Annotated in this window: 59 protein-coding genes (2 of these 59 running past the window's edge); 31 read left to right on the top strand and 28 right to left on the bottom strand. The window is 71.7% G+C overall.

The features are described 5' to 3' along the window. The 5 genes from RIN75_RS11775 to RIN75_RS11755 form a co-directional block, all read left to right on the top strand. Nucleotides 1–604: the 3' portion of a hypothetical protein gene (locus RIN75_RS11775; protein WP_309111881.1), read on the top strand. The gene continues 275 nt to the left of window position 1, outside the view; only the last 604 of its 879 coding nucleotides appear in the window; its start codon lies beyond the left edge, outside the window; its stop codon occupies nucleotides 602–604. A gap of 134 nt (nucleotides 605–738) precedes the next feature. After that, entirely contained in the window at nucleotides 739–999 is a 261-nt protein-coding gene (locus RIN75_RS11770; RefSeq protein WP_309111880.1) for a hypothetical protein, read from the top strand. A 19-nt stretch (nucleotides 1000–1018) separates the two neighbouring features. Next, nucleotides 1019–1270, top strand: coding sequence for a hypothetical protein (locus RIN75_RS11765; RefSeq protein ID WP_309111879.1), 252 nt, complete (start codon nucleotides 1019–1021; stop codon nucleotides 1268–1270). 1 nt (nucleotide 1271) lies between these two features. Then, nucleotides 1272–4037, top strand: a complete 2766-nt coding sequence (locus tag RIN75_RS11760; RefSeq protein ID WP_309111878.1) for an FtsK/SpoIIIE domain-containing protein — start codon at nucleotides 1272–1274, stop codon at nucleotides 4035–4037. After that, complete coding sequence (locus RIN75_RS11755; RefSeq protein ID WP_309111877.1) at nucleotides 4034–4462, top strand: hypothetical protein; 429 nt, start codon at nucleotides 4034–4036, stop codon at nucleotides 4460–4462. The genes RIN75_RS11760 and RIN75_RS11755 overlap by 4 nt, the downstream gene beginning before the upstream one ends. Here the strand turns inward: RIN75_RS11755 and RIN75_RS11750 are convergent. The 3 genes from RIN75_RS11750 to RIN75_RS11740 are packed head-to-tail and all read right to left on the bottom strand — an operon-like array spanning nucleotide 4459 to nucleotide 6163. Then, a complete protein-coding gene (locus RIN75_RS11750) occupies nucleotides 4459–5190 on the bottom strand; it encodes a hypothetical protein (protein ID WP_309111875.1) in 732 nt (243 codons plus the stop codon). The two genes, RIN75_RS11755 and RIN75_RS11750, sit on opposite strands and share 4 nt — an antisense overlap. Continuing rightward, the gene (locus RIN75_RS11745; protein WP_309111874.1) at nucleotides 5183–5698 is read right to left on the bottom strand and encodes a hypothetical protein; all 516 of its coding nucleotides are present in this window, start codon (nucleotides 5696–5698) and stop codon (nucleotides 5183–5185) included. The genes RIN75_RS11750 and RIN75_RS11745 overlap by 8 nt, the downstream gene beginning before the upstream one ends. Before the next feature lie 60 nt (nucleotides 5699–5758). Beyond that, nucleotides 5759–6163, bottom strand: a complete 405-nt coding sequence (locus RIN75_RS11740; protein ID WP_309111873.1) for a GNAT family N-acetyltransferase — start codon at nucleotides 6161–6163, stop codon at nucleotides 5759–5761. A gap of 34 nt (nucleotides 6164–6197) precedes the next feature. Here RIN75_RS11740 and RIN75_RS11735 point away from each other — a divergent pair, with 34 nt between their 5' ends. Together RIN75_RS11735 and RIN75_RS11730 are read left to right on the top strand one after the other, a co-directional pair. Further along, a complete protein-coding gene (locus RIN75_RS11735) occupies nucleotides 6198–6896 on the top strand; it encodes a GNAT family N-acetyltransferase (protein ID WP_309111872.1) in 699 nt (232 codons plus the stop codon). 40 nt (nucleotides 6897–6936) lie between these two features. Beyond that, nucleotides 6937–7950, top strand: a complete 1014-nt coding sequence (locus RIN75_RS11730) for an NADP-dependent oxidoreductase (protein WP_309111871.1) — start codon at nucleotides 6937–6939, stop codon at nucleotides 7948–7950. 28 nt (nucleotides 7951–7978) lie between these two features. Here RIN75_RS11730 and RIN75_RS11725 read toward each other — a convergent pair whose 3' ends face one another. Both RIN75_RS11725 and RIN75_RS11720 read right to left on the bottom strand, forming a co-directional pair. After that, entirely contained in the window at nucleotides 7979–9175 is a 1197-nt protein-coding gene (locus tag RIN75_RS11725) for an amidohydrolase (RefSeq protein ID WP_309111870.1), read from the bottom strand. Continuing rightward, on the bottom strand, nucleotides 9172–10788 hold the full coding sequence (locus RIN75_RS11720; RefSeq protein ID WP_309111869.1) for an FAD-binding oxidoreductase: 1617 nt from the start codon (nucleotides 10786–10788) through the stop codon (nucleotides 9172–9174). The genes RIN75_RS11725 and RIN75_RS11720 overlap by 4 nt, the downstream gene beginning before the upstream one ends. A gap of 16 nt (nucleotides 10789–10804) precedes the next feature. Between RIN75_RS11720 and RIN75_RS11715 the strand changes: the two genes are divergently transcribed. Next, nucleotides 10805–11371, top strand: a complete 567-nt coding sequence (locus tag RIN75_RS11715; protein ID WP_309111868.1) for a helix-turn-helix domain-containing protein — start codon at nucleotides 10805–10807, stop codon at nucleotides 11369–11371. After that, the gene (locus tag RIN75_RS11710) at nucleotides 11368–12801 is read left to right on the top strand and encodes a glycerol-3-phosphate dehydrogenase/oxidase (protein WP_309111867.1); all 1434 of its coding nucleotides are present in this window, start codon (nucleotides 11368–11370) and stop codon (nucleotides 12799–12801) included. Before RIN75_RS11715 ends, RIN75_RS11710 begins: the two co-directional genes overlap by 4 nt. A 58-nt stretch (nucleotides 12802–12859) precedes the next feature. Here RIN75_RS11710 and RIN75_RS11705 read toward each other — a convergent pair whose 3' ends face one another. From RIN75_RS11705 to RIN75_RS11695, 3 genes are read right to left on the bottom strand one after another with little or no spacing between them, the layout of a single operon-like run. After that, complete coding sequence (locus tag RIN75_RS11705; protein WP_309111866.1) at nucleotides 12860–14491, bottom strand: WXG100 family type VII secretion target; 1632 nt, start codon at nucleotides 14489–14491, stop codon at nucleotides 12860–12862. Next, entirely contained in the window at nucleotides 14488–14796 is a 309-nt protein-coding gene (locus tag RIN75_RS11700; protein WP_309111865.1) for a type VII secretion target, read from the bottom strand. Before RIN75_RS11700 ends, RIN75_RS11705 begins: the two co-directional genes overlap by 4 nt. A gap of 18 nt (nucleotides 14797–14814) precedes the next feature. After that, complete coding sequence (locus RIN75_RS11695; protein WP_309111864.1) at nucleotides 14815–15267, bottom strand: YbaB/EbfC family nucleoid-associated protein; 453 nt, start codon at nucleotides 15265–15267, stop codon at nucleotides 14815–14817. Nucleotides 15268–15466: 199 nt separating this feature from the next. Between RIN75_RS11695 and RIN75_RS11690 the strand changes: the two genes are divergently transcribed. From RIN75_RS11690 to RIN75_RS11670, 5 genes are all read left to right on the top strand, one after another. After that, on the top strand, nucleotides 15467–15724 hold the full coding sequence (locus RIN75_RS11690; protein ID WP_309111863.1) for a helix-turn-helix transcriptional regulator: 258 nt from the start codon (nucleotides 15467–15469) through the stop codon (nucleotides 15722–15724). A gap of 19 nt (nucleotides 15725–15743) precedes the next feature. After that, nucleotides 15744–16655 (top strand): ATP-binding cassette domain-containing protein, encoded by a 912-nt coding sequence (locus RIN75_RS11685; RefSeq protein WP_309111862.1) that lies wholly within the window; start codon nucleotides 15744–15746, stop codon nucleotides 16653–16655. Beyond that, a complete protein-coding gene (locus RIN75_RS11680; RefSeq protein WP_309111861.1) occupies nucleotides 16652–17839 on the top strand; it encodes an ABC transporter permease in 1188 nt (395 codons plus the stop codon). Before RIN75_RS11685 ends, RIN75_RS11680 begins: the two co-directional genes overlap by 4 nt. 67 nt (nucleotides 17840–17906) lie before the next feature. Then, the gene (locus RIN75_RS11675; RefSeq protein WP_309111860.1) at nucleotides 17907–18659 is read left to right on the top strand and encodes a hypothetical protein; all 753 of its coding nucleotides are present in this window, start codon (nucleotides 17907–17909) and stop codon (nucleotides 18657–18659) included. Further along, the gene (locus tag RIN75_RS11670; RefSeq protein WP_309111859.1) at nucleotides 18581–19531 is read left to right on the top strand and encodes a hypothetical protein; all 951 of its coding nucleotides are present in this window, start codon (nucleotides 18581–18583) and stop codon (nucleotides 19529–19531) included. The genes RIN75_RS11675 and RIN75_RS11670 overlap by 79 nt, the downstream gene beginning before the upstream one ends. A gap of 103 nt (nucleotides 19532–19634) precedes the next feature. Here RIN75_RS11670 and RIN75_RS11665 read toward each other — a convergent pair whose 3' ends face one another. The 3 genes from RIN75_RS11665 to RIN75_RS11655 all read right to left on the bottom strand — a co-directional run bounded on the left by RIN75_RS11665 (nucleotide 19635) and on the right by RIN75_RS11655 (nucleotide 22749). Beyond that, a complete protein-coding gene (locus RIN75_RS11665) occupies nucleotides 19635–20948 on the bottom strand; it encodes a citrate synthase (RefSeq protein ID WP_309111858.1) in 1314 nt (437 codons plus the stop codon). A gap of 269 nt (nucleotides 20949–21217) precedes the next feature. After that, entirely contained in the window at nucleotides 21218–22153 is a 936-nt protein-coding gene (locus RIN75_RS11660) for a carbohydrate kinase (RefSeq protein ID WP_309111857.1), read from the bottom strand. Then, the gene (locus tag RIN75_RS11655; RefSeq protein ID WP_309111856.1) at nucleotides 22150–22749 is read right to left on the bottom strand and encodes a TetR/AcrR family transcriptional regulator; all 600 of its coding nucleotides are present in this window, start codon (nucleotides 22747–22749) and stop codon (nucleotides 22150–22152) included. The genes RIN75_RS11660 and RIN75_RS11655 overlap by 4 nt, the downstream gene beginning before the upstream one ends. Before the next feature lie 137 nt (nucleotides 22750–22886). Between RIN75_RS11655 and RIN75_RS11650 the strand changes: the two genes are divergently transcribed. Genes RIN75_RS11650 through RIN75_RS11640 form a run of 3 tightly spaced genes read left to right on the top strand, consistent with a single transcriptional unit; the run spans nucleotide 22887 to nucleotide 26470 of the window. Beyond that, on the top strand, nucleotides 22887–24029 hold the full coding sequence (locus RIN75_RS11650) for an acyl-CoA dehydrogenase family protein (RefSeq protein WP_309111855.1): 1143 nt from the start codon (nucleotides 22887–22889) through the stop codon (nucleotides 24027–24029). 46 nt (nucleotides 24030–24075) lie between these two features. Continuing rightward, a complete protein-coding gene (locus RIN75_RS11645) occupies nucleotides 24076–24345 on the top strand; it encodes a hypothetical protein (protein ID WP_309111854.1) in 270 nt (89 codons plus the stop codon). A 1-nt stretch (nucleotide 24346) separates the two neighbouring features. Next, nucleotides 24347–26470: a tetratricopeptide repeat protein gene (locus RIN75_RS11640; protein WP_309111853.1), complete on the top strand. Its 2124-nt coding sequence runs from the start codon at nucleotides 24347–24349 to the stop codon at nucleotides 26468–26470. Between the two features lie 142 nt (nucleotides 26471–26612). Here the strand turns inward: RIN75_RS11640 and RIN75_RS11635 are convergent, their stop codons facing one another. Further along, entirely contained in the window at nucleotides 26613–27806 is a 1194-nt protein-coding gene (locus tag RIN75_RS11635; RefSeq protein ID WP_309111852.1) for an amidohydrolase, read from the bottom strand. Between the two features lie 19 nt (nucleotides 27807–27825). Then, nucleotides 27826–28698: an aldose 1-epimerase family protein gene (locus RIN75_RS11630; RefSeq protein WP_309111851.1), complete on the bottom strand. Its 873-nt coding sequence runs from the start codon at nucleotides 28696–28698 to the stop codon at nucleotides 27826–27828. A gap of 56 nt (nucleotides 28699–28754) precedes the next feature. On the opposite strand from RIN75_RS11630, the gene RIN75_RS11625 reads away from it, so the two are divergent. Further along, nucleotides 28755–29312 carry a TetR/AcrR family transcriptional regulator gene (locus RIN75_RS11625; protein ID WP_309111850.1) on the top strand — a complete coding sequence of 186 codons (558 nt, stop codon included), beginning with the start codon at nucleotides 28755–28757 and terminating at the stop codon, nucleotides 29310–29312. After that, on the top strand, nucleotides 29309–30127 hold the full coding sequence (locus RIN75_RS11620) for an MBL fold metallo-hydrolase (protein WP_309111849.1): 819 nt from the start codon (nucleotides 29309–29311) through the stop codon (nucleotides 30125–30127). The genes RIN75_RS11625 and RIN75_RS11620 overlap by 4 nt, the downstream gene beginning before the upstream one ends. 47 nt (nucleotides 30128–30174) lie before the next feature. Here the strand turns inward: RIN75_RS11620 and RIN75_RS11615 are convergent, their stop codons facing one another. From RIN75_RS11615 to RIN75_RS11605, 3 genes are all read right to left on the bottom strand, one after another. Further along, nucleotides 30175–31557, bottom strand: coding sequence for an APC family permease (locus RIN75_RS11615; RefSeq protein WP_309111848.1), 1383 nt, complete (start codon nucleotides 31555–31557; stop codon nucleotides 30175–30177). Between the two features lie 73 nt (nucleotides 31558–31630). Further along, the gene (locus RIN75_RS11610; protein WP_309111847.1) at nucleotides 31631–31849 is read right to left on the bottom strand and encodes a hypothetical protein; all 219 of its coding nucleotides are present in this window, start codon (nucleotides 31847–31849) and stop codon (nucleotides 31631–31633) included. A gap of 36 nt (nucleotides 31850–31885) precedes the next feature. Next, a complete protein-coding gene (locus RIN75_RS11605) occupies nucleotides 31886–33151 on the bottom strand; it encodes an MFS transporter (RefSeq protein ID WP_375295939.1) in 1266 nt (421 codons plus the stop codon). Between the two features lie 157 nt (nucleotides 33152–33308). Between RIN75_RS11605 and RIN75_RS11600 the strand changes: the two genes are divergently transcribed. The 3 genes from RIN75_RS11600 to RIN75_RS11590 are packed head-to-tail and all read left to right on the top strand — an operon-like array spanning nucleotide 33309 to nucleotide 36629. After that, nucleotides 33309–33968: a response regulator transcription factor gene (locus RIN75_RS11600; RefSeq protein WP_309111846.1), complete on the top strand. Its 660-nt coding sequence runs from the start codon at nucleotides 33309–33311 to the stop codon at nucleotides 33966–33968. Further along, entirely contained in the window at nucleotides 33961–35307 is a 1347-nt protein-coding gene (locus tag RIN75_RS11595) for an ATP-binding protein (RefSeq protein ID WP_309111845.1), read from the top strand. The genes RIN75_RS11600 and RIN75_RS11595 overlap by 8 nt, the downstream gene beginning before the upstream one ends. Nucleotides 35308–35363: 56 nt before the next feature. Continuing rightward, nucleotides 35364–36629, top strand: coding sequence for a DUF2079 domain-containing protein (locus RIN75_RS11590; protein WP_309111844.1), 1266 nt, complete (start codon nucleotides 35364–35366; stop codon nucleotides 36627–36629). On the opposite strand, the gene pdxH is transcribed toward RIN75_RS11590, so the two are convergent. The 7 genes from pdxH to RIN75_RS11555 all read right to left on the bottom strand — a co-directional run bounded on the left by pdxH (nucleotide 36626) and on the right by RIN75_RS11555 (nucleotide 41822). Continuing rightward, complete coding sequence (pdxH, locus tag RIN75_RS11585; protein ID WP_309111843.1) at nucleotides 36626–37282, bottom strand: pyridoxamine 5'-phosphate oxidase; 657 nt, start codon at nucleotides 37280–37282, stop codon at nucleotides 36626–36628. The genes RIN75_RS11590 and pdxH overlap by 4 nt on opposite strands. Before the next feature lie 142 nt (nucleotides 37283–37424). Beyond that, complete coding sequence (locus tag RIN75_RS11580) at nucleotides 37425–38174, bottom strand: urease accessory protein UreD (protein ID WP_309111842.1); 750 nt, start codon at nucleotides 38172–38174, stop codon at nucleotides 37425–37427. Beyond that, nucleotides 38171–38848, bottom strand: coding sequence for an urease accessory protein UreG (ureG, locus tag RIN75_RS11575; protein WP_309111951.1), 678 nt, complete (start codon nucleotides 38846–38848; stop codon nucleotides 38171–38173). Before ureG ends, RIN75_RS11580 begins: the two co-directional genes overlap by 4 nt. 4 nt (nucleotides 38849–38852) lie before the next feature. Further along, complete coding sequence (locus RIN75_RS11570) at nucleotides 38853–39503, bottom strand: urease accessory UreF family protein (RefSeq protein WP_309111841.1); 651 nt, start codon at nucleotides 39501–39503, stop codon at nucleotides 38853–38855. Then, nucleotides 39503–41200 (bottom strand): urease subunit alpha, encoded by a 1698-nt coding sequence (locus RIN75_RS11565; RefSeq protein ID WP_309111840.1) that lies wholly within the window; start codon nucleotides 41198–41200, stop codon nucleotides 39503–39505. Before RIN75_RS11565 ends, RIN75_RS11570 begins: the two co-directional genes overlap by 1 nt. After that, complete coding sequence (locus tag RIN75_RS11560) at nucleotides 41197–41508, bottom strand: urease subunit beta (RefSeq protein WP_309111839.1); 312 nt, start codon at nucleotides 41506–41508, stop codon at nucleotides 41197–41199. Before RIN75_RS11560 ends, RIN75_RS11565 begins: the two co-directional genes overlap by 4 nt. A gap of 11 nt (nucleotides 41509–41519) precedes the next feature. Next, nucleotides 41520–41822 carry an urease subunit gamma gene (locus RIN75_RS11555; protein WP_309111838.1) on the bottom strand — a complete coding sequence of 101 codons (303 nt, stop codon included), beginning with the start codon at nucleotides 41820–41822 and terminating at the stop codon, nucleotides 41520–41522. A gap of 184 nt (nucleotides 41823–42006) precedes the next feature. Between RIN75_RS11555 and RIN75_RS11550 the strand changes: the two genes are divergently transcribed. Together RIN75_RS11550 and serC are read left to right on the top strand one after the other, a co-directional pair. After that, nucleotides 42007–43122 carry a citrate synthase 2 gene (locus RIN75_RS11550; RefSeq protein ID WP_309111837.1) on the top strand — a complete coding sequence of 372 codons (1116 nt, stop codon included), beginning with the start codon at nucleotides 42007–42009 and terminating at the stop codon, nucleotides 43120–43122. A 467-nt stretch (nucleotides 43123–43589) separates the two neighbouring features. After that, complete coding sequence (gene serC / locus RIN75_RS11545) at nucleotides 43590–44723, top strand: phosphoserine transaminase (protein ID WP_309111836.1); 1134 nt, start codon at nucleotides 43590–43592, stop codon at nucleotides 44721–44723. Between the two features lie 279 nt (nucleotides 44724–45002). On the opposite strand, the gene RIN75_RS11540 is transcribed toward serC, so the two are convergent. The 4 genes from RIN75_RS11540 to RIN75_RS11525 form a co-directional block, all read right to left on the bottom strand. Then, complete coding sequence (locus RIN75_RS11540) at nucleotides 45003–46115, bottom strand: ABC transporter permease (protein ID WP_309111950.1); 1113 nt, start codon at nucleotides 46113–46115, stop codon at nucleotides 45003–45005. Nucleotides 46116–46207: 92 nt separating this feature from the next. Continuing rightward, the gene (locus RIN75_RS11535; RefSeq protein ID WP_309111835.1) at nucleotides 46208–46858 is read right to left on the bottom strand and encodes an ABC transporter ATP-binding protein; all 651 of its coding nucleotides are present in this window, start codon (nucleotides 46856–46858) and stop codon (nucleotides 46208–46210) included. 388 nt (nucleotides 46859–47246) lie between these two features. Beyond that, the gene (locus RIN75_RS11530; protein ID WP_309111834.1) at nucleotides 47247–48296 is read right to left on the bottom strand and encodes a peptidoglycan-binding domain-containing protein; all 1050 of its coding nucleotides are present in this window, start codon (nucleotides 48294–48296) and stop codon (nucleotides 47247–47249) included. Continuing rightward, nucleotides 48289–48807, bottom strand: a complete 519-nt coding sequence (locus RIN75_RS11525; protein WP_309111833.1) for a hypothetical protein — start codon at nucleotides 48805–48807, stop codon at nucleotides 48289–48291. Before RIN75_RS11525 ends, RIN75_RS11530 begins: the two co-directional genes overlap by 8 nt. A gap of 88 nt (nucleotides 48808–48895) precedes the next feature. On the opposite strand from RIN75_RS11525, the gene RIN75_RS11520 reads away from it, so the two are divergent. The 6 genes from RIN75_RS11520 (at nucleotide 48896) to RIN75_RS11495 (ending at nucleotide 53209) form a co-directional block, all read left to right on the top strand. Beyond that, nucleotides 48896–49555: a response regulator transcription factor gene (locus tag RIN75_RS11520; RefSeq protein ID WP_309111832.1), complete on the top strand. Its 660-nt coding sequence runs from the start codon at nucleotides 48896–48898 to the stop codon at nucleotides 49553–49555. Then, on the top strand, nucleotides 49552–50685 hold the full coding sequence (locus tag RIN75_RS11515; protein ID WP_309111831.1) for a HAMP domain-containing sensor histidine kinase: 1134 nt from the start codon (nucleotides 49552–49554) through the stop codon (nucleotides 50683–50685). The genes RIN75_RS11520 and RIN75_RS11515 overlap by 4 nt, the downstream gene beginning before the upstream one ends. A gap of 93 nt (nucleotides 50686–50778) precedes the next feature. Further along, nucleotides 50779–51660, top strand: coding sequence for a septation protein SepH (sepH, locus tag RIN75_RS11510; protein WP_309111830.1), 882 nt, complete (start codon nucleotides 50779–50781; stop codon nucleotides 51658–51660). A 333-nt stretch (nucleotides 51661–51993) separates the two neighbouring features. After that, on the top strand, nucleotides 51994–52401 hold the full coding sequence (locus RIN75_RS11505) for a hypothetical protein (protein WP_309111829.1): 408 nt from the start codon (nucleotides 51994–51996) through the stop codon (nucleotides 52399–52401). Nucleotides 52402–52419: 18 nt separating this feature from the next. Further along, on the top strand, nucleotides 52420–52794 hold the full coding sequence (locus RIN75_RS11500) for a hypothetical protein (protein ID WP_309111828.1): 375 nt from the start codon (nucleotides 52420–52422) through the stop codon (nucleotides 52792–52794). Beyond that, complete coding sequence (locus tag RIN75_RS11495) at nucleotides 52787–53209, top strand: hypothetical protein (protein ID WP_309111827.1); 423 nt, start codon at nucleotides 52787–52789, stop codon at nucleotides 53207–53209. Before RIN75_RS11500 ends, RIN75_RS11495 begins: the two co-directional genes overlap by 8 nt. Nucleotides 53210–53218: 9 nt before the next feature. Here the strand turns inward: RIN75_RS11495 and RIN75_RS11490 are convergent, their stop codons facing one another. Beyond that, nucleotides 53219–53458 (bottom strand): hypothetical protein, encoded by a 240-nt coding sequence (locus RIN75_RS11490; protein WP_309111826.1) that lies wholly within the window; start codon nucleotides 53456–53458, stop codon nucleotides 53219–53221. Nucleotides 53459–53523: 65 nt separating this feature from the next. On the opposite strand from RIN75_RS11490, the gene RIN75_RS11485 reads away from it, so the two are divergent. Then, a protein-coding gene (locus RIN75_RS11485; protein WP_309111825.1) for an ABC transporter ATP-binding protein crosses the window boundary here: on the top strand, nucleotides 53524–55234 show its 5' portion. Its footprint extends 107 nt past the window's final position; 1711 of the gene's 1818 nt are visible here — the first part of the coding sequence; its start codon is at nucleotides 53524–53526; the stop codon falls past the right edge of the window.

Below are 55234 nucleotides of genomic sequence, written 5' to 3'. Positions count from 1 at the left end.
CGAGCCGCCCACCGCGTGGACCGTGCTGGAGGACCAACCCGTGCTGGACGGGCTCGTGCCGGGCGCGGAACGGCTCCTGATCGAGGCGTGGGCGGGCGGGGACCCGCAGCGCCGCCCAGAACCCGAGCAGCACGAACCCGAGCAGCACGAACCCGGGCAACCAGAACCCGAGCAACCCGCGAGAACCGGTGGAACCGCGAAAAACGGGGTCGATGCGCCGGTTGCCGGTGTTGCACCGCCGGTTGGCGGGGGTACCCGGCTGCTGTTGCGGGTCGACGTCGCCGCCGATCGCTCGGCCGGGGCCGAATGGCAAGCGCGGGCGGTAGCGAGTCGGGTCGCGCGAAGTGGCAAGATCACCCGAGTGGCTCCACATGGGCACCTACTCAGCGTGCATGTCGATCTCGGGTCGAGTCTCGATTCGCCCACGGTCGCGCTACTGGACGCGGTCTCGTCGCTGGGCCGAACGGGGTGGACGCCCGTGGAGTGGTCGGGCGAGTCGGCGATAACGCGCTGGTCAGCGACGCCCGTCCCGAAGAGTGGGATCACGGCGATGGAACTGTCCGCGACACCGGCCTCGGCATTCGTGTGGACGGCGCCCGACTGAGATCAACAACGCTCATCCGATCGAGTGGGTTTCCAATGCCACCCGGTCAGCCGATCTTGCTTGTGAATCGTGAAACTTTCGGTACTACTTTCAACTATAGGAACTCCAGCGTTGTGGGAGGGGTCGGGACCGACATGGCCAGCATCGAAGAGGTCCGCGCCGCGATCGCCCAGGCCGTCGACAAGGCGGGGCAGAGCGCCCAGGCCCTGCAACAGGCGGCCGACCTGGCCGAGGACGCCCAGGCGCTGCTGAGCACCGCCACCCAGGGCAGCGCCCAAGCCGACGTCGAGCAGGCGAACGCGCAGTTCGCCGAGGTCGTCAACGGTGTCACGGACCTGCAGAAGTTCCTCGCCGCCGGCATCTCCCAGGCCGACAACATCAACCAGCGGCTGTGACCACCGCGAAGGCCGTGACGTGACGTCGGTCGCCGAGGTGCGGCTCGCGCTCGAGCAGAGCTGCGAGCTGCTCCGTGACGCCCATCGCAGTGTCCGCGAGGCGCAAAGCGCGTTGGACGAGGCGATGGACATCCTCACCGAGGCCGGCGCCAACCACCCGGAGCCGCTGGTGCCCCCCGGGTTCGCCAAGGCGCGGGAGAAGTTCGCCGACGAGCTGGACCTCATCGTCCGCAGCCTGGACCTGGTCCAGCGCCTGGCCGTGGAGCTGTGACGTGAGCAGGCGCGACGAGCGTCGCAGGAAGGTCGAGGGCTCCTTCGAGGAGTTCCGGGACGCGGTCGCCGCCGCGCTGGGCAACGCCTCGCGCGAGCTGCGCCAACTGGTGGACGAGCGCGCCCGGGACATGTTCGAGGTGATGCTGCGCGGCGAGGGCGTCGACCGCGCGCTGGCCGATCCGGTGCTGGCGAAGGCGTTGAAGAACAAGGCGTTCGAGCAGCAGCTCGCGCAGGCGCTGGTGGACCGGGTGGCCGCGTTCCGGGAGTGGTCCGAGGGCGGGCCCGACCAGTTGACCGCCCTGGTCAACGCGGTGGCGCCGGGACCGGCGTCGTGGCCGCCGGAGGCCTGGCTGGGCACGCCCGGCACGGCCGACGGCAGCGAGGGCGTGCCGGAGCTGTGGCGCATCGGCACCGGCGTGGTGCGCGGCGCGCCCGAACCCCGCACGTTCCCGGTGGCGGTGCCGCTGCTGGACCACTCGCACCTGCACGTCTCCTCCACCCCGGACAGCCGGCACGCGGCGGACGCGCTGGTGGAGAACCTGTTGCTGCGCCTGGTCAGCCACTTCCAGCCGGGCCTGGTGCACGTCCACGTGTGGGACGTCAACCAGCTCACCGGCTCGCTGCCCGGCCTGTACCCGCTGACCCGCGCCGGCCTGCTCACCGTGCACGACCCGGCGCGCCCGCAGGAGCTGCTGGACGAGCTGTCCGACCACATCCGCCGCGTGCACACCGGCGTGCTGGTCGAGGGCCACCAGTCGGTGCGGTCGGTCGGCGGGCGGCGCACCGAGCCGTGGCGGGTGGCCGTGCTGTTCGGCAACCGCCAAGTGCTCAAGGAAGAGCACCAGCAGCAGCTGCAACGGGTGGCGCGCAACGGGTTGGCGTGCGGGGTGCAGCTGATCATCGTGGACATCCCGGTCACCGTGAACTCGCCGATCGAGACCGTGACCATCCACCCGGACCAGACCGCCACCTGCACCATGACCGGCAAGCACGTCGTGGTGACGCTGGACCCGCCGTTCCCGCGCACCGCCGTGCCCCGCGCGTGCGCCGCCATCGCGGACAAGCGCGAAGAGCGCCGGATGCGGCTGAGCACGTTCCAGGACCTGTTGCCCGAGCAGTTCTGGCAGGAGAGTTCGGCGGCCGGGGTGGTCGCGCCGGTCGGCTACCACGAGGGCGAGCCGGTGCACGTGGCGCTGGGCGACACGTCCCCGCACGCCCTGATCGGCGGCCCGAGCGGATCGGGCAAGACCAACTTCCTCTACGCGATGCTCGGCAGCCTCGCCGCCCGCTACCACCCGGACGAGTTGGAGCTGTACCTGCTGGACTTCAAGGAGGGCGTGTCGTTCGCGCAGTTCGCGCCGGGCCGCAAGGACCCGACGTGGCTGCCGCACGCCCGCCTGGTCGGGGTGAACGTCAACACCGACCGCGAGTTCGGCGTGGCGCTGCTGAAGTTCCTGGCCGACGAGATGCGCAGGCGTGCGGACGCGGCCAAGCGGCACGAGGTCACCAAGCTGGAGCAGCTGCGCGAGGAGGACCCGGGCGGCCGGTGGCCGCGGATCGTCGCGGTGGTCGACGAGTTCCAGTACCTGTTCGGCGAACGCGACAACGTCACCGCGCAGGCCACGCAGCTGCTGGAGGACGTGGCGCGGCGCGGCCGGTCGCAGGGCATCCACCTGGTGCTGTCCAGCCAGGACGTGTCCGGCATCGAGGGGTTCTGGGGCAAGTCGGCGATCTTCGAGCAATTCACCGTGCGGATCGCCCTGCCCAAGGCGCGCCGGGTGCTGGCCGAGCCCGCCAACGACGCCGCCGTCGAGCTGCCGCGCTGGCACGCCGTGGTCAACCACGAGTCCGGGGTGCGGCCGGGCAACGAGATCGCGCGCATCCCGGACACCACCAGCAAGGGCACGTTCGACGTGCTGCAGGCCGAACTGCACCGCCGCCGACCGCCGGAGCTGGACGAGCCGATCCTGTTCGACGGCAGCAAGGTGCCCGCGTTGCAGTCGCTGCCGGACTTCCAGTCGCTGCGCACCGGCGACGCGAACCCGACCGTGCTGCTCGGCCAGGTGATCGACGTGGCGGGCAGCGCGGCCAAGGTGCGGTTCCCGCGCACGCCGGGGCGCAACATCGCGGTCATCGGCTCGCTGCCCGAGGACGCGGCGGGCGTGCTGAGCGGCGCCGCGCTGTCCCTGGCGCGGCAACGGGAACCCGGCGAGGCCCAGTTCACCCTGGCGTGCCTGGCCGAGGACGCGTGGCCGTACGCGGAGAAGCTGTGCAAGCAGCTGCAGAACGCGGGCCACTCGGCCGACCTGCTCGGCCTGGAGGGCATCCGGGCGCTGCTGGACTCGACGGCGGCCCGGCTCACCGCGTCGGTGACCGGTGAGACCGGCGCGCCGCTGGCCCCCCACTACCTGGTGGTGTACGCGGTGGACGCCGCGCACACCTTGCTGGAGACCAAGGATCCCGCCACCCGGACGTCCGGAGTGGACAGTCTGCGCACCGTGCTCAAGCACGGCCCGGAGAACCGCACCCACCTGCTCGGGTGGTGGCGGGGCGTGCAGCGGCTGAAGAACAGCCTGCCGCCGGGCCAGTACGACGACATCGGGGCGTGGCTCGCGTTCGACGTGCAGGGCAAGGAGTTGATCTCGTTCGGTCCGGAACAGGTGATGTCGTGGTCCCCGCGCCCGCACCGCTGCCTGTTCTTCGACCGCTTCGAGCACTCCCGACCGCAGGTGGTCATCCCGTTCGACACCGGGGAGGAATCATGATCAGCCACGCCTCTGTCGTGCCCGCGCAACGCAGTGGGGACGTCGTGCCGGAGGTGGAGGCGGTCTCCGCGGTCGAGCGGTACAAGGAGATCGTCGCCGTGGCGGGCGAGGCCGTGCGGCGGATGCGCGAGGTCGACCACCAGCGCGTCAAGGAGGCGTTGGACCGGCTGGTGGCGTCCCAGGACCGCATGGCGGAGGCGGTGGAGCAGGAGATGCTGACCCGCGTCGGCGTGACCCTGCTGTGGGAGTCGGCGCTGGACCTGCTGTGGGACGAGCGCTGGCTGACCATGAAGCCCCTGCCCGCGCCGGACGAGTCGGTGCCACCGCGTCCGCAGGAGCACTACAACGGGATGATGGAGCTCGCGCACCAGCGTCTGGAGGACTCGCTCCAGAAGCGCACCCTGCTGCGCCGCAAGGGTTCCTAGACCAAGATCGCCACGACTTCCAGCGCGAAGAACGCGAAGACGGCCGCGGTGAGACCGAGCACGGCGTAGAGGATCGTGTTCTTGGCGCTGGTGATGCTGCCCTGGTCCCCGCCGGACACCACGTAACGCAGCCCACCCACCACCAGCATCAGCACGGACACCGCGGCCACCACGAACGGCAGGACGGTCAGGAAGGGCAACAGCGCGCCGGCACCGTCGCCGAACCGCTCCGCAACGCCCTCGAACACCCGCGTGACGAAGAACCAAGCGGCGGCGAGCAACGCGAGCAGCAAGCCGGCCGGCAACAGGGCCAGCACGATGGTGACCAGCCGACGCGCCACAACCCGGGCGCTCCGGATCCGGCCCGCGACCCACCCGGCCGGCTTCCGGGTCATCGTCACGAGCACGTCGACCACCGAGGCGGCCACCGTGGGCAGGACGATGAACATGGCCGCGACGAGCTTGGTGACCTGCCCGGGGTACTTCTCGATCTCCTTCTCCCAAGTCTCCTTGCGCGCCTCGACCACCTCGGCGTCCGCCGCACGCCACCGGGCGGCGAACCCGACCAGCCCCTCCTGCAACCACGTGGAGAGCTGCATGAACTCCTCCACGAACAGGCCCGCCACGAACCCGGACACGAAGTTGTCGCCGCCCGTCACCCAGACCAGCCCGCCGATGACGGAGCCGATCAGCAGCCCCCTGAGCAGCCGCCGCAGCCGGTCACGCATGTCCGTGGCCCCGCTCGGCACCAAAGCAGTAGAGGTGGGCGTACGGGAGGCTGCGGCACGGCGTCCGGTCGGGCACGGTGTAGCAGTACGACAACAGCCGCACCGGTTCCCGGGCTTCGGCGGCCACCTTCGCGGCCAGTTCCGCCATGCGCTCCTGCCGCAGGAACACGTACACCAGGTCCGCTTCGGGCAACGGGTGGCGGCGGTAGTCGCCGAACCGGACCGACACGAGGTCCCGCCGGGACCACAGCACGACCTTGGACACCGCCCACAGCACGGGGTTGACCTCGTAACCGATGCCCCGGACGCCCCGGACCGCCGCTGCGCGCAGGAACCGGCCGTCACCGCACCCCAGGTCGACGACGGTCTGGCCGCGCTCGATCCCCGAGAAGTCGAGCAGCTCTTCCCGGTGGCGGCTCAGGGTGGGCAGGTAGGGCGCGCCAAGGTACACGGGCACCGCGAAGCACGACGCCACCAGCGCCACCACCGCCCAAATCCACAAACCCATGCCCACCACCAAAGGGGTTTGACGGACGACGGTCGCAGGCGCGGGCCGAGCGGTCAACCGCTAGAACGTCCAGCTCAGCGACACCGTGGCCTCGGTGTCGGCCCGCGTACGGGCGTAGGTGGCGAGGGCGGCGACGTTGTCGGGCTCGGTCGCGGTGAACGCGCCGTAGCAGCCGCGTTCCCGCGCCAGGGCCAGCAGCGCCTCGACGAGGGCGGTGCCGATGCCCTGGCGTTGGTGGGACTCGTCGACACCGAGCTCGTACAAGAACATCTCGGTGCCCTTGTCCGGGTGGGTGGTCTCCACGCCGGACACGAAGCCCGCCGGTTCGTCGTCCACGTACGCGATGAGCAAGTGGTGGCGGTCGTCTGCGAGGAACGCTCGGGTCGCGTCCGCGATCGGCCGGTCGTCGAACAGGTGGGCGGCGGCCGTCACGTCGTCGTACGCGGTCACCCGCCGGATCTGCATGCGGGCGAGGGTAGTGCTCGGCGATGATGCGGTCATGCGTGTTCTGCACACCCCGGACGAGGTCGCGGCGGCGAACCCGGACCCGCTCGTCCGGTGGGCCGCCCAGAGCCTGCTGCCCGGAGGCGGCGGCGCGGCGTGGGCGCACGGCGGCGCGGTGGCCGTCCTCGCCCCCGCCCTGAACCGGCACGACCGGCTCGTGCTCGCCGGCCCCACCGACGACATCGCGACCCTCCTCGACGCCCACCACCGACCCGGACTGTCCCCCTTGGTCACCACCGAGACCGCCACCGAACTGCCCCAGTACCGCATCCGGGGCACCTTCGGCTGGATGGAACGCACCGGCACCCTCACCCCGCCGGACGGCGTGCGCTGGCTGCGCGAGGAGGAATGGGACGAGGTGGAGGCCCTGCTGCGCAAGGCCAGCCCGAACTCGTACGTCTGGCCGTACGAACGCGGGCCGCACCGGTGGGCGGGCATCCACCACGAGGACACCCTGGTCGCGGTGGCCGCCGAGGCGTGGTCGGCACCGGACATCGGCTTCCTCGCCGGCGTCGCCACCCACCCCGACCACCGGGGACGCGGCCTGTCGACCCGGATCTGCGCGTACGTGACCGGCGTCCTGCTCGCCGAACACGGTGAGTGCGCCCTGATGGTGGACGGCGCCAACACCGCCGCGATCAAGGTCTACCACCGCCTGGGCTTCACGTACCGCAGCGTGACCGCGTTGGAGTGACCCGGGAACACCGACCACCGGCCGCGCGGTTGCACCGGTCATGAGCGTGCCGAAGACCGCGCGGGAGATCCGCCTGGCGTCCCGCCCGACTGGCTTCCCGACCTTGGACAACTTCACCTTGGCCGAGGTCGAGGTCCCCACCCCCGGCGACGGCCAACTCCTGGTCCGCAACGCCGTGATGAGCGTCGACCCGTACATGCGCGGCCGGATGAACGCCGGCAAGTCGTACGTCGCCCCCTTCGAGGTGGGCCGGCCCCTCGACGGCGGCGCGGTCGGCGAGGTCGTCGTCTCGAACGCCGAGGGCTTCGAGGTCGGGGACACCGTCCTGCACGGCCTCGGCTGGCGCGAGTACGCCCTGCTGGACGCCGCCCACGTCAAGAAGGTCGACCCGGCGAAGGCCCCGCTGGGCGCGTACCTCGGCGTCCTGGGCATGCCCGGCATGACCGCGTACGCGGGCCTGGTCGACGTGGCCGATTTCAAGGAAGGCGACGCCGTCTTCGTGTCCGGTGCGGCCGGAGCGGTCGGCCAGGTGGCTGGGCAGATCGCCCGCCTCAAGGGCGCGAGCCGGGTCATCGGCAGCGCCGGCACCGACGCCAAGGTCGACTACCTGGTCGAGGAACTGGGCTTCGACGCGGCCTTCAACTACCGCAACGCTCCCGTGCGCGAACAACTCGCGAAAGCCGCGCCGGACGGCATCGACGTGTACTTCGACAACGTGGGCGGCGAGCACCTGGAAGCCGCGCTGGACGCGTTCAACCTCAACGGCCGGGCGGCGCTGTGCGGCGCGATCTCGGTCTACAACGACGCCGAGCCCCAGCCGGGGCCGCGCAACCTGTTCCTGGCGGTGGGGAAGCGGCTGACGTTGCGCGGGTACATGGTGGCGGACCACGAGCACCTGCGCGAGCAGTTCGTGAAGGAGGTCGGGGGTTGGGTGGCCTCGGGTGAGTTGAAGTACGACGAGACCGTGACCGAGGGTGGGGTCGCCAAGGCTCCGGAGGCGTTCCTGGGCATGTTGCGCGGGCAGAACCTCGGCAAGGCCCTGGTGACCTTCTAGAACCGATCGCGCCGCGCGGCGAACGGGCTCAGACCAGTTCGCCGCCGGCCGCGACCACCCGGCCCTCGTGCACCACCAACGTGCGCGGGGCGCGGTCCATGACGGCTGCGGTCACCGTGTCGCCCGGCACAACCACCACGTCGGCCGGTGCGCCCTCCGTCAGTCCCAACGTGCGTCCGACCACCGAAGCACCGCCGCGCGTGGCGACGTCCACGCACATCTCGATCAGCGCGTCGGGCCGGAAACCGTTGCGGTAAGCCAGTTGCCAGGTCCGGTCGAGCATGTCGCCGTTGCCGTACGGGGACCAGTAGTCGCGGATGCCGTCCTGGCCCAGGCCCACCCGGACGCCCGACCAGCGGAGTTGGCGCAGCGGCAGGGGATCGCGGACGCCAGGAGCCACAGTGGTCACGGCCACGTCGTGTTCGGCCATCAGGTCGACGAGTTCGCGCCGGCGTTCAGCGTCCACAGTGGACAGCGCGAAGGCGTGGCTGATGGTCACCTTGCCGCGCATGTCCAACGCCGCAACGCGTTCGCAGATCAGTTCCACCTGGAACGCGCCCAACGAACCACCGTCGTGCAGGTGCACGTCGACACCGCGTTGGTGCTTCTCCGCCAACGCGAACACGACGTCCAAGTGCTTCACCGGATCACGGTCGTACCCGGCCGGGTCCAAGCCGCCGACCAGGTCGGCACCGGCTCGCAGGGCCGCGTCCAACAGCTCGGCGGTGCCCTTTTCGCGGAGGATGCCGCATTGGGGGAACGCCACCACCTCGACGTGCGCCCGGTGGGCGTGGGCCTCGCGAGCCGCCAGGACGCCTTCCAGCTTCTCCAAACCCGAGTCGACGTCCACCTGGGCGTGGCTCCGCACGATCGTCGCGCCGCAGGCGATGGTGCGGCCCAGGGTGTGGGTGGCGCGTTCCGAGACGGTGCGTTCGGCGGTGCGCCAGTTGCGGCGGTCGTTCTCGATCAGCTCGGCCAGGCCGGTGCCGGCGCTGTGCGGGCGGAACGGGAGGCCCAGGCGGGTGGAGTCCAGGTGGGCGTGGGCGTCGGTGAACGCGGGCAGCAGCACACCGCCCCCGCCGTCCACCTCGGGCACGCCCGGCGGGGCGGTCAGGCCCGTCCCGAACGCCGCCAGCTTCCCACCCGAGCACAGGACGTCGACCGCGGGCACGTCAAGGCTGTTGGGCCACGGCCGCACGGAGCGGATCAGCAGATCACCGGTCACCCGCCCGAAACTATCCCGCCCGGGATGAGCTTGCCAGGGTTGAGCACGCCCGTGGGGTCGAGTGTCCGCTTGACGGACGCCAGCACCGCCACACCCAGCGCCCCGATCTCCGCCTCCAGGTACGGGGCGTGGTCGGTGCCCACCGCGTGGTGGTGGCTGATCGTGCCGACACCGCTGATCGCCTCGCCCGCCGCGGCCTTGGCCACCTGCCACTGTCCCACCGGGTCCGTGGTGTCCCGCGCGGCCAGAACGGTGAAGTACAGGGACGCGCCGGTCTCGTAGGCGTGCGAGATGTGGCACATCACGATGCACTCGCCCAGCGCGTCCCGCAACGCCTCGCGGACCGACGTGCGCAGCTCGCAGATCCGGGACCAGTGCGTCGCCGTCTCCAGCGTCTCGACGCACACGCCGACCTCCATCAACGCGTCGCGCTGGCGCGGGCCGTTGAACCGGCCGTGCCGCCACGCCTCACCCAGCAACTTGCCCAGTGACACGGCCCGCAGACCGCGCAACGTCTCCCGCCGACGCCGCTTGACCTCCGCTTCGGACGCGCCGTGCCAGCCCAGGATGAGCAGGCAGGGCTCCTCGACCCCGCGTCCCCGCAGGTAGCCCTTCAGGGCCGAGGTCTTCCACCCGCCCGCCATGGACAGCGAGACATCCGTCTCGTCCACATCGGACAAACGGGTCACGTCGGCGAGCACCCGGCGCTGCGCGAGCCGTCGCACGACCGACGCCCCGCGCTCCCAGCCGTCCACCACGAACCCCTCGTAGCGCTCGACCACCGGCCGCGGGCGCACCCGCACGGACACCTCGGTGAGCACGCCGAACGCGCCCTCGCTGCCGATCACCAGCTGCTTGAGGTCCGGCCCGGCGGCGGACGCGGGCGCCGCGCCCAGCCGCCACTCCCCGACCGGCGTGGCCAGCCGGACGCCCTCGACCATGTCCTCGAACCGGCCGTAGCCCGACGACGCCTGCCCGGCGGACCGGGTCGCGGCGAACCCGCCGATGGTGGCCCGTTCGTAGGACTGCGGCACGTGCCCGATGGTGAAGCCGTGCGGCGCGAGCAGGCGTTCCGCCTCGGGCGCGGGCAGACCGGCCTGGAGCACGGCGATGTGCGACACCGGGTCCAGGGACACCAGCTTGTCCAACCGCACCAGGTCCAGCGCGATCACGGACGCCTTGTCCCCGCGCAACGCCGCCACGCCACCGACCACGGACGTGCCCCCGCCGAACGGCACCACGGCCACGTCGTGCTCCCCGCACACCCGCAGCACCTCGGTCACCTGCTCCGGCGTCGCGGGCAGCACCACGGCGTCGGGCACGGCCAAGTCGCCGTCACCGCGGTGGCGCAACAGGTCCAGATAGGACAGACCACCGGCCCGACCCAGCCGGGAATCCCGGTCGACCCGCACGAAACCAGGCCCGACCACGGCGTCCAACGCCACCCGGGCGTCCGCCGCCAGGGTCGACTCGGGCACCTCGGGCGTGCGCGCGGGGGTGCGCACCTCGCCGAGTCCCGTGCGCTGCCGGAGCAGCTTGAGTGCGTGCGGCGGCAGCTCGGCCGCCGAGGGGGTCCACCTGCCCCGGAGGGTGTGGTCGATGCGCTCGGTCACCGCTACAGTGTGACACATGACGTCCCAACGTCACAGTGATGACGCACTCCTCGACGCGGCCCGCGACTGCGTGGTCGAGGTCGGTGTCCGCCGCACCACCCTCACGGACATCGCCAAGCGCGCCGGCGTGAGCCGGATGACCCTCTACCGCCGGTTCCCGGACGTCCGCACGCTGGTGCGCGCCCTGATGACCAGGGAGTTCACCGCACTGCTCGCGCGCATCGAGGACCCGGGCGGCACCGCGCGGGAGCGCCTGGTCGGCCGGGCCATCGCGGGCATCCGCCTGCTGGCCGCCGACCCGCTGATGCGCCGCGTCCTGGACCTCGACGCCGAGTTGATGCTGCCGTACCTGGTGCAGCGCCTGGGCAGCACGCAGCGGTTGATCGAGGCGTTCCTGCTGGGCGAGGTCGAGGCCGGCCACGCGGACGGCTCCATCCGCCCCGGCGACCCGCACGCCCAGGCCCGCCTGGTGCTCCTCACCACGCAGTCGATGGTGCTGTCCATCCGCCCCGCGACCACCGACCTCGACTTCGACGCCCTCCTGGCCGAGCTGGCCGCCTTCCTGAACGCGGCTCTCTCATGAACACCTCCCTCAACGCCGCCCGCCGCCGTCGCGACCTGACGGAGGTGGCCGAGAAGACCGTGGACCTGCTCGTCGTCGGCGGCGGGGTGACCGGTGCCGGCGTCGCGCTGGACGCCGCGTCACGCGGCCTGGACGTGTGCCTGGTCGAGGCGCACGACCTGGCGTTCGGCACGTCGAGGTGGTCCAGCAAGCTGGTGCACGGCGGCCTGCGCTACCTGGCCCAGGGCGAGGTCGGCCTGGCCTACGAGAGCGCGGTGGAACGCGGCATCCTCATGACCCGCACCGCACCCCACCTGGTCCGCCCGCTCCCCCAACTGGTCCCGCTGCACGGCAAGTCCACCGATCCGTTGGTCATGGCCGGCCTCCAAGCCGGCGACGTCCTGCGCCGCCTGGCCCGCACCCCGAGCCGCGTCCTGCCCCGACCACGCCACGTGCCGGCCGCGGAAGCGTTGGCCCTGGTCCCCGGCCTGAACCCGAACGACCTGCGCGGCGGACTGCTCGCCTACGACGGCCAACTGGTCGACGACGCCCGTCTGGTGGTGGCCCTGGCCCGCACCGCCGCAGGCCATGGCGCACGGATCATCACCCGCGCCAAGGTGGACCGCCTGGACGGGCGGACCGCCCACGTCACCGACACCCCGACCGGGGAATCGCTGACCATCCGGGCGCGGGCGGTGGTCAACGCGACCGGGGTCTGGGCGGGCAACCTGGTCGACGTCCGCCTCCGCCCGTCCCGCGGCTCCCACCTGGTGCTGGCGGCCGACACCGTGGGCATGACGCAGACCGCCCTGACCGTGCCGGTTCCCGGGACCCGCAACCGCTTCGGCCTGGTCCTGCCCCAGCGCGACGGCCGGGTCTACGTGGGGCTGACCGACGAACCGGTCGACGGACCGGTGCCGAACGTGCCGACCGCGCCCGAGTCCGATGTGGACTTCCTGCTGGGCATGGCGTCGTCCGTGCTGCGGCGGACCCTCACGAGGGCCGATGTCCTGGGGTCGTTCGCCGGCCTGCGGCCCCTGCTCGACACGGGCGGCGGTCCCAGCGCGGACCTGTCCCGCCGGCACGCCGTGCTGACCTCGGACGGCATCACCACCGTGGTGGGCGGCAAACTCACCACCTACCGGCGCATGGCCGCGGACGCGGTGGCGGCAACCGGACTGACCGCGGTCCCCTGCCGGACGAAGTCCCTGCCGCTGGTCGGCGCGGGCACGGCGGACGGCCCGGCCGACCTGGTGGCCCGGTACGGCACCGAGGCCCGGCAGGTCGCCGAGATCGGCGAGGTCGCCTGGGCGGTGCGGCACGAGGGCGCGCTGGACGTGGACGACGTGCTGGACCGCCGGACCCGCGTCGGACTCGTGCCCGCCGAACGCGCGCAACGGGAAGCACAAGTGGCACAACAAGTTGCCGAGGAACTGGCCGCCCTCACGTAAAGCGGAAGGGGACCTCCCGCCCAGGAGGTCCCCTTCCGGTTTGGGGTGACCGGCTCGGTCACTCGCCGATGATCGGCTTCGCGGCCTTCGGCGGCTCGTCGATCAGCGGCTCGCCTTCGAGGCGGACCTTGCGCTGGTGGTCCTTTCCGTCGCCCTGACCGCCCTGGGCGGCCATCGGGGGCATCATGCCGCCCATCATGCCGCCGCCCATGCCACCGCCCTTGCCGCCGGCGCCACCGCCGACCGCACCGCCGGCCGCGCCCGCGGGCGAACCCTGGGGCAGGACACCGGAAGAGCCGCCGGCCTGCAACGTCTGGCCCGAGCCACCGCCACCGGAAGCGCCCATGCCGCCACCGCCGCCGAAGCCGCCGGGGACGCCGCCACCGCCGAACCCACCGCCACCGCCGCCACCGCCGCCACCGGACGAGGTGGCCAGGTCGGGCGTGGCGAACGGACGGGACGAAGGCACGTAAGGCGTGGACGTGTTGGTCGCGTACGTGGTGTCGCGGACGCCGCCGGGCAGGGTCGTGGGAGGCGGGGTGACCTGCGGGCCCGACGCCGCCGGGACCCAGCGGCCCGGTTCCCAGTGGCCGCCCGCGTTCGCGCCGCCGCTGCCGCCCACCTGCGGGGGACGGCTGACCGTGCCGGTACCGCCCGGGGTGTAGCCGCCGCCCGAGCCCCAACCGCCGCCGGAACCGCCCGAGCCCCAACCGCCGTCGGTCGGGCTGCCGCCCAGCGTCGGCGGGCGGTTCACCTGCCCGCCGCCGCCGCCGACCGCGCCGCTGGTGTGCGTGCCGCCGCCACCGCTGCCGGAGGTGTAGCGGTCGTTGGCGTTGCGGTCCATCTCGTTGAGCCGGCCCTCGGTCAGGCCCAACCCGCCCTGCGACGGGCGCGAGCCCGCACCGCCGCCCGCGCCGCCACCCTTGTTGGAGTGCGTCATGGCGGTGATCGCCTGCAGGATCTGCTTGGCGGTGTTGATGATCTGCACGACCTGCCGGATCAGGTCGATCAGCTTCTTCAGCGAGTTGCCGAGCTTCTGCAGGAAGTCGGCGAGCTTCTTGGCGTAGTTGACCGCCATCTGGATGATGTCCGCGATCGCCGCCGCGATGGACGCGCCGAAGGTCAGCCAGGACACCGACAGCCACTGGATGATCTTCATGACCATGTCCGACACGGCCTTGCTGATCAGGTCCATGATGGTCTTGCGGACCTGCGCCACCAGCTCGCCCGCGCCCTTGGCGGCGTTGGAGATGCCGTGCGCGGCCTTGCTCAGCGTCTCCAGGCCCGAGGCGTGCTTCTTGGCCGCCGCGCGGTAGCCGTCGGCCGACCGGCCGCGCCAGCCGCGGGTCTCCTCGACGGCGGCACGCCGGTAGTCGGCGACGATGCCCTCGATCTGCTTGGCCGCGGACGCCCAGTCGGACGACATCTTCTGGATCGCCTGCGGGTTGCCCAGCAGCGCGTCGAACGGCTCGCGCAGGAAGTCCACGTGCTGGATGGCCCAGCTGAAGCCCGCGGACAGGAAGCCCGACAGCGGGTTGGCGGCCATGCCGACGATGCTCATGGCGGTGTTGGCCATGCCCAGGCCCGCCTGCACCCAGTCGCCCCGCTCGACCGCCGCGACGGTGCCCTGCACGTCGCCGATCAGGTGGGACGGGTCGCGGCCCTGCGTGGTCGTTGCCTGCTGGCTCATCCGCGTGCCCTTCCGTTGAACCCGAAGGCGTTGTCGAGGTCGACGTTCTCGTAGAGGTCGGCGACCTCGCGCAGGCCCTGGCACATGTCGACGATGGTCTCGGTGGCCTGGCCGAAGATGTCCTGCGACTGGCCCGCCGACTGGAGCAGGAAGGAGGCCAGGAACGAACCGAAGATGCCGAAGGCGTCGGTCGACAGCGACGGGTCGGCGGTCTTCGTGGCCGAAAGCATCCGCTGCGCGAGCTGGTCGACCGTGCCGGCGTGGGCCCGGATGTCCTCCGGGCTCACCTGGAACGACACGAACATGGTCCTCTACCCCCTGGCTCAGGCCATCACGTCGGGTGGGTTGGTGAAGTACTCGTCATCGGGCCTGGTGTCTCGACGCTCCAGCTCCGACTCCGGTTCCGCTTCGTCCGTGCCGTCACCCGAATAGCCGTTCGGCATGTTGGCCTTGACGAAGTCCAGCGCCGGGCTGTCGCCGACGAACTCGGTCATGATCTGGACGACCTGGCCGGCGGCGTTGCGCTGCGCCTGCGCCACGGCGGTCATGATCGCGCCGGAGATGCGCTCCGGGTCCTCGCCGCGCAGGCCGGGTCGCAGGATCAGGTTCGTCAGCGCGCCGGACGCGTTGACGCTGACCGTGACCAGGCCGTCCGGGGAGGTCGCGCTGCCGCCGACGTCACCGAGCTGGGTCTTGGCCTGCTCGGCCTGCCGCTTGGCCTGCTCGATCTTCTGCCCGTACTGCGCGAGCCACTGGTCCGGCTCGATCGGCTCCATAAGTCACCCCTCCACGACGACGCCGGCTTTTGCGGCCCGCGACACGTTTCGACCGCCTCGAGTATCGATTCGGTTCCGCGGAACGTATCGTTTCACCGAATCGTGATTTCCGGACCCGCCCGACTTGGATACCGCCGTTCGGCCTATTGTGTGAATTGTTTACTTGCCGTTCTGTTGGGTTTTGGCAACACTTCGTAGCATGAGTCCGGCACGCCGGGACGTCGAACCGCGGATCCACAACCGGATCCGCCTGCTGCGGGTCGAGCGGGGGATGACCAGGGTGGGACTGGCGCGGGCGGTCGGGGTCAACCCCCAGACCATCGGCGCGCTGGAGCGGGGCGACCACTACCCCGGCCTGGACCTCGCCATGCGGATTTGCGAGGTGTTCGGCCTGCCCGTGGAAGCGGTGTTCAGCCGCGAGCCGTTCGAGCCGCTGTCCACGCGGGTGTACGGCTGACCAGGAGAGAGAGGCACGCGTGGCACAGGGAGTGCTGGAGGTCGACCGGGTCTCCAAGCGCTACGGTCCGGTCGTCGCCCTGCGGGACATGACGTTCGACGTGCGCGCCGGCGAGCTGTTCGGGTTCGTCGGCAGCAACGGCGCGGGCAAGACCACGACCATGCGGATCGCGCTGGGCGTGCTGGCCGCCGACGCGGGCGAGGTCCGCTGGAACGGCGCCCCCGTCACGTTGGAGACCCGCCGCCGCATCGGCTACATGCCCGAGGAACGCGGCCTCTACCCGAAGATGAAGGTGTTCGACCAGCTCGTGTACCTGGCCGAGCTGCACGGCATGGCCACCGGCGCCGCGCACCGGTCGGCGGAGGACTGGATCAACCGGCTGGGCCTGCGCGACCGGCGCGACGACGAGGTCCAGAAGCTCAGCCTGGGCAACCAGCAGCGGGTGCAGCTCGCCGCGGCGCTGGTGCACGAGCCGGACGTGCTGGTGCTCGACGAGCCGTTCTCCGGGCTGGACCCGGTCGCGGTGGACGTGATGAGCCAGGTGCTGCGCGAGAAGGCCGCCGCGGGCGTGCCGGTGGTGTTCTCCAGCCACCAGCTCGACCTGGTGGAGCGGCTGTGCGACCGGGTCGGCATCGTGCGCGCCGGGACGCTGGTCGCCTGCGGGACGGTCGAGGAACTGCGGTCCGGCGGCGCCACGCAGCTCGTCGTGCACGCGCCCGGCGCATCCGACGGCTGGGCGGACGGGCTGGCCGACGTGCGCACGGTGGCCGTGGACGGTCCGCGCACGACCCTGGAGCTGGGCCCGGACGCGGACGACCAGGCCGTGCTGCACGCCGCCCTGGCCACCGGGCCGGTGCACGAGTTCACCCGGCGGCGGCCGACGCTGACCGAGCTGTTCCGCAGCGTCGTCACCGAGGAGCACGCCGCATGAGCACGCTCACCCCGAACCGGGCGGTCTTCCTGGTCGCCCGGCGGGAGTTCCTGGCCAAGGTGCGGACCAGGTCGTTCGTCGTGGGCACGCTGGTGATCATCGCCGTGCTCGCCGGGTACGTGCTGCTGCAGACCGTGCTGATCGACCGGTCCGACCGGGACACCGTGGCGCTCAGCGGCCAGGCGACCGTCCTGGCCGAGCCGCTCAAGCAGACCGCGAAGTCGTTCGGCCGCGAGCTGGTCACCGCGGACGTCGCGGACGTGGCGGCGGCCGAGGCGCAGGTGCGGGCGGGCGAGGTCGACGCCCTGGTGACCGGCGCGCCGGACGCGCTGCGGGTGGTGGTGAAGGACCGGCTGGGCGACGACCTGCGCAACTCCATCGACCTGATCGTGAAGCAGCAGGTGCTCAACGCCCAGCTCGCCGAGGCGGGCCTGGACCCGGCGACCGTGGCGCGCAACGTGGAGCGGGCCGGGGTCGACGTGGTGGCGCTGGAGCCCGACGACTCGCACCAGGGCCAGCGGCTGGCGATCGGCCTGGTCGTCGCGGCGCTGCTGTACTACTCGCTGCTGGTCTACGGGACGATGGTCGCCCAGGGCGTGGTGGAGGAGAAGTCCAGCCGCGTGGTGGAGATCCTGCTGTCGACGCTGCGGCCGTGGCAGCTGCTGCTGGGCAAGGTGCTCGGGCTGGGGCTGGTCGGGCTCGCGCAGCTGGTGCTGATCGGGGTCACCGGGCTGGTGCTGGCGTCGGTGTCCGGGGTGATCGACGTGACCGGGGTGGCCGGTGGCGCGCTGGCGACCGGGGTTCTGTGGTACCTGCTCGGGTTCTTCCTGTACGCGACGGTGTTCGCGGCGGCGGCGTCGCTGGTGTCGCGGCAGGAGGAGCTGCAGTCGGTGCTCACGCCGATCAGCATGGCGATCGTGATCGCGTTCGTGGTCGGCATCAACCTGATGATCCAGGACGCGTCGGACGCGCTGGTGGCGGTGCTGTCGGTGCTGCCGCCGTTCGCGCCGATCCTCATGCCGGGGCGGATGGCGATGGGCGTGGCGCCCGCGTGGCAGGTGCTGCTGGCGGTGGTGCTGGCGCTCGGGGCGATCGCGGCGATCACCTGGCTGGGCGGCCGGGTGTACGCGAACGCCGTCCTGCGCACCGGGGCGCGGGTGCGGCTGCGGGACGCCCTGCGTTAGCTCGATCGGGTGACGGCGGCTAATCCCAACAGCGCAAACGCCGATCTCACGGGTGAACGCATCCTCCGTGAGGGAGGCGATCGCGATGGCGGCGAAGACGCTGGTCGCGCTGTGCGCGCTGGTGCTCGTGGCAGGCTGCCCCGGTCCGCCGAACGGCCCCCCGCCGACCACCACGACCACCACGGACACCAGCTTCAAGACCCTGGACCCGACTCCGCCCTCCACGACCACGACGACGGCCACGGGCAACCCCCGGCTGACCATCACCATCGGCACGGCCCGCCTGGACGGCGGCACGACCTCCACCCCGTGGTCGGACCCCGCTCCGGTGTTCAACCTCTCCCCCGACAAACCGACGCACGACGACTGCAAGGCGTTCGGGTGGCGGGACGAGACCTCGGTGCCGATCAGCGTGGTCGAGGTCGGGTTCTCCAACTCCGTGGTCGGCCCCGGGTCGTTCGGGAAGTTCGGCCTGTGCGAGAGTGCCGGCGCGCAAGCGGAGTGCGAGGACTTCACCTTCCCACCGCCGAACACCACCGAGAAGGTCAAGTGCGGTGTCCCGGTCCGAGCGCAGCGGCCACCCGGCGATCTTGCGCAGACGGTCGTGACACTGACGTTCCGGGCCGCGTGCTCCTCAGCCGTCTCGAAACCGTGCGACGACCCACGCGTAGTGGCTGCGGGACCGTCGTCCGCGCGGCCCGTGTTCCTTGAATGGCGGCACAGCGAGACCCTGACGACCGTGTGGCACCCACCGGCCAACAAGACGACGACCACCAGCACCGCCGCCACAACCACGACGACTACGACGACGTCGTCGTGATGGCCAAGTCGTCGGAGGTCGGCCTGCTGGACCGGGTCCAGTCGTTCGCGGCCATCGCGGCGCCCACCACCCTGGCCACCGCGCTGCTGTTCTACTTCGGCTACGTCGCCACGCTGACCCGCTACCGGTACTTCGGCGTCGACCTGGGCGCGCTGGACCTCTCGACCGCCGAACTCCTCCTGCTCGGCACCGAGGTGATCTTCCCGCCGCTCGCAACCCTGCTCCTGCTGGTGATGGCCGGTCTGCTGGCGCACCGGGCCGTCCGGGCGCTGCACCGGAGCCGGCACAAGCGGGTGACGAAGGTCGTGGCCGTGGTCCTGATGGTGTCGGGGGCGGTGGCGTTCGGGCGGGCGGTGGTCGGGGTGCTGTTCCTGAGCGTGTCCCGGCACGAGACGCCCGGCTTGACGGCGGTGTGCCTGGGCCTGGGGCTGCCGCTGATCGCCTACGGGCTGTGGGTGTACCGGGGTCCCACGCCGGCGCGGCGGCGCTCGCCGTCGGAGGCGCTGCTGCTGACCGCGCTGACCGGGATGGTGGTGCTGGGCCTGTTCTGGGCGACGAACATCTTCGCGGGCGGGTACGGGCGCGGCCGGGCGGTGGAGGAGGCCGGCGAGCTGCACAACCGCCCGGTGGTGCTGCTCGACCTGACGCAGCCGCTGTACCTGCCCGACAACGTCCCCGGCGTGCACCAGTTCGCGTTGCCGGCGGAGCAGGGGCACCCGTTCCGCGTCCGCTGCCAGGGGCTGCGCCTGCTGACCGAGGCGGGCGGGCGGCTGTTCCTGGTGCCCGAGCGGTGGGAGGGCGGTGCGCGGACCGTCGTGGTGCCGTACGACAGCGAGGTCCGCGTGCAGTTCCTGCCCGGCGCCAACCCTTGACCCAAATCCAGTCCACTGTGGACTCACCGAGGACTCGGGGATTGACGTTGAGACGACGAAGGCCCGCACCCACGAGGGGCACGGGCCTGGAGTCGATAGCGGGTCAGCGCTCGGTGACCGGCACGTAGGCGCGCTCCGGCGAGCCCACGTAGATCTGCCGCGGCCGGCCGATCTTGGTGGCCGGGTCCTTGATCATCTCGCGCCAGTGGGCGATCCAGCCCGGCAGCCGGCCCAGGGCGAACAGGACGGTGAAGAACTTCGTCGGGAAGCCCATCGCCCGGTAGATCAGGCCGGTGTAGAAGTCCACGTTCGGGTACAGCTTGCGCTCGATGAAGTAGTCGTCCGCGAGCGCGGTCTCCTCGAGCTTCTTGGCGATGTCGAGCAGCTGGTCGTCGGCGCCGAGCTTGCCCAGGATCTCGTCGGCGGTCTTCTTGATGATCGCCGCGCGCGGGTCGTAGTTCTTGTAGACCCGGTGGCCGAAGCCCATCAGGCGGACGCCGTCCTCCTTGTTCTTCACCTTGCGCACGAAGGCCTCGACGTCACCGCCCTCCTGCTTGATCTTCTCCAGCATCTCCAGCACCGCGCTGTTCGCGCCGCCGTGCAGCGGGCCGAACAGGGCGTTGATGCCGGCGGAGATGGAGGCGAACAGGTTGGCCTCGGACGAGCCCACCAGGCGCACCGTCGAGGTGGAGCAGTTCTGCTCGTGGTCGGCGTGCAGCACGAACAGCAGGTCCAGGGCGCGGACCAGGTCCGGGTCCACGTCGTAGGGCTCGGCCGGGAAGCCGAACGTCATGCGCAGGAAGTTCTCCACCAGGCCCAGCGAGTTGTCCGGGTAGAGGAACGGCTGGCCGACCGACTTCTTGTAGGCGTACGCGGCGATGGTCGGCACCTTCGCCAGCAGCCGGATGGTGGAGATCTCGACCTGGTTGGCGTCGAACGGGCTCAGGCTGTCCTGGTAGAACGTGGACAGCGCGGACACCGCGGAGGACAGCACCGGCATCGGGTGCGCGTCGCGCGGGAAGCCGTCGAAGAACCGTTTCAGGTCCTCGTGGAGCAGGGTGTGCCTGCTGATCTTGGACGAGAACTCGTCCAGCTGCGCCTGCGTCGGCAGCTCGCCGTAGATCAGCAGGTAGCTGACCTCGATGAAGTTCGAGCGCTGGGCGAGCTGCTCGATGGGGTAGCCGCGGTAGCGCAGGATCCCCGCGTCACCGTCGATGTAGGTGATCTCGGACGAACAGGACGCGGTGTTGACGAAGCCGCTGTCCAGGGTGACCAGGCCGGTCGTGGCCAGCAGCTTGCCGAGATCGATACCGGGCGCACCCTCGGTGGCCGGTACTACCTTCATCTCGTGCTCTCCGCCCTGATGGCGCAGCGCGACGGTACGGGTGTCGTTCGGCGCAGTCGTCGCGTCGGGCATGCAGAGTCCCTCTCACGCTAGGGCGGGGTGGCCCGTGCGGGTTCTCGCACGTCAGGCACGCGGACGTGGCTTCGTCCCGCACCGCAGCACCACCCCGTTGGGGTCCTGTCAGTTGTGCCACGCTAGTCGGCGGACAACCCGCTCCACAGCCGCGGCATGAACCGATTCTGCGAGATGGGACCGGCATCACACCTGGATGCACGGTGGCTAGCGTGCATCCCCCACCGTAGCCCTTTCGCGGTGTTTCTCCACCTCAACGGGGGTGAGAGCTAGGTCATCTCCAGTTCGCGTTTGAACGGCGGTTCCGCGCCGGCCCGCGAACAGGTAATGGCCGCCGCCGCGCCCGCGTAGGACAGCGCCTCGGCCCACTTCCCGCCGTCCAGACCGCGGACGGCCTCGGTCGACAGCGCGTCGTGGTGGTGCAGCCACGCCAGCAGCGCGCCCTGGACGGTGTCGCCCGCACCGATGGTGTCCACCACGGTCACCGGGGTCGGTGGGACGCGAATCACGTCGTTCGCGGTGAGCACGGCGAGACCGTCGCCACCCCGGGTGAGCACGACCGCCGCCGGACCGGCCGCCACCCAGTCGCGGGCGACCTCCAGCACGTCGTCCTCGGGGGCGTCCTCGGGCAGCTCGGCCAGCCAGCGGGCGTCGTCGACGGACACCTTCAGCAGGCTGACGTGCGGCAGCCACGAGTCGTAGCGGTCGCGGTAGGCCAGCGGGTCGCGGATGAGGCCGGCCCGGATGTTCGGGTCGAGCACGGTCAGCGCGCCGCGCTCGGACTCCCGCCACAGCACCCGCTCGTAGGTGCTCGCGCCCGGCTCCAGGACCAGCGACAAGGTCCCGAACGAGACGGCGCGGACGTCGTCGGGCAGCGGGCCGGGATCGGTGACCTGCCGGTCGGCGGTGCCGTCGACGTAGAACGAGTACCGGGCGGAGCCGTCGTCGGCCAGGCCCACCACGGCCAGGGTGGTCGGCTCGGGGCCGCGCTGGACCAGCTCGGTGCGCACGTTCGAGGCGTGCAGGCGCTCGACCAGCCGGTCGCCGAACAGGTCGGTGGAGATCCGGGACAGGAAGCGCACAGGGGCCTCCAACCGGCCGGCGGCGACCGCCACGTTGTACGGCCCGCCGCCCAGCCGGGGGGCGAGGTGGCCCTCCGGGGTGGGCACGAGGTCGACCAGCGACTCTCCCGCGACGACGATCACGCCTGGCTCCGTTCTCTGCGTAGCCCGTCCAGCAGCAGCTCGCCCAGCGCGGTGAACGCCTCGGCGTCGGTCACCCCGGCCCGGCGCGTGAGGACGCCGGTCTGGATGCCCTCGATGAGCAGCCCTGCCATCTCCGCGATGAGGGTGGCATGGACTTCCCGGAACACGCCCTCCCGGACGCCTTCCTGGATGAACGAACGGATCCGCTCGGCGGCCGCTCGGGCATTGCGCTCGTAGGTCGAGCGGGTGGGGGCGAAGGCCGACACATCGGCGATGAACTGGGCAGACGCCCGCCTCAGCTCCTCGGCGGCGCCGGCCAGATAGGTCCCGACTCGGGCACGCACATCCCCGATTTCGGACACGCGCTGCTCGATGCGCTCGGCCGCGCCCTTGAAGTACCGCCCGACGACCCGGACCGCGAGTTGCTCCTTGCTGGCCGCGAGCGCGTAAAGGGTGGACTTGGAGCAGTGGAGGCGTGCGGCCAGGTCGTCCAGCGTGAAGTGGGCGAACCCCTCGGCCAGCACGAGCTGCTCCAACCTCCCCAGCAGGTCGACCTGCCGGGGCGTGAGCGGCCTGCGCGTGATCGAGGACGTCATGGTGGAACTCTGTCACACTCCCTGGCGGCAGTACTGGCGTACGTCCTACAGTACTCCCACCAGTACTTGCGGCGCCGGGTCACGAGCCCGGCCGCACTGAGCCCGATTGACGGCTCAGCCGTCCCCGGAGGTCGACGATGCCCGCCGAACGCCTGCTGCCCACCACCGAGGCCGAGGACCTGCTCGCCCTGGTCCGCGAGATCGCCCGCGAGGAGTTGGCGCCGCACGCGGCCGAGGCGGAGGAGCACGAGCGGTTCCCGCGCGACAAGTTCCGGCTGCTGGGCAAGACCGGGTTGTTGGGCCTGCCGTACCCGGAGCGGTTCGGCGGCGGTGAGCAGCCCTACGAGGTCTACCTCCAGGCGCTGGAGGAGGTCGCGTCGGCGTGGATGTCGGTCGGCGTGGGGCTGTCCGTGCACATCATGTCCAGCTACGGCCTGGCCGCCTTCGGCACCGAGGCGCAGAAGGAGAAGTGGCTGCCCGACATGCTCGCGGGCGAGATGCTGGGCGGGTACGCGCTGTCGGAGTCGCACGCCGGTTCCGACGCGGGCGCGCTGTCCACGCGGGCGGTGAAGCAGGACGGCCACTACGTCGTCAACGGCACGAAGGCGTGGATCACCCACGCGGGCGTCGCCGACTTCTACACCCTCATGGCCCGCACCGCCGACACCGGCGGCCGGGGCATCTCCTGCTTCCTGGCTCCCGGCCACGTCCCCGGCCTGTCCGCCGCCGCGCCCGAGCGCAAGATGGGCCTGACCGGGTCGATCACCGCGCAGCTGCGCTTCGAGGACGTGCGCGTGGACGCCGACCGGCTGATCGGCGTGGAGGGCGACGGCCTGAAGATCGCACTGTCCGCTTTGGACTCCGGCCGGCTCGGCATCGCCGCGTGCGGCGTGGGTCTGGCGCAGGCCGCACTGGATGAGGCAGTGGCCTACGCCAAGCAGCGCACCCAGTTCGGGCGGGCGATCATCGACTTCCAGGGCCTGGAGTTCCTGCTGGCCGACATGGCGGCGGCGGTGGAGTCGGCCCGCGCCACCTACCTGTCGGCGGCCCGGCGGCGGGACCGGGGTCTGCCGTTCACCCGCCAGGCGGCCATCGCGAAGCTGGTGTGCACGGACACCGCCATGAAGGTCACCACGGACGCCGTGCAGGTCCTCGGCGGGGCCGGCTACACGCGGGACTTCCCGGTGGAGCGGTACATGCGGGAGGCGAAGGTCCTCCAGATCTTCGAGGGCACCAACCAGATCCAGCGCCTGGTGATCGGCCGCGACCTGCGCCGCTGACCGCGAAACCGGCCCGTTCGCCGGTCGCGGGCGGGATACTCGTCCCATGCGGTGGCTGTGGCTGGTGAGCGGTCTGGTCGTGGTGGCGGTGGGCGTCGGCGTGTTCTGGCTGGGCCTGGAGAAGGCGGACCAGGTGGCCAGCGTGGTCGGCGCGCTGGCCGGCGTCGCGGGCTTGGCCGTGGCGCTGTACGGGCTGCGCCGGACCGCGGCACCGCCGGCGGCCGTGAGCAACACCGTGGCGAACTCGACCGTCCACGGGCCCAACATCCAGATCGGGTCCGCGGGCGGGAACGTCGAGGTGCACGAGAAGCCCTGACGTGAACCGGGTTTCGCACTCCTCCATCGCGGGGCCGAACATCCAGATCGGGTCGGTCACCGGCGACCTGTCCATCGCGCTGGACCGCCCCGACTACCGCCTCGACTGGCTCGAACCCGTCGCGCCGGCGTGGCTGCCCCGCCATCAGCGCACCCCGAGCTACCTGCTGGACGCGCGCCGCGAGACCGTGCCGTTCCACCCGCGCCCGGAGGTCGAGGCACGGCTGTCGGCGTGGCTGGCCGACGACTCGCCCCGCTCGGTGCTGCTGGTGCACGGCGCCGGCGGGCGCGGGAAGACCCGGCTGGCCAACGCGTTCGCGACCCGCGCCCACGCGGCGGGCTGGTCCGTGGCGCAGGCCACCGACCAGCGGACGACCGCGCCGGCCGGCGTCCGCGGCACCCGCCCCGACCGGGTCCTGGTGGCCGTGGACTACGTCGAGCGCTGGGCCCCGGACACCCTGGTCGAGATGGTCTCCGCGCTGCCGCGGGACTTCCCGGGAGCAGCGGTCCGGGTGCTGCTGCTGGCCCGCTCCCCCGCGTCCTGGCCGCACCTGACCGCGCGGCTGGACCGGGTGACCGACCTGGAGGACCCGGTCGAACTGGGCGACCTGACCACGCCCGCCGACCGCGAGCGCGCCTTCGCCGCCGCCGCGAGCGCGTTCCGGACCGCGTTGGCCCTCCCGGACCGGCCCACCCCGCCGCCCGACCTGGCGGCCTACGGTTCCGCGCTGTTGCTGCACATGGCCGCGCTGGCGGCCGTGTGCGCGGACCACGACGGCGACCCGCGCCCCGACCTGGCCGACCTCTCCACCTACCTGTTGCGCCACGAACGCCGCTTCTGGCCGCCCGCCGCCCACGACGACACCGCCGCGACGGTCTTCCTGGCGACCCTGTTCGGCCCGACGCCCGCCGGCGCGACCCTGCTCGCCCGCGCCGGCCTGCCCGGGCACGCCCTGGCCCGGCACGCCCGCCTGTACCCGGAAGCGCCGTTCGCACCGCTGCGCCCGGACCGGCTCGGCGAGGACTTCGTCGCCGCCCACCTGGCCGACTCGGGCGCGGACGTGCTGGACCGCGTGCTGGCCGACGGCGGGCTCCCGATGCGCCAGGCGCTGATCGTGCTGTCCGCGGCGGCCGAGCGGCACGAGCACGTGCGCCCGGTGCTGTGGGACCTCCTGCCCGACCACGTCCGGCACGCGACCGCGCCGGTGATCGCCACCCTCATCGCCCACGCGCCGGTCGAGGTCGCCCGCGCGGTCGGCTACCGCCTGCCGCACTTCCACGTCGGGCTCGTCCAAGCGGCCGTCGACCTGACCCGGCACCTGCTGGAACACGCCGACGACCCCGTCGCGCGGGCCGCCGCGCTGAACAACCTGGGCCTGCGGCTGGGCGACGCCGGCGACCCGGCGGGTTCCGTGGCGGCGGCCCGCGAATCCGTGGCCATCCTGCGCGGCCTCCCCGACCGGCACCGGCACCTGAACGCGAGCCTGAGCAACCTGGCCCTGCGACTGGCAAAAGCGGGTGAGCACGAGGAAGCGCTTGCCGTCGGACGGGAGGCGGTCGCCGGGGCGCGCCGGATCGCCGCGGCCGACCCCCACCACCGCCCGTCGCTGGCCAGTGCCCTGATCAACCTGAGCGCGATGCTGTCCGACGCCGGTGACGTCAAGAACGCCCGGCTGCGCGGCAGGGAAGCGGTCACCCTGCTCCGCACGCTGTCCGAAGAGGACAGTCGGCACCTGCCGGACCTGGCTCGGGCGTTGAAGAACCTGGGCAGCTACCTGGCCGAGTCCGGCCGCAAGGTCGAGGCGCTGGGTCCCGCGCGCGAGGCGGTGCGGATCTGGACGGCGCTCGCCGAGGCCGACGGCTCGACTTACCTCCACAGCCTGGCCCGGGCGCACTACGCCCTGGCCGAGGGCCAACTGCGGCCCGGCCCGCCGTCCCGCGCGCTGGCGGAGGCCGACCGGTCGGCGCGCACCGCCGTGTCGATCTACCTGGACCTGGCCGAGCAGCAACCCGCGCTGTTCACCGCCGCCGGCCTGGACGCGATCCGCCTCTCCGCCGACGTGCTGGAAGCGTTGGGCGACCATGACTCCGCCGCCGCCATCCGCGACCGGCTGAACCGCCCGTGACCGTGCACGACTCGTGGATCAACGGCCCGTCTCGGCCTCGACGGTGGAATCCGGCGACCGCCCGGCGGCGCTGGAGTACCCGCGGCAGGCAGTCAACATGGCCAGGCGGTGGGTCACCCCCGACCGCCTGGCCGACTCCGGCTCAGACCTCCGAGTAGAACGGGTTCTCCACCACGCCCTCGCCGTCCGCCCACCGGTAGACCTCGCGCCCCTCCACAAACACCTTCAGCGCGCGGCTCATCACGTCCAACGGGTCGCCCGACCAGATCACCACGTCACCGTCGAGCCCGACCGACAGCGACCCCACCCGGTCGTCCAGACCCATGATCCGGGCCGGGTTCACCGTGATCGACTCCAGCGCCACCCGGCGGTCCAAGCCCTCCTTCACCGCCAAGGTCGCCTGGTGCACCAGGAAGTGGATCGGCACCACCGGGTGGTCCGTGGTGATCGCGATCTCCACCCCGGCGCGCGCCAGAACACCCGGCGTGCGCAGGCTCCGGTTCCGGACCTCGACCTTCGAGCGGCTGACGAACAGCGGACCGATGACGACCGGGACGCCCTTCTCCGCCAGCAGGTCCGCGACCAGGTGGCCCTCGGTGCCGTGGTTGACGATCAGCTTGTAGCCGAACTCGTCGGCGAGTCGCAGCGCGGTGGCGATGTCGTCCGCGCGGTGGCAGTGCTGGCACCACGGGAGCGTCCCGTCGAGCACCTTCGACAGCACTTCCAGCGTGTTGTCCCGGTCGAACGGACCCTCCGCGGCGGCCTTCTTGGCGGCGTAGTCCTGGGCCTTGGTGAACGCGTCGCGGATGACCGCGGCGACGCCCTGCCGCGTGGACGGCAGCTTCTTCTGGTCGCCGTAGACCCGCTTGGGGTTCTCGCCCAGCGCGCTCTTCACGCTGACCGGGTCGCGCAGCAGCATGTCGTCCACGGTCTTGCCCCAGCACTTCACGGCCACGGTCTGGCCGCCGATCACGTTGCCGGAGCCGGGCTTGATCACCGCGGTGGTGACGCCGCCGGACAGGGCGTCGGCGAAGCCGAGGTCGGCCGGGTTGACGGCGTCCAGGGCCTTGAGGCGGGCGCCGTTGGGGTCGGTCATCTCGTTGGTGTCCTGACCGGCCCAGCCCTCGCCCTCCTCGTGCACGCCGAGGTGGCCGTGGGCCTCCACGAAACCGGGCAGGACCCACGCACCCCCGGCGTCCACGACGGGCACGTCGGCGGGCACCTCGACGGAGGCGCCCACCGCGGCGATCTTCCCGTCCCGGATCAGGACGGTCCCGTGCTCGATCGGCTCGCCCGTGACCGGGACGACGTACCCACCCGTGATAGCGACGTTCATAGTTAGCGACGCTAACGGTCTAGGCCAGTGGACGCAAACCCCAACGCCCGGCCCACGACTCGCCCGGCTCCAGCCACAGCAGGTCGACGCCCGAGTTCAACGCGTCCGGCGGGCACGTCATGGGCTCGATCGCCACCGCCCGGCCGCGACCGGGGAACTCGGGCGTCGTGAAGACCTGGACCCACTTGAAGTCCGGGTCCGCCCACACCTCCACGCCGCCGCCCGGGCCGCGCAGGACGTGCCGCACGAGGCCGTCCACCGGCTCGCAGCCGCCGAACGCCGTGTCCAGCTCGACCCCGTCGAGCAGCCGGGCCACGCGGAAGTCGTAGTCGCCGGACACCGGCTCGGCGGGGCCGGTCGGGAGCAGGCTGTCCGGGTCCACCGGCAGCACGGTCGTGGCCGCGAGGGACATCGTCGTCTCGTCGGTCCCGGACAGGCCAGCGCGCGGGAACGGGTGCGTGCCGACGCCGAACGGCGTCCGGGCGTCGCCGACGTTCTGCACGCCGTGCGACACGGTCAGCCCGTTGTCGTCCAGCGCGTAGGAGATCGTCGTGCGCAGCTCGACCGGCCAGCCGAAGCCCGCGACCGGGACCTCCAACGAGACCAGCGACCCGGTGTGCTCCACGACGGACCACACCGCCCGCCGCACCAGCCCGTGGATCGCGTTGCCGCGTGCCGGCTCGGTGATCTCCAACCGCTGCTCGACGCCGTCGAGGGTCCACCGGCCGCCGGCCGTGCGGTTGGGCCACGGCACGAGCACCGCGCCACTGCCGAACGGCGGTTCGCCGTCGTAGGTCTCGACGTACGGCACACCGCCGACGTCGAAGGACTTGAGTCCCGCACCGTCGGGGTCGATGACGGCGCGCGCGGCGCCGTGGGCGATCTCCAGCATCGATCAAGCGTAGCGGTCACGGGCAAACAACTAGACCGGTCTGTATAGTTCGGGACATGCCACGCCGCACCGACACCCGACAGCGCATGGTCCGCACCGCCGCGGACCTGTTCCACGCGCAGGGCTACCACGCCACCGGCCTCAACCAGGTGCTGGCCGAGGGCGGCGCGCCCAAGGGTTCGCTGTACTTCCACTTCCCCGGCGGCAAGGAGCAACTTGCCGTGGAGGCGGTGAACCTGGCCGCCGACGACCTGTGCACCGCCCTGCGCGCGGTCTTCAAGAGCACGCCGGACCCGTTGCAGGCACTGGAAAAAGTCCTGACCATGCTCGGCGAACGCCTGGAGCGCACCGACTTCCGCGAGGGCTGCCCCATCTCCACCGTGGCGCTCGACGCGAGCGCCGAGAGCGAACCCATCCGCGAGGCCTGCGCCTCCGCCTACGACTCGTGGCAACAGGTCATCGCCGACCACCTGGGCGGGGACGACGACCTGGCCGCCGTGGCCCTGGCGGCCATCGAGGGGGCGGTCCTGCTGGCCCGCACCCGCCGTTCCCTCGCCCCCCTGCGCGCCGTGGCCACCCACCTGGCCGCACTCCTCGGAAGGACGACCCGATGAAGGTCCACCACCTCAACTGCGGCACCATGCGGCCGTTCGGCGGGAAACTGGTCGACGGCAAGGGATCCGTCTTCCGCCGGGCCGAACTGGTCTGCCACTGCCTGCTGCTGGAGACCGACGACGGCCTGGTCCTGGTGGACAGCGGCCTGGGCGTGGACGACGTCCGCCGCCCCGCCGAGACCCTGTCCCGGGGCTGGCGGCGGATGTCCCAGCCGGTCCTGGACGAGAACGAGACCGCGATCCGCCAGGTCGAGGCCATGGGCTTCACCCGCGACGACGTCCGCCACGTCGTCCTGACCCACCTCGACCTCGACCACGGCGGCGGCCTGCGCGACTTCCCGAACGCCGAGGTCCACGTGCTGCGCGAGGAACTGGACAACGCCCTGCGCCCGGGCAAGCGCGGCAACGACGCCGTCCGCTACCCCGACGAGCAGTGGTCCCACGGCCCGAAGTGGGTCACCCACGAACCCCGCGGCGAGGCGTGGTTCGGCTTCGAGGGCGTCCGGGAGTTCCGCCCCGACATCCTCCTGGTCCCCCTGTTCGGCCACACCCACGGCCACACCGGCGTCGCCGTCAACACCGACGACGGCTGGCTGCTGCACGCCGGCGACGCGTACTTCTTCCACGAGGAGATGTCCGAGAACCCCCGCTGCACCCCCGCCCTGACCATGATGCAGACCCGCGTGGAGCAGAACCGCTCACTGCGCCTGGCCAACCAGGACCGCCTGCGCGAGCTGAAGCGGACCCACGGGATCGACATCGTCAACGCCCACGACAAGACCGAGCTGACCCGCCACCAGCTCCAGCCCGCCTGACACCGCCGAGCCGCGCCGTGAAGTGACGGCGCGGCTCGACGGCTGTGCTACTTCGAGAGCTTCTCGGCGTCGAAGTGGACCTTGCCGTGCACCACCCGGTTGATCAGCCACAGCACCAGGCCGGCCAGGAGCAGGTACACCGCGATCACGTAGTCGGCCGCCGGCCGCCCGGACAGCGGGCTCGCCAGGTACGCGCACGTGATCGCGCCCAGCACCGGCACCCAGGTGGGCGCGCGGAAGTGCTTGTGGCCCACCTTCTCCTTGCGCAGCACCAGAACCGCGATGTTGACGATGGTGAAGACGACCAGCAGCAGCAGGGCCGTCGTCCCGCCCAGCTTCGCGATGTCCGCCGTGGACACCAGGATGACCGCCACCCCGCTGGTGAACAGGATGGAGATCCACGGCGTGCGGCGGAACGGGTGCACGGTCCCGAACACCTTCGGGATGATCCGCTCGTTCGCCATGCCGTAGATCAGCCGGCTGGCCATCAGCATGTTGATCAGCGCCGAGTTGATGACCGCGAACAACCCGATCAGCGAGAAGATCCACAGCGGGAACCCGGGAGCGCCGACCTGGACGACCTTCAACAACGCCGAACTGCCCGCCTTCGACAGCTCGTCGGCCGGGATCAGCAGGGAGGACGTGATGGCCACCAGCACGTAGATGGTCGCCGCGACGACCATGCCCCACAGCATCGCCCGCGGGAAGATCCGGACCGGGTCCCGGCACTCCTCGGCCATGTTCACCGAGTCCTCGAAGCCGACCATCGCGAAGAACGCCAGGGCCGTCGCCGAGGTGATCGCGACCAGGGCCGACTGGCCGGGCGCCGGGTCGACCTGGGTCAGCCGGCCCGGGTCGCCGTCGCCGGCCAGCACCGCGTAGACGCCGATCGCGATGATGATCACCAGACCGGACAGCTCGATGCAGGTCAGCACCACGTTGGCCTTGACCGACTCGGACACGCCCCGGAAGTTGATCGCGGCCAGACCGATGATGAACAGCACCGCGACCAGCGTCGCCGACACGGTGAAGGTGTCGGAGAAGAACTCCTTGATCACCGACTGGAGGTAGGTCCGGCCGAACGCCAGCGCCGCCGAGGACGCGGACGTGATGCCCGAACTCATGACGGCGAACGCCACCATGAACGTGAGGAACTGGATCTTGAACGCGCGGTTGGTGTAGAGGGCCGCGCCGGCCGCGCGGGGGTACTTGCCGACGAGTTCGAGGTAGCTGAACGCCGTCAGGAAGGCCACCGCGAAGGCGATCAGGAACGGCAGCCAGAGCGCTCCGCCGATCTTGCCCGCGACGTTGCCGGTGAGGGCGTAGATGCCGGTGCCGAGGATGTCACCGACCACGAAGAACAGCAGCAGCTTCGGCCCGATGGCCCGTTTCAGTTCCGGTTGCGCCGGTGCGCTCGTCGCTTCCGCCATGCCGGTTGAGTGTGCCGGATCACACCCGGCCCGGATAGCCGGCGCACCGAAGCTTGGGCAAGGCTTGATGTTCCTACAGCAGCGACAGTCCTTCGCGGACGTCGATGCGGGCCACCGCGACCGCCTCGTCCAGGGCGGCCCGGAACGCCATCGCCTGCTGGAGGTCCAGCCACACCGCGCCGCCACCGCCGGGCAGGAAGATCTCCACCGTCCCGCGGGTCACCCCCACGCCGAGCCCGGCCCGCCTGGCGCCCTCCGCTTCGACCTGCCACTCACGCCCGTCGCTTCGCACCCCGCCGAATATGGCGGACCCGCCGGCACGCGGCAATCACACGATCGTGGCAACGGGTTCGGGGGTGAACCGGTAGCGCCACACCGCCGGGATCGCCAGCACCGCGATCACCGTCGCCACGACCACCGCGGCCCCGCCGAGCGCCGTCGCGACACCCGGACCGATCGCCGCGCCCACGGTGCCGTGCAGCAGGTCCGCCAGGCGCGGCCCGCCGGCGACCACGACGATGAACACGCCCTGCATCCGGCCGCGCATCTCGTCGGTCGCGGCGGTCTGGAGGATCGCGCTGCGGAACACCATGCTGATCATGTCCGCCGCGCCGCCGATGGCCAGGAACACCACGGCCAGCCACAGCGCGTTGGAGAACCCGAACCCGATCATCGCCAGACCCCAGGCGACGACCGCCACCGCCGTGCCCACGCCGTGCCGGTGCACGCGCGAGGTCCAGCCCGACACCAGCCCGCACAGCATCGCGCCCAGCGAGATCGAGGCGAACAGCCAGCCCAGGGCGAGGCCGCCGCCGGGCGGGTCGCCGAAGGTCACCTCGGCCATCTCCGGGAACAGGGCGCGCGGCATCCCGAAGACCATCGCGATGATGTCCAGCACGAACGACGCCAGCAGGATCTTCTGCACGGCCAGGTAGCGGAACCCGTCCACCACGTCCTTGAGCCCGGCCCGCCGGGTCACGCCGCTCAACGGCGGCATCGGCGGCAGCTTCCAGACCGCCCACATGGTGACCGTCAGCGCGATCGAGTCGATCAGGTACAGCGTGGGCAGGCCGAGCACCGGCATCAGCGCGCCGGCCAGCATCGGGCCGAACACCCCGCCGAAGGTCATCACGGTGGAGCCCAGCGCCACCGCCCCGGGCAACTGGTCGGCGGGCACCAGCCGGGCGATCGAGGCGGCGCGCGCCGGGGCGTTGGCGGCGAAGAACACCTGCTGCAACCCGAGCAGGGTGATGACCAGCCACACGTTGCGCACGTCGAACGCGGCCTGCAACCACAGCAGCACGGACGTCAGCGCGATGCCGGCGTTGGTCACCACGAGCAGCTTGCGCCGGTCGACCACGTCCGCGACCGCTCCGCCCCACAGCCCGAACACCAGCAGCGGCACCAGCGCGACGCCGGCGGAGACGCCGACCCAGCCGGACGAGCCGGTGATGTCGTAGACCTGCTTGGGCACGGCCACCGCGGTCAACTGGCTGCCCACGGCGGTCACCACGGTCGACAGCCACAGCCGTCGGTAGGCCACGACCTTGAGCGGTCGCGTGTCGATGGCGACCTTCCCCAGCAGCTTCCTCACTCTCGTTAGCGTACGACAACTAACAAGTTGTTTACCGAGACGTGGATTACGGCCCGCCATCCGGTCGATCCCGCGCCGCCGCCGGCCGGAGGACCATCCGGGGGGCATGCACAACCACGTGGACACGGCCGGATCCGGCAACTCCTACCCTGATCGAGTGCGCCTGCTGGTGGTCGAGGACGAGAAGCGGCTGGCCGAGTCGTTGCGCGCCGGGCTGGAGGCCGAGGGGTACGCGGTCGACCTCGCCCACACCGGCCCGGACGGGCTGTGGATGGCCGGCGAGCACCGGTACGCGGCGATCGTGCTGGACATCCTGCTGCCCGGCCTGAACGGCTACCGGGTGTGCGCCGAACTGCGGGCGCAGGGCAACGACACGCCGATCCTGATGCTCACCGCAAAGGACGGCGAGCACGACGAGGCCGACGCGCTGGACACCGGCGCCGACGACTTCCTGTCCAAGCCGTTCTCCTACGTGGTGTTCCTGGCCCGGCTGCGGGCGCTGATCCGCCGGGGCGGCTCGGCGCGCGGCAGCGTGCTGCGGGCGGGTGAGCTGGCGCTGGACCTCGGGCGGCGCGAGTGCCGCCGAGCCGGTGAGCTGGTCTCGTTGTCCAGCAAGGAGTTCAGCGTCCTGGCCCACCTGGTGGAGCGGTCCGGCGAGGTGGTCGCCAAGGCCGACATGCTCACCGACCTGTGGGACTTCGCGGCCGACCCGGACCCGAACCTGGTCGAGGTCTACATCAGCTCGCTGCGCCGCAAGCTCGGGCGCGACGCCATCCGGACCGTGCGCGGCGCCGGGTACCTGGTGCCCCGTGCGTAGGGCGGCCACCACCCGGGTCCGGGTCGCCGCGCTCGCGGCCCTGGTGTCGGCGCTGCTGCTCACCGCCGGCGCGCTGTACCTGGTGCGGCAGATGGAGAACCAGCTCCGCGCGGGTGCGGACGACCTGGCGATCGCGGGCGCGCGCCGGATCGGGGACATGCTCGACGCGGGCATCCCGCCCGCCGACCTGCCGCCGATGGTGGGCGTCGGGGCCTACGAGATCACCGACCAGCAGGGCAACCGGCTCGCGACCTGCCCCGCGCTGCCGGCGGACTACCGGGACCGCGTCTTCCTGCGACCCGACCCGCCCGGCGTGGCACCGCCGACGTTCGCGCACACCAGGACGGTCCTGCTGGACCTGGTCATCGACCAGCGCGACAACCCGCCGTGCGTGTGGATCTTCAACCTCGACGGCCGGGCCGAGACACGGGTCAACGAGTCCTTCACCCAGTCCGGCCGCTACATCGTGTACGTGGCGACCGTGCCGATCCCGGAGGCGGTGCGGCTCGTGGACGCCGTGCGCACCTTCCTGTGGTGGGCCGTGCCGCTGACCGCGCTGCTGATCGGCCTGGTGGCGTGGTTCGCGGTGGGGCGGGCGCTGCGGCCGGTGGCGGCGATCCGGCGCGAGGTGGCCGAGATCAGCGCGCACGACCCGGACCGCCGGGTGCCGGTGCCGGCCGCGCGGGACGAGATCGCCGACCTCGCCGACACCATGAACGACATGCTCGCGCGCCTGGCCGCCGGGATGGCCCGGCAGCGCCGGTTCGCCTCGGACGCCTCGCACGAACTGCGCACACCCCTGGCGTCCCTGCGCACCCAGTTGGAGGTGCTGCTCGCTCACCCCGACCGGATCGACTGGCGGCGCACCAACGAGAACGCCGTGCTGGACCTGGAGCGGATGCAGGCCGTGGTGGCGGACCTGATGCTGCTGACCCGCGTCGAGGGCCTGCCGCCGGTCCGAGAGGACGTGGACCTCGCCGCGCTGGCGGGCGTGCCGGGGCCGCCGGTGGTGGTGGCGGGCAGTCCGCCGCAGTTGCAGCGGCTGGTGCGCAACCTGGTGGACAACGCCGAGCGGCACAAGGCGTCCACCGTGACCGTCACGGTCGAGGCGCGGGACGGGTGGGCGGTGTTGACCGTCGCCGACGACGGTCCCGGGGTGCCGGAAGCCGACCGTGAGCGGGTGTTCGAGCGGTTCGTGCGGCTGGACGAGGGTCGGGCGCGGGACGAGGGCGGCGCGGGGCTGGGGTTGGCGCTGGTGCGGGAGATCGCCCAGGCGCACGGCGGGACGGCGGTGGTCGAGGACGGGGCGCGGTTCGTGGTCCGGCTGCCGCTGACCTGAAGGGTCCTTCAGGTGGTTTCAGGTCGGGTTCAGGGCGGTGATTCGACGCTGCGCCCGTGCTCCTGCGGACCCGTCCCACAGTCCAGGTCGCCCACGTCGTCGCGGCCGGTTTCTTCGTCCTGTACTCGGCGCTTTCCCTGTGGCGGCATTGGATTTTCCAGAGCACCGGCTACGACCTGGGGATCTTCGAGCAGGCGGTGCGCTCCTACGCCGAGGGGCGGCTGCCGACCTCGGAGCTGAAGGGTCCCGGCTTCCCGTTGCTGGGCGACCACTTCCACCCCGTGCTCGCCTTGCTCGCGCCCTTCTACGCGGTGGCCCCTCGCGCGGAGACCTTGTTGGTGGCACAGGGTTTCCTGTTCGCGCTGTCGACGGTCCCGGTGACCCGTCTCGCGTCCCGCCTGAGACCACGCGGTGTGGTGGTCGGTGTGGCGTACGGGTTCTCGTGGGGCATCCACAACGCGGTCGCGTTCGACTTCCACGAGATCTGCTTCGCCGTGCCGCTGCTGGCGTTCGCGGTGGAGGCGCTGGTCGAAGAACGTTGGCGTGCGGCCGTTCTCTGGTCGCTGCCCCTGGTTCTGGTGAAGGAAGACCTGCCGCTCACGGTCGCGGCGATCGGCTGCTACCTGGTGTACCGGGGGCGGAAACGGCTTGGTTGGGCCACTATCGCGTTCGGCGCGGTGTCGTTCGTGGTGATCGTGTTCGTGGTGCTGCCCTTGTTCAACCCGGACGGCGGGTACGCGTACTGGGCGAAGCTGGAGCCGTCCTGGTCCGGTCTGGTCACCCGCCTGGGCACGCTGGTCGCGCTGCTCGCGCCGACCGGGTTCGTGACGCTGCGGTCACCGCTGGTGCTGCTGGCCGTGCCGACGCTGGCATGGCGGTTCACGTCCGGCAACCCCGCGTACTGGGGCATCGACTTCCACTACAGCGCCGTGCTGATGCCGATCGTGTTCGGCGCGTTCCTCGCCGCCCGACCCACCCGGACGTGGGTGTGCGGGGTCGTGACGGCGATGTTCACGCTGGTCCTGACCCTGCGGCCACTGCCGCAGCCGGAGTGGGACCAGGCGCAGCGCGCCGAGGTCGAGGCGGTGCTGGCGCTGGTGCCGGACGGCGCGCGGGTCGCCGCGTCGAACCGGCTCGCCCCGCACCTGACGAACCGGTGCGAGGTCAGCCTGTTCCCGTGGCACACCGACGCCGAGTACGTGGTGGTGTCGCGGCCGGCGGCGGGGTGGCCCGTGCCGGCCGACGACGAGGCGCGGAACCTCGCGTCCCTGCCGCACCGGGTGGTGGCGGGCACCGGACACGTGGTCCTGCTGAAGCGCTAGGGGGCGACCCGCTGGATCTCCCAGCCGTCGCGGCCGAGGCGGAAGCGGAGGCGGTCGTGCATGCGGTCGCGGCGGCCCTGCCAGAACTCGACTTCCTCGGGCCGGATGCGCCAGCCACCCCAGTGCGGCGGCACCGGGACGCGGTCGGCGTCGGCGAACTGGCGCTCGATCTTGTTCAGCGCGCTCTCCAAAGTGGAGCGGCCGGATACTACGCGGGACTGGGGCGACGCCCACGCGCCGAGCTGCGAGCCGCGCGGGCGGCTCTCCCAGTAGCGGGCGGTCTCCTCCGGGCCGACCTTCTCGACCGTGCCGCGCACGTGGGCCTGCCGCTGCATGGCGAACCACGGGAAGGTGGCGGACGCGTACCGGGTGGCCATCAGGTCGTGGCTCTTGGCGGAGGTGTAGTTGGTGAAGAACACCAGCCCGCGCTCGTCGAGGCCCTTGGCGAGCACGGTGCGGGAGGACGGGCGGCCCTCGGTGTCGGAGGTGGCGAGGACCATCGCGTTGGCCTCGGGCAGACCGGCGCCGGCGGCCTGGTCCAGCCACAGCTGCAGCTGCTCGTGCCAGGTGGGCAGCAAGTCGCTCTCCGTGAGCGAGCCCTGTTCGTAAGACACGCGCATCGACGGCAACGCGATGTTCGTCGTCTCCGACATCCCGAACCTCCCGAGCAGGTTTTTCCTGGCAAGGCACTTGTGGCACCAAGCGATCCAGCGACCGTACGGGTTTCCGGCCGTGCGCGAAACCGCCTGGGTGGTGAGAAGTACCACCAGCACCGTGACTATGCGTGTGAAGCATCTAACGGAATCGAGTTCGAGATCGAGTCAGAAGGTCACTCGATCCGGGATGCGCCCGCCTGGCTTCCGCCAACGCGCGTTCCGCAGTCACCGCGTCGGGTGCCAACGCGGTGGCCAGGCTGCCGCCACGCGCCAGAGGAACGAGGGACCACCAGTCGTGTGACACCGGTTCCGGGACGTCCGCGCCCCAGCACAGGAACTCGGTGCCCAACACCCTCATGCCCGCCAGGCCCGCCGGGCTGCCGTCGGTCGCCGGGTCACCGATACGGGTGGTTTGGCGCACCAGCGGGCCGTCGCGGCGCACGTCCAGCGTGCTGACCAGCGTGCCCGGCGGTTCACCCACCCGTCCGAGGACCAGCACCTCGCGGGTGCGCAGGCAGGCGCCGGCGGCGAGGTCGGCGGTGAACACGGCCTCGTGGCACGCCCGCCGGGTGACGACGGTCGGCTCGGGCACGTGGTCCAGGCTGCCGCCCTCGTCGACCTCGACCCGGACCACCGACCTGCTCCCGCCGGGTCGGTGGCCGGGCAGGGCGAGCGTCGCCGCGACCCCGCGCAATTCCAGGTGCGCGCCGGGCCCGACGCGGACGTGCAATTCCAGGTCGTCCCCGCCCAGGGGTGCGGTCACCGAACTGACGAGGTGGACCACGCCACCCCGCCGCGGAACAAGGCGCAAAGGCGCCATGGACCTCATTTCGCCGACCACCGTCCGGCCGTCGACGAGTTCCGCGGAAAGGAACGCCCGCGCTTTCACCCGGCGGTGGTGAGCGCGCGGATCTGGGCGCGGACCCATTCGGCCACCGCGGGGGCGTCCGGGGTCTCGACCAGGGACTGGCTGATCACCGGCAGGTCGCCGCGCATCCGGTGGGCGTCGGCGGTCATCACCCCGAGGTCGGCCCCGACCATGGGCGCGAGGTCGGTCTTGTTGATCACCAGCAGGTCCGCCGTCGTCACGCCGGGGCCGCCCTTGCGCGGCACCTTGTCCCCGCCGGCCACGTCGACCACGAAGATCTGCCGCTCCACCAGGCCGCGGCTGAACACGGCGGTCAGGTTGTCGCCGCCGCTCTCGATCAGCACCAGTTCCAGGCCGGGGAACCGGTGCTCCAGCCGTTCCACCGCGTCCAGGTTGGCGGTGATGTCGTCGCGGATCGCGGTGTGCGGGCACGCGCCGGTCTGCACGGCCTCGATGCGCTCGACGTCCAGCACGCCGGTCTTGCGCAGGAAGTCGGCGTCCTCGGTGGTGTAGATGTCGTTGGTGACGACGGCGAGGTTGACGCTGTCGCCCAGCGCCCGGCAGAGGGCGGCGGTGAGCGCGGTCTTGCCGCTGCCGACCGGGCCGCCGATGCCGATCCGGATCGCGCCGTGGTGGTGGTGATCGGCGTGGTGGTCGTGGCCGGGGTCGGTGGGGTCGAAGTTGACCGGGTGCACGTGGTCAGCTGACAAAGAGACGCACCTCTTCCCTGTGGTGGCGGTCGTGGGCCTCGGCCAGCAGGTCCAGGCCGGGCGCGCTGGGCGCGGGCAGGTCGGCGGGGGCGGTGTTGGCGTGCTGTTCCGCTTGCGCCGCAACGGTTTCCATGTCGACCTGCAGGTTCGCGATGATGGCGTTGACACCGAACGGGTCCAGGCCCAGGAGCCGGATCGCGCCGGTGGCCGGGCCGGTGACGGCGTGGTAGGCGACCACCTGCGCGGCGGCGCGCGGGTCTCCGACGAGGGCTCCGACGATGATCGGGTGGTGTGGTTCCGGGGTGGCCTTGAGGAGGTCGGACAGCCGGTCCGAGGGCCATGCTTTCCTTGCGGCACGGGCGATTCCGCGACCCTGCATGCGGGACGCCGCCCGTTGCGCGGGGGACGGGGTGCGGACGTCCAGTTCGACGTCCAACTCGGCGAAGCGGCCCCTGGTCGCGGCGGCGGCGAAGACCGCGTTGAGCAGACCCGCCGTGCGCAGCCGGCCGACGAGAAAGCATTGCAGGCTGGGAAGATCGGTGACCAGCTTGCGCGCCACCGCCTCCTCCAGCCCGCCCGAGTGGACGTGACCCCCGCCCGGGAAGCGGGAGTCCGCGAGCATCAGCGCCGCGAGGTCCATCAGAACAGGAAGTAGCGCTGGGCCATGGGCAACTCCGCCACCGGGTGCGGCTCGACCAGTTCGCCGTCGACGTGCACGGCGAAGCTGTCCGGGTCGACGCGGACGTCGGGCATGGCGTCGTTGAGCAGCATGTCCTTCTTGCCGACCTTGCGCGTGTTGCGCACCGGGACCAGCGGGCGGGACAGGCGCAGCAGGTCGGCGAGGTCGCGGTCCACGGCCTCCTGCGACACGAAGTGCACGCTGCTGCGCGCGCCCGCGTGCGCGCCGAACATCGGCCGGGCGAACACCGGTTGCGGAGTGGGGATGGACGCGTTCGCGTCGCCCATCGCGGCCCACGCGATGAACCCGCCCTTGAGCACGACCGACGGCCGGACGCCGAAGAACTTGGGCTCCCACAGCACCAGGTCCGCGAGCTTGCCGACCTCGACCGAGCCGACCTCGTGGTCGATGCCGTGCGCGATGGCCGGGTTGATCGTGTACTTGGCGACGTACCGGCGGGCGCGCAGGTTGTCGGGGAGTTCACCGCGCCGGCCGTGCATGACGTGCGCGGTCTGCCACGTGCGGATGATGACCTCGCCGACGCGGCCCATCGCCTGCGAGTCGGAGCTGATCATGGAGATCGCGCCGAGGTCGTGCAGGAGGTCTTCGGCGGCGATGGTGGTCGGGCGGATGCGGCTCTCCGCGAATGCCAGGTCCTCGGGCACGGACGGGTTGAGGTGGTGGCACACCATCAACATGTCCAAGTGCTCTTCGATGGTGTTGACGGTGTGCGGGCGGGTCGGATTGGTGGACGAGGGCAGCACGTTCGGCTCGGACACCACGCGGATGATGTCCGGCGCGTGCCCGCCGCCGGCGCCCTCGGAGTGGTAGGCGTTGATCGACCGGCCGCCGATGGCGTCCACTGTGGACTCCACGAAACCGGCCTCGTTCAACGTGTCCGTGTGGATGGCGACCTGCACGCCGGATTCGTCGGCGATGCGCAGGGCGGCGTCGATGGCGGCGGGGGTGGTGCCCCAGTCCTCGTGCAGCTTGAACCCGCCCGCGCCGGCGTGCAGCTGCTCGCGCAGGGCGTCGTCGCGGACGGTGTTCCCCTTGCCCAGCAACAGGACGTTGACCGGCATGTGGTCCATCGCGGCGAGCATCCGGCCCAGGTTCCACGCGCCGGGGGTGACCGTGGTGGCCTTGGTGCCCTCCGCCGGGCCGGTGCCGCCGCCGATGAGCGTGGTCAGGCCGGAGGCGAGGGCCTCGTCCACGATCTGCGGGCAGATGAAGTGGACGTGGCAGTCGATGCCGCCGGCGGTGAGGATCTTGCCGTTGCCGGCGATGACCTCGGTGGCCGGGCCGATGACCAGCGCGGGGTCGACGCCGTCCATCACGTCGGGGTTGCCGGCCTTGCCGATGCCGACGATCCGGCCGTCGCGCACGCCGACGTCGGCCTTGACCACACCCCAGTGGTCGAGGATCACCGCGCCGGTGATGACCAGGTCGGGGGCGCCCTCGGCCCGTGTGGCCATGCCCTGGCCCATGGACTCGCGGATGACCTTGCCGCCGCCGAAGATCACCTCGTCGCCGGCGTGCGGGCCGCGGCTGCGGTCCTCGGTGACCTCGATGGTCAGGTCGGTGTCGGCGAGCCGGACGCGGTCGCCGGTCGTGGGGCCGAACAGCTCGGCGTAGCGCTCGCGGCTGATCTCCGTCACCGGTCGAGGTCTCCCGCCCACTCGGGGCGCAGGCCCGGCACCCGGCGCGCGCCGGCCAGCGGCACCAGCGTCACCTCGCGCTCGACGCCCGGTTCGAACCGCACCGCCGTGCCCGCCGGCACGTCCAGCCGCTTGCCCCAGGCCGCCTCGCGGTCGAACTCCAGGCCCGGGTTCACCGCGGCGAAGTGGTAGTGCGAACCCACCTGCACCGGCCGGTCCGCGGTGTTGACCACGACCAGCGTGGTGCGCGGGCGACCGGTGTTCAGCTCGACCGGCTCGGCGCCGGTGATGATCTCGCCAGGACGCACGGGCGACTCCTTCACACGATCGGGTGGTGCACGGTCACCAGCTTCGTGCCGTCCGGGAAGGTGGCCTCCACCTGCACGGACTCGACCATCTCGGGCACGCCGGGCAGCACCTGGGCGCGGGTGAGGACGTGCCGGCCGCTGTCCATCAGCTCGCTGACCGTGCGGCCGTCGCGCGCGCCCTCCAGCACGTGGTCGGTGATCAACGCCACGGCTTCGGGGTAGTTGAGCACCACCCCGCGCTCCAGCCGGCGCCGCGCGACGTCGGCCGCCACGTGGACCAGCAGTTTCTCCTGCTCGTGGGGCGTGAGGTGCATCCCGTGAGGTCTACCAGACGAAACCGGCCTACCGCTTGGTGGAAACAAGCACTTAACAGGTGGACTTCTTCTGAATCGGTTCCTGAATCGTGACCGAGGACACGGAAAAGCGTCGTTGCCACTCCGTGTCGAGGGGAGCAAGGTTTTCCCAACTCTTGACTCTCGCGGACAAGGAGCGCACAGCGTGGTGCAGCAAACCGAGCAGGACGGATTCCGGCCGGGCCTGGAGGGCGTCGTCGCCTTCCGCACCGAGATCGCCGAGCCGGATCGCGACGGTGGCGCACTGCGCTACCGCGGGGTGGACATCGAGGACCTGGCGGGCAAGGTCACCTTCGGCAACGTCTGGGCGCTCCTCGTCGACGGCCGCTTCGGCCCGGGCCTGCCGCCCGCGGAGCCGTTCCCGATCCCCGTGCACACGGGTGACGTGCGGGTGGACGTGCAGGCCGCGCTGGCGATGGTCGCGCCGATATGGGGTTACCAGCCCTTGCTGGACATCAGCGACGAGGACGCCCGAGCGCAGCTGGCGCGGGCGTCGGTGATGGCCCTGTCGTACGCGGCCCAGTCGGCGCGCGGCATCGGCCGGCCGGCGGTGCCGCAGAAACGCATCGACGAGTGCAAGACGATCACCGAGCGCTTCCTGACACGTTGGCGCGGCGAACCGGACCCGGCGCACGTGAAGGCCCTGGACGCGTACTGGGTGTCCGCCGCCGAACACGGCTTGAACGCCTCCACCTTCACCGCCCGGGTCATCGCCTCGACCGGCGCCGACGTGGCCGCGGCCATGTCGGGTGCGATCGGCGCCATGTCCGGTCCGCTGCACGGCGGTGCCCCCGCGCGCGTGCTGCCGATGATCGAGGAAGTCGAACGAACCGGCGACGCCCGAACTTTCGTGAAGGGCATCCTCGACCGCGGCGACCGCCTGATGGGCTTCGGCCACCGGGTGTACCGGGCGGAGGACCCCCGCGCACGCGTGCTCCGACGCACCTGCCAGGAGCTCGGCGCGGCCCGCTACGAGGTAGCCGCGGCCCTGGAACAGGCGGCTCTCGCGGAACTCCGCGAACGCCGCCCCGACCGCGCCATCGAGACGAACGTCGAGTTCTGGGCGGCGGTGATCCTGGACTTCGCCCAGGTCCCGCCACACATGATGCCCGCGATGTTCACCTGCGCCCGGACCGCGGGCTGGTCGGCCCACATCCTGGAGCAGAAGCGCACCGGCCGACTGGTCCGCCCGTCGGCAACCTACGTCGGCCCCGGCCCCCGCAAGCCGTCCGAGGTAGACGGCTGGCAAGAAATCGCCTGACGGTGTGACCACCTGACCACGTGAGCCGGGCCGGCACCCCACCCGCCGGCCCGGCCTCCCCCTACCGCCCAGCCTCAGTGCGCCGCCCCGCCCGCCGACCTGCCCGCCGCGGCAACCGCCACACCGCCTGCCGCCACACCCAGCCGCTGCCTGCGTTGCCCGCGCCACTCGCCGCCCGCGGCCCGCCTCGCCAAGCCCCGCCTCCCGACCGCCCCGACCCTGGCCTGGCGTCCGGCCCCCGACTCCTTTTCCCACGGGGGTACGACATTCCGGCCGAAGCGCCCCCTGGGGTCCATTGTTCCATCGGGGTACGACAGATCCGCTGTTCACGCCGCTCGGCGGTCCGGCTCAACGTGAGCAGCAACACCCGGTTGTCATCGTTCGGCCATGCGGCTGCAACACTGGTGACCCCGGCAACGGCGCCGGTCAGGCTGTCCAACACCTCCCCCGTACCCGGAGGCTTCGCTATGACCCAGACCGCCGACCCGACCACCTTGGTCCTGCCCTCCGACCTGCGGCCGTCCGACGGCCGGTTCGGTTGCGGCCCGTCCAAGGTCCGGCCCGAGGCCCTCCAGGCCCTGGCCACCGAGGGCGCGTCCCTGATGGGCACCTCGCACCGGCAGAAGCCGGTGAAGTCCCTGGTCGGCTCCGTGCGGTCCGGGTTGCGCGAGCTGTTCTCGCTGCCGGAGGGCTACGAGGTCGTCCTGGGCAACGGCGGCACCACCGCGTTCTGGGACGCCGCCGCGTTCGGGCTGGTCCGCGAGCGGGCGCAGCACTTCACCTACGGCGAGTTCTCGTCGAAGTTCGCCAAGGTGACCTCCGACGCGCCGTTCCTCGGTGACTCGATCGTGGTCAAGGCCGCCCCGGGTTCGGCGCCGGAGATCACCTACGCCGAGGGCGCGGACCTGGTCGGCTGGGCGCACAACGAGACGTCCACCGGTGTCGCGGTGCCCGTGTCGCGGCCCGCCGGGTCGGAAGGCGCGCTGATCGCCATCGACGCCACCTCCGGCGCGGGCGGCCTGCCCGTGAACGCCGAGGACTTCGACGTCTACTACTTCGCGCCGCAGAAGTGCTTCGCCTCCGACGGCGGCCTGTGGATCGCGCTCATGTCCCCGGCCGCGCTGGAGCGGGTCGCCGAGATCGGCGCGTCCGGCCGGTGGGTGCCGGAGTTCCTGTCGCTGACCACGGCGCTGGACAACTCGACCAAGGAGCAGACGTACAACACGCCGTCGCTGGCGACGCTGTTCCTGCTGAACAACCAGATCGAGTGGATCCTCGGCAACGGCGGCCTGTCGTGGGCCGTGGAGCGCACCGCGGACTCGTCGTCACGGCTGTACTCGTGGGCCGAGGCGACCTCGTACACGACCCCGTACGTGGCGGACCCGGCGTACCGCTCGCAGGTCGTCGGCACGATCGACTTCGACGACTCGGTGGACGCCTCCGTGGTGGCGAAGGTGTTGCGCGCCAACGGCATCGTGGACGTCGAGCCGTACCGCAAGCTGGGCCGCAACCAGCTGCGGGTCGCGATGTTCCCGGCCATCGAGCCGACCGACGTGAGCACCCTGACCAAGGCCGTCGACTGGGTCGTCTCCCAGCTCTGACCCCTGGTTCTTCGCGGGTGCGGGGACCCCTCCGGCAGCGAGCCGGACGGGTCCCCGCACCCTTTTGGGCAGGCAGTTCCCCAAGCACCCCACCAGGCGAACCTCGGGCGGTTCCCCCAACGCACCACCCACCCGGGCGAGCCTCAGGCGGTTCCCCGACGCACCTCACCCAGACGAGCCTGGGGCGGTTCCCGCACCTCGCCCAGGCGAACCACGGGTGGCCCCTCGACGCGCCTCGCCCGGGCGAGCCACGGATGGCTCCCCTTCGCAGGTCGCCGCTTAGGCGAGTGCTTCGGTCGGTGCCAGGCGTGCGGCCCGCATCGCCGGGTAGGCGCCGGCGACAGCCCCGACCACCATCGCCACCACCACCCCGCCGAGCAGAGCGGGCACCGGGACCACGGCCGGCCACTGCCGGCTGGCCGCGTACCCGGCCGTCACCGCCACCCCCACCAGCACGCCGACCAGGCCCCCGAGCCCGGACAGCAGCACCGATTCCGCGAGGAACTGCCCCCGCACCTGCCGACGGGTCGCCCCCAGCGCCCGCCGCAGGCCGATCTCCCGACGCCGTTCCAGCACCGAGATGACCATCGTGTTCGCCACACCCACGCCGCCCACCAGCAGCGCGACCCCGCCCAGGCCGAGGAACAGGGCGCTGAACGAACTCTCCGTCAACCGCTTCGCGGCCAGCGCCTCCGACGGGCGGGCCACGTCGACCTCGTTCGGCTGCTCCGGGTTGAGCGTGCGCCCCAGCACGGCCCGCACCGCCTCGACCGCCGCGTCGGCCGCACGCACGTAGACCGTGCTCGGGTGCCCGTCGAACCCGAACTCGCGCTCCGCCGTCGTCCACCCGACCAGCACGGACCGCTCGATCTCGGGCGAGAGCGGCATCGGCCGCAGCACCCCGACGACGGTGAACCACTTGCCGCCGATCCACACCTGACGCCCCGGCCGGTCGATGCCCAGCCGCGTGGCGGCGACCGACCCGAGCACCACACCGGGTGTCTCGCCGTCGAGGAACCGCCCGTTCTCGACCTCGCCCTCCAACACGTCCAGCAGGTCGGGCCGCGCGGCGAGGACAGCCAGCCCGGACGTCTCGTCGGCCGGGACGCGGTCGTTCCGCCGCACCGTCTGCCCGGTCTTCCCGGTCCCGCTCGCCGCGGTCACCGGCCCGATCCGCTGCGCCATCGGGACGGCGGTGACCGGCAGCTTCGCGTCCGCGCCGCCGAAGGTCTGGCCGGGCTGGGCCTGGAGCAGGTTCGTGCCGAGCCGCTGGAGCTGGTCCTGGAGCGCCCGCTGGCTGGAGGCGGGAATCCCGACGACCGCCACCACGGCCGCGATCCCGATCGCGATCCCCAACGCCGACAACACCGCCCGCAACGGCCGCGTCCGCATGCCGTGCGCACCCAGCCGCAGCACGTCCCCCGTCCGCAACCGCGTCGGCTCCGGCGGTGCGTGGCGCGGTGCCGCCGGCTCGACTGTCCGAGTCACACGATCACCCCGTCCCGCACCTCGACCCGCCGGGGCGCGGCGGCGGCCACGTCCCGGTCGTGGGTGATGATCACGACCGTGGTGCCGTCGGCGTTCAGCTCGCGGAGCAGCTCCAGCACGCCGTGACCGTTGCGGCTGTCGAGGTTGCCGGTCGGTTCGTCGGCCAACAGGATCGCCGGCCGGTTGACCACGGCCCGCGCGATCGCCACCCGCTGCCGCTCACCACCGGACAGCTCACCCGGCCGGTGCGTGGCCCGGTGCGACAACCCGACCCGCTCCAGCGCCTCGGCCGCCATCGCCCGCCGGCGCTTCTGCGGCACCCCTGCGTAAAGGAGACCGGTGGCGACGTTGTCGATCGCCGGCACGCCGTCACTGAGGAAGAACTGCTGAAAGACGAACCCGATCCACCCGGCGCGCAACGCGGAGAGCCGCCGGTCGGCCATCGCGGAGACGTCCTGCCCGCGAACCTCCACCCGACCGGAGGTGGGCCGGTCGAGGGTGCCCATGAGCTGGAGGAGCGTCGACTTGCCCGACCCGGACGGACCGACGATCGCGACCATCTCACCGTCGTCGACGGTCAACGAGACATCCCGCAACGCCCGCACCCCGCCGGGATAGGTCCGGCTGACGCGGTCCAGGACGATCATCCACCCACCCCCTGACCACCTAGACGGCCGCCCGCTGTTCGACGACCCGCACGGGCTGCCACCGGGATGCTCGCCGCGGTGCGCGGGATGCGCTGTACAGCCAGCGGGAGCCGAGGCACAGCCGGCGGGAGGCGGCGCATGGCCGGCGAGATGCGGCGGGCAGCCGGGCGAGTGCGGCCGGCAGCCGGGCGAGTGCGGCCAGCAGCCGGTTTAGCCCGACGAGCCGCCGGTTTAGCCCGGTATGTCGCGGATGCGCCGGGTGGGTCGCTCGCCGCGCCCAATGCGGAGGAACGGCGGGCCACGCGCACCGCGGAGTTCGCAGCCGCGCGCGATGCGGCATCGTCGGATGAGCGGGGTGTGGAGTGGACGGGTCGTGGGTTGGAGGTGGTCATGAGGTGGTCACCACCTGGAGGCCTTCGGTCAGGCCCTCGCCGGTGATCTCGACCTGGCCCTTCGCGAACAGGCCCGTCTTCACCGGCAGCAGGCGGCGGTCGGTGGCGGTTTCCACGGCGTAGCCGCCCTCGGCCAGGGCCAGCAGGGCACCGACCGGCACGGTCAGCACGTTCTCGCGCTTGCCGACCGTGAACAGCACCCCGGCCGACGCCGTGTCGATGCCCTCGGCTGCCTTCGGGTCGTCCAGAGCGATGGTCACGGTCACCTTCGGCTTCTCGCCGGGGCTGCCCGTCGACGGGGTCGGGGTGACCGCGGTGATCGTGCCGGTGGTCGGTTTGCCGCCGGTGATCTCCACCTCGACCTTCTCGCCCGTCTTCGCGTAGCGCTGCTTCGCCTTCTCCAACTCCACCGTCACGGCCCGGTCCGTGCCGGTCACCTTCATCAGGTCGCCGGCGCCGGGCGACCCGAGTTGCGCGTTCACCGAGGCCACCCGCACCGCTCCGGGCTGCACCACGACGTCACCGGACGCCACCGCCCCGGTCTGCTCCAGCCCGTTGGCCTTCTGCCACTTCTTCACCGCCGCGGCGGTCGCGGACGTGTACTTCTCGTCGGGTGTGCCGAAGTCCCGGTAGCCCAGCGCCGCCAGGTTCTCCTCGACCACCTTGACGTCCGGGCCGTTGTCCACGCCCGCCGACAGGTCCCGGTACAGCGGCAGCGCGCCGTAGAACAGCGGCACCGGTTTCGCGTCCACCGAGTACACCGCCTCCCCCCGCTCCAGCACGTCGCCGGCCGCCGGCAGGCCCGTCACGGTGCCCGGTCTGCGGCCCGCCAGCGACCGCTCCGCCCCGTACGCGACGGTGCCGGTCACGGTCTGCTGGTCGGCCAACGTGGTGCGCTTGACCTCCGCCGTCTTCGCGGGCTCGCCGCGCTCGGGCTCCGCGCCGGCCCGGTCCGCCGACACCCTCGTCAGCGCCACCGCCGTCCCGGTGCCCAGCAGCGCCAGCGCCACCACGCCCGCGATCAACCACCTCCCCCGCTCAGCCATCGGCCCTGCTCACCTGCCCGCCGAAACCGCACTCCTCCATGGCTTTCTGCGTCTTGTCCGTGTCGTCGTCGAACGGCAACCCGATGCCGCCGCCGTTCTCGAAGTCCGGCTCGGGCACGTCGATGCCCTTTTCGCGCAAGCACTTGATCTCCTCGCGCATCCGGTCCATCTCCTCCGGTGTCGGCTTGCGCATCTCCCCGCCGTTGGGCAGGAACTGCTTGCACGCCTCCTCCGCCTTCTTCATCTCCTCCATCCCGGCGTCGCCGCCGTCGATCCGAATCGCGATGCCGCCCTTGCCGTCCACCTCGGGATCAGGCATGTCCACGCCGTTCTCCCGCATGCACTTGGCGAACTCGCGCACCTTGTCCTCGTCCCGCCCGCCGTCGTCCGGCGCGGCCGACGAACTGCTCGTCGGACCGCCGGAGATCGACGCCACGCCATCGGCCTGCTGGGCGGTGCCGCAGCCCGCCAGCAGGAGTGCTCCCAGCACCAGCCAGATCGGTTTTCGCATGGTCCGATTTGTACGGACGGGGCGATCTCGGCCAGATAAGCGAAATCGCTTATCGGCTGCTTATGTCCCCTCCCGCACACTCGTCGCCATGCGGGTTCTGGTGGTCGAGGACGAGGAGTTGTTGGCGAACACCATCGCCGAGGGGTTGCGCCGGGTCTCGATGGCGGTGGACGTCTGCTACGACGGAGGGGAGGCGCTGGAACGGGTGGGTGTGCACGACTACGACGTGGTCGTGCTCGACCGCGACCTGCCGGTGGCGCACGGGGACGAGGTATGCGCGGCCGTGCTGGAGGCCGGTGGCGAGGCGAAGGTGCTGATGCTGACGGCGGCGGCGCAGGTGGAGGACCGCGTGGAGGGGCTGGGCCTCGGCGCGGACGACTACCTGACCAAGCCGTTCGCGTTCGCCGAGCTGGTGGCGCGGGTGCAGGCGCTGGGCCGGCGCGCGCGGCCGGCGCTGCCGCCGGTGCTGCGCCGGGCGGGGGTGGTGCTCGACGTGCCGCGGCACCAGGTGTCGCGGGAGGGCCGGTTCATCCAGCTCTCGCGCAAGGAGTTCGCGGTGCTGGAGGTGCTGATGAGAGCGGAAGGGACGGTGGTGACGGCGGAGGACCTGCTGGAGAAGGCGTGGGACGAGTACGCGGACCCGTTCACGAACGCGGTGCGGGTGGCGGTGATGACCCTGCGGCGCAAGCTCGGTGAACCCGGCGTCATCGAGACGGTGCCCGGCGCGGGCTACCGGTTCGGGGGGTGAGACCGCTGCGGCTGTCCGTGCGGGCCAGGCTGACCGCCTGGTACGGGGGCTTCTTCCTGCTCGCCGGCGTGGTTCTGGTGGCGCTGAACTACGTCCTGGTGAGCGCCCAGCTGCCGCAGGTGGACTCGTTCGCCATCGCGGTGGCGGGGCCCCCGCCGGCCCCGGTCGACCAGATGCAGGTGGTGACCACGCTGGAGGACTACCGGTCCGAGACGCTCAACACCCTGCTGCTGCAGTCGGGCGTGGGGCTGGTGGTGACCACCGCGCTGGCGGGCATCGTGGGCTGGGTGCTCGCGAGCCGGGTGCTGGAGCCGCTGCAGTCGATCACCGCGACCGCGCACCGGCTGGAGGTCGAGGACCTCGGTCGGCGGATCAACCTGGACGGGCCCGACGACGAGCTGAAGGAGCTGGCGGACACCTTCGACGGCATGTTGGACCGGCTGGCCACCGCGTTCGACAGCCAGAAGAGGTTCGTCGCCAACGCCTCCCACGAGCTGCGCACACCGCTGGCGATCCAGCGCACCCTCATCGAGGTGGCGCTGGCGGACGAGCACGCCTCGGCCGACGTCAAGCGGCTCGGCGGCCACCTGCTGGCCACCAACGTGCGCTCCGAGCGGCTCATCGACGGCCTGCTCCTCCTCGCGCGCAGCGACCGGGGGCTGGGCCGGCGGGAACCGGTGGAACTCGACCAGCTCGTGGAGGACGTGGTCTACACGTTCCGCCACGAGCCGCAGGACATCAGCCTGGAGGCGGAACCGGTGACCGTCCTGGGCGACCCGGTGCTGCTCGCCCACCTCGTCACCAACCTGCTGCGCAACGCGTGCACCCACAACCACGAGGACGGCCACGTGGCCGTGGTGGTGCGCGGCACGAACCCGCTGCTGGTCGTCGCCAACACCGGCGAGGTAATCCCGGAAGAGGCGGTACCAGGGCTTTTCGAGCCGTTCCGGCGGCTGCCGGGCGCGGGTGGCGGCGGCGCGGGACTGGGTCTTTCGATCGTGCGTTCGATCGCATTGGCCCATCAGGGAAATGTGAGCGCGTATCCGGCGGGTGGCGGCGGTTTGTGCGTTGAGGTGAACCTTCCGGTAACAGACGTGCGGACCACAGCGACATACGGCAAGATCACATGAAGATATCGGTGAACGCGGCGAGCCTCCCCCGTCAAGGAGGCGCGCCGGATTAACGTCGGCACCTGGCGAGGTGAAGTCAAACGGGAGGCCATGATGCGAGCGCTGCGGGTCATCGGGCTCGAAGACGACGGCAAATCCGTCATCCTCGAGGACCCGGAACGCGGCGAGCGCTTCGTGCTGCCCGCTGACGAACGGCTGCGCGCGGCGGCGCGCGGCGACCTCACCCGACTCGGCCAGATCGAGATCGAGGTGGAGAGCCAGATGCGCCCACGCGAGATCCAGGCGCGCATCCGCGCCGGTGAATCCGTCGAGCAGGTCGCCGCGGCGGCGGGCATCCCGACCCACCGGGTCGAGCGGTTCGCCTACCCCGTGCTGCTGGAGCGGTCGCGGACCGCGGAGCTGGCGCAGCGGGCGCACCCGGTGCGCGAGGACGGGCCGGACGTGCAGACGCTCGGCGAGGTCGTCGCGCACTCGTTCGGCCTGCGCGGGCAGGACTACACCGACGTCAGCTGGGACTCGTGGCGCGGCGAGGACGGCCGCTGGGTCGTGCAGCTGCACTGGACGGCGGGCCGGTCCGACAACCGGGCGCACTGGGCGTTCCACCCGGGCGCGCACGGCGGCACGGTGACCGCGCTGGACGACGCGGCCGTCGAGCTGATGGACCCGAACCCGAACCGGACGCTGCGCACGGTCCGCCCGGTGACCCGGCTGGCCAGGCAGGCCCTGGAGCTGGAGAAGCCGGCGGAACCGGAGATCCTGGTCCGCGAGGAGCCCGCCCCGACCCCGCCGCCCGCGCCGGAGCCCGAGCCGGAACCGGTGGTCGTCGAGGAGCCCCCCGCACCCCAGCCCACGCCGGCACCCGCACCGGCCGCGACGAAGAAGGACCAGCAGCCGCCCAAGCGCGGCAAGAAGAACCACCCGATCGTGCCGTCGTGGGAAGACGTCCTGCTGGGCGTCCGCTCCAACCGGGGCTGATCGACCCGACCGCGATTGATTCGATCGACTCAGCCGGGCTGATCGACCCGACCGGGGTCGGCCGACCGACCGGGCCGACCGGGCTCGGCCGGGTCGGGCGGGGTTGGTCGACCCGGCCGGTGTCGGTTGGTCCGACCGGGCTCGACCGGATCGGGCTGATCGACCGGGGCCGAGGTTGATGGACTCGACCGAGCTGGTCGCCCCGAAAGGGCTGCTCGAGGGAACTGGAAGGGCCTCCGCCGCGGGGCGGGGGCCAGCTTCCCGTGCGAGGGCGCCTGGCCCGGGTTGGGGCATTCGTGGCCGGGTGGGTCGGTGGTGCGCGATGATCGCGGTGTGGACAGGGTGCAGCGGGTCCTGGTGGCGGCTCCGGTCGGGGCGGTGGCCGGGATCGGTGCGGTGGTGGTCCAGTCGATGTTGGCGGTGGTGCCGTGTCGGGATGGCGGCCTGGGGTGCGTCGGCCTGCTGGTGCTGGCGATCTTGCTGTACCCGCTGCTGGTGTGGTTGCTCGGTTGGCTGATGCTGCGCCGGTTGCGCATCGCCCGGCCCGTTGTCGTCGCCTCGGTCGGGACGGCGCTGGGGATCGCGGCGGTGTTCACGTTCCTCGGGTACGGGCTGATCGCGCTGGTGTTCGCCCCGACCGTCGGGTTCCTGTCGGCGGCGGCGGTGATCGGGACGGTGGACCGGTGGTTGAGCAGGCCGGGAGACGGCTCGCCGGGTGAACGGCGGTTCGTCGGGCGGTGATCGGGTAACCCCCTGGGCATGCTGGCACGAATGCTGATCGGTGCCCTGGTGGGCGCCGGGCTGGGTGCTGCCTGGTGGGGTGTCCGGGAACTGATCGCCGCCGGCGCCGTGTGCTCCAAGGAGGACTGGAACTGCCTCGCGATGGGGCTGTTCAGCATCCCGATCATGCTGGTCGTGGGAGTGCTGGTCGCCTGGGCGGTGTTCCGGCTCGTCGGGGTCGAGCGGGCGTTGGGGATGGCCGCGGTGGGGGTGTTCTTCGCGTCGGTGCTCACGTTGACGACCGTGTGGGTGTCCGTGCCGGCCGGTGGGGTGCTGGCGGGTGCCTTGGGGTTCGCGCTGGCCGCACCGGTGACAGCCCGCCACCGGGTCGGGCAGACTGCCGGCCGTGAGTGACACGACGGCCGGTGCGTTCGCCTACAGGGTGCTGCTGCGCGTCGTCGTGTCCGGGGCGGTCGGCGCGGTGTTGCTGGCCGCCTGGATCTGGGCCTACCGGGGCGGTGTGCTCGACCGGGTGGTCAACGAGACGTCGTTGAGCGAGTTCCTGCTGCTCGTGGTGATCGGGTTGCCGGTCGCGCTGCTGCTCAGCGCCCTGCTCGCCGGGCCGGTGCTGTGGCTGCTCAAGGTCCGGCCGGTGTGGCCGGTCGTGCTCATCGGGCCGGTGCTGCTCGGGCTCGCGCACTACTTCAAGCTCCAGGAGCGGTTCTCCTGGCTCGGTGACCGGTGGACCGTGCTGACCATCCTCGCGGGCCTCAGCTACGGCCTCGCGGGCCTGCTGACCGCTCCCACGATGCTCCGCCGCGACGAATAGCGGCTGGAGTCAGAACTCCGGTAGCGGGACGGTGTCCAGCAGGTTCAGGTCCCAGCCCTCGCGTTCGCACCAGTCCTCGGCGTCCTCCCGCGACACCGGGTGAGCGCGCTCGGCCCTCCCCCCGATCACATCCCACCCGTCCGGCGCCAGCACGTACAGCCAGCCGCCTCGCACCGCCAACAGCCGCCCTCTGGGGAACGCCATGGTCGGCTCGGTGCGCAGGTAGCGCACGTCCATCTTGACCTCCACCTATCCAGAGCCTGCATGTTCGACGTCGGGAAAACCGGATGCTTACGGGGGGTGACCTTCGTACCGTGGCAGTGAGCCTGAGGGGGATCATCGACGTGACCGAGTCCGCGACGTCACCACCCGACCACCAGAAAACCACCACGTTCTCCACCGTGCGCAGACTCTGGCCGTACTTCCGGCCGGTCCGCGCGCAGATGCTGCTGAGCATGTCCGCGGCCCTGCTGGCGATGCTCTGCGGCCTGGGCATCCCGCTCATCACCCAACGCATCGTGGACGGCCCGATCGCCGCCCGCGACCTGGGGGCGCTCCCCCCGATGATCGCCCTGGTCCTGCTGCTCGGCATCGGCGAGGCCGCCCTGTTCTACGCGCGCCGGAAGTTCATCGCGCGGCCCGCCTCCGACGTCGAAGCCCGGATGCGGGTCGCCATGTACGACCACCTCCAGCGGCTGCCGGTGTCGTTCCACGACCGCTTCCAGTCCGGCCAGCTGCTGTCCCGCGCCACCACCGACCTCAACACCGTCCGCCGGTTCGTGGCGTTCGTCTGCACGTTCCTCGTGGTCAACACGCTGGTCGTGCTCACCGGCCTGGGCATCCTGTTCTGGCTGTCCCCGGTCCTGGGCGGGATCGTGCTGGCCTGCACGCTGCCGTTGATCCTCCTGTCCTACCTGTTCGAGTCGAAGTTCAAGGTCGTCGCGCGGCGGGCGCAGGACCAGGCGGGCGACCTGACCACCGTGGTCGAGGAGTCCGTGCTGGGCATCCGGGTGCTCAAGGCCTTCGGCCGCGGACCGCACCTGACCAGGCGGTTCCTCCGCCAAGCCCGCGAACTCCGGGACACCGAGCTGGCCAAGGTCCGGGTGTTCGCGCTGCTCTGGGCGGTGCTCATCGTGCTGCCCGAGCTGGCCATCGCGGGGCAGCTCGCGTTCGGCGCGGTCGGCATCGCGGACGGCACGGTCACCGCGGGCACGCTGGTCGCCGCCGTCACGGTGAGCGCCTACCTGCGCTGGCCGATTGACTCGATCGGGTGGTTGTTGGCCGAGACGAACCAGACCGCCGCCGCGTCCGAGCGGTACTTCGAGGTCATGGACGCCCCCGTCACGATCACCTCGCCCGCGAATCCGAAGAAGCTTCCCAAGCAGGTCAGAGGGCACGTCCGGTTCGAAGGGGTGCACTTCGCCCACGCCGACGGGGAGCGCGAGGTGCTGCGCGGCGTCGACCTGGACATCCGGCCGGGCGAGACGGTCGCGCTGGTCGGCGCCACCGGATCGGGCAAGACCACGGTCACCGCCCTGGTGCCGAGGCTGGCTGATGTGACGAAGGGCCGGGTCACCGTCGACGGCGTCGACGTGCGCGACCTCGACCTGTCCGAGCTGCGCCGGGTCGTCGGCACGGCGTTCGAGGAGCCGATCCTGTTCTCCGCGAGCGTCACCGAGAACGTGGCGCTCGGCGGGATCGGCGCGGACGAGTCGAGGGTCCGGGAGGCGCTGAAGGTCGCGCGGGCCGAGGAGTTCGTGGACGCCCTGCCGTGGGGCCTGGACACCCGGATCGGCGAGCAGGGCCTGTCCCTGTCCGGCGGTCAGCGGCAACGGCTGGCGCTGGCCCGCGCGGTCGTCGGGCACCCGGCGGTGCTCGTGCTGGACGACCCGCTGTCCGCGCTGGACGTGCACACCGAGGCGGAGGTCGAGGCCGCGCTGCACCGCGTGCTCAAGGACGTGACCGCGCTCGTGGTCGCGCACCGGCCCAGCACCGTGCAGCTCGCCGACCGCGTGGCGATGCTCG

This window comes from Saccharothrix sp., assembly GCF_031180885.1.
Classification (GTDB): domain Bacteria; phylum Actinomycetota; class Actinomycetes; order Mycobacteriales; family Pseudonocardiaceae; genus Actinosynnema.
The sequence above is the reverse complement of the archived record's forward strand: the minus strand, read 5'-3'. Positions and strand labels throughout refer to the sequence as shown.

What these genes read in the sequence shown, in the direction of transcription:
- RIN75_RS11770 (WP_309111880.1), top strand. Translation starts at nt 739, where the DNA reads ATGGCCAGCATCGAAGAGGTCCGCGCCGCGATCGCCCAGGCCGTCGAC.
- RIN75_RS11755 (WP_309111877.1), top strand. Translation starts at nt 4,034, where the DNA reads ATGATCAGCCACGCCTCTGTCGTGCCCGCGCAACGCAGTGGGGACGTC.
- RIN75_RS11750 (WP_309111875.1), bottom strand. Translation starts at nt 5,190, where the DNA reads ATGCGTGACCGGCTGCGGCGGCTGCTCAGGGGGCTGCTGATCGGCTCC.
- RIN75_RS11745 (WP_309111874.1), bottom strand. Translation starts at nt 5,698, where the DNA reads ATGGGTTTGTGGATTTGGGCGGTGGTGGCGCTGGTGGCGTCGTGCTTC.
- RIN75_RS11740 (WP_309111873.1), bottom strand. Translation starts at nt 6,163, where the DNA reads ATGCAGATCCGGCGGGTGACCGCGTACGACGACGTGACGGCCGCCGCC.
- RIN75_RS11735 (WP_309111872.1), top strand. Translation starts at nt 6,198, where the DNA reads ATGCGTGTTCTGCACACCCCGGACGAGGTCGCGGCGGCGAACCCGGAC.
- RIN75_RS11730 (WP_309111871.1), top strand. Translation starts at nt 6,937, where the DNA reads ATGAGCGTGCCGAAGACCGCGCGGGAGATCCGCCTGGCGTCCCGCCCG.
- RIN75_RS11715 (WP_309111868.1), top strand. Translation starts at nt 10,805, where the DNA reads ATGACGTCCCAACGTCACAGTGATGACGCACTCCTCGACGCGGCCCGC.
- RIN75_RS11710 (WP_309111867.1), top strand. Translation starts at nt 11,368, where the DNA reads ATGAACACCTCCCTCAACGCCGCCCGCCGCCGTCGCGACCTGACGGAG.
- RIN75_RS11705 (WP_309111866.1), bottom strand. Translation starts at nt 14,491, where the DNA reads ATGAGCCAGCAGGCAACGACCACGCAGGGCCGCGACCCGTCCCACCTG.
- RIN75_RS11700 (WP_309111865.1), bottom strand. Translation starts at nt 14,796, where the DNA reads ATGTTCGTGTCGTTCCAGGTGAGCCCGGAGGACATCCGGGCCCACGCC.
- RIN75_RS11695 (WP_309111864.1), bottom strand. Translation starts at nt 15,267, where the DNA reads ATGGAGCCGATCGAGCCGGACCAGTGGCTCGCGCAGTACGGGCAGAAG.
- RIN75_RS11690 (WP_309111863.1), top strand. Translation starts at nt 15,467, where the DNA reads ATGAGTCCGGCACGCCGGGACGTCGAACCGCGGATCCACAACCGGATC.
- RIN75_RS11680 (WP_309111861.1), top strand. Translation starts at nt 16,652, where the DNA reads ATGAGCACGCTCACCCCGAACCGGGCGGTCTTCCTGGTCGCCCGGCGG.
- RIN75_RS11665 (WP_309111858.1), bottom strand. Translation starts at nt 20,948, where the DNA reads ATGCCCGACGCGACGACTGCGCCGAACGACACCCGTACCGTCGCGCTG.
- RIN75_RS11655 (WP_309111856.1), bottom strand. Translation starts at nt 22,749, where the DNA reads ATGACGTCCTCGATCACGCGCAGGCCGCTCACGCCCCGGCAGGTCGAC.
- RIN75_RS11650 (WP_309111855.1), top strand. Translation starts at nt 22,887, where the DNA reads ATGCCCGCCGAACGCCTGCTGCCCACCACCGAGGCCGAGGACCTGCTC.
- RIN75_RS11645 (WP_309111854.1), top strand. Translation starts at nt 24,076, where the DNA reads ATGCGGTGGCTGTGGCTGGTGAGCGGTCTGGTCGTGGTGGCGGTGGGC.
- RIN75_RS11635 (WP_309111852.1), bottom strand. Translation starts at nt 27,806, where the DNA reads ATGAACGTCGCTATCACGGGTGGGTACGTCGTCCCGGTCACGGGCGAG.
- RIN75_RS11630 (WP_309111851.1), bottom strand. Translation starts at nt 28,698, where the DNA reads ATGCTGGAGATCGCCCACGGCGCCGCGCGCGCCGTCATCGACCCCGAC.
- RIN75_RS11625 (WP_309111850.1), top strand. Translation starts at nt 28,755, where the DNA reads ATGCCACGCCGCACCGACACCCGACAGCGCATGGTCCGCACCGCCGCG.
- RIN75_RS11620 (WP_309111849.1), top strand. Translation starts at nt 29,309, where the DNA reads ATGAAGGTCCACCACCTCAACTGCGGCACCATGCGGCCGTTCGGCGGG.
- RIN75_RS11615 (WP_309111848.1), bottom strand. Translation starts at nt 31,557, where the DNA reads ATGGCGGAAGCGACGAGCGCACCGGCGCAACCGGAACTGAAACGGGCC.
- pdxH (WP_309111843.1), bottom strand. Translation starts at nt 37,282, where the DNA reads ATGTCGGAGACGACGAACATCGCGTTGCCGTCGATGCGCGTGTCTTAC.
- RIN75_RS11570 (WP_309111841.1), bottom strand. Translation starts at nt 39,503, where the DNA reads ATGGACCTCGCGGCGCTGATGCTCGCGGACTCCCGCTTCCCGGGCGGG.
- RIN75_RS11555 (WP_309111838.1), bottom strand. Translation starts at nt 41,822, where the DNA reads ATGCACCTCACGCCCCACGAGCAGGAGAAACTGCTGGTCCACGTGGCG.
- serC (WP_309111836.1), top strand. Translation starts at nt 43,590, where the DNA reads ATGACCCAGACCGCCGACCCGACCACCTTGGTCCTGCCCTCCGACCTG.
- RIN75_RS11540 (WP_309111950.1), bottom strand. Translation starts at nt 46,115, where the DNA reads ATGCGGACGCGGCCGTTGCGGGCGGTGTTGTCGGCGTTGGGGATCGCG.
- RIN75_RS11535 (WP_309111835.1), bottom strand. Translation starts at nt 46,858, where the DNA reads ATGATCGTCCTGGACCGCGTCAGCCGGACCTATCCCGGCGGGGTGCGG.
- RIN75_RS11530 (WP_309111834.1), bottom strand. Translation starts at nt 48,296, where the DNA reads ATGGCTGAGCGGGGGAGGTGGTTGATCGCGGGCGTGGTGGCGCTGGCG.
- RIN75_RS11525 (WP_309111833.1), bottom strand. Translation starts at nt 48,807, where the DNA reads ATGCGAAAACCGATCTGGCTGGTGCTGGGAGCACTCCTGCTGGCGGGC.
- RIN75_RS11520 (WP_309111832.1), top strand. Translation starts at nt 48,896, where the DNA reads ATGCGGGTTCTGGTGGTCGAGGACGAGGAGTTGTTGGCGAACACCATC.
- sepH (WP_309111830.1), top strand. Translation starts at nt 50,779, where the DNA reads ATGCGAGCGCTGCGGGTCATCGGGCTCGAAGACGACGGCAAATCCGTC.
- RIN75_RS11500 (WP_309111828.1), top strand. Translation starts at nt 52,420, where the DNA reads ATGCTGGCACGAATGCTGATCGGTGCCCTGGTGGGCGCCGGGCTGGGT.